Raw genomic sequence first — 56,509 nt, 5'->3', positions numbered from 1 at the left:
CCAGCGCCAAGTTCCTCGCCCAGGTGCGCAAGGCGCAGGCGGTGGAGAGCGCCAACGTGGCGGCCATGCGGGCGATCACCGGCGACGACCGCCGGCCCACCGATTTCGTGCCGGTCACCCCCGCCGCGACGGTGGAGACACGGGCCCGCCGCGCCAAGCGGCTGACCGAGGAGCCGCCGCGTCTGCCTATGGCCGAGGCCGGCTGACCAATTCCTTCGACCGGGCTCAGTCCCGGTCGGCGGCGGCGTTCAGCGAGTCGCGCAAGCTCAAGAGCGCGTCGCGCAGGCCGGCGAGGTCGGGGAGCGGGCAGTTGGCCGCCGCGGCGATGCGCTCCGGCAGCCCCGTCGCCCGTTCCCGCAGCGCGGTTCCCTGCGGTGTCAGGTGGATGCGCACCAGCCGTTCGTCCGCCGGGTCGCGCCCGCGGGTGACCAGCCCCTGCCCTTCCAGCCGCTTCAGCAGCGGGGTCAGCGTGCCGCTGTCGAGCAGCAGCCGCTCGCCAAGGGCCTTCATGGTCTGGCCGTCCTGCTCCCAGAGGAGGAGCATGGCCAGATACTGCGGGTAGGTCAGCTCCAGCGCCTCCAGCAGCGGGCGGTAAACCCGCGTCATCGCCAGATTCGCCGAATACAGGGCGAAGCAGGCCTGGTTGGCCAGAAGAAGCGGGTTGTCGTTCTCGGTGCTCATCGTACGGGGGGCTCCCAGCCAGGGACGCGTCGCGGGCCTGTTGCGCGCGACCCCATAGTGCATGGGGATATGGCACGCAACACGCCCGCAAGCATGAAACCCTGTTATGCGCCCAGTGAAGCGCCCTCTTACGCGATGGCCGTGTTCACCGCGATGTTGCCCTTGGTCGCGTGGCTGTAGGGGCAGACCTTGTGCGCGCGGGCCACCAGATCCTCGGCGGCCGCCTTGTCCAGGCCGGGCAGAGACACGGTGAGGTCCACCGCGATGCCAAAGCCCTCGCCGTCGTCGCGCGGGCCGATGCCGACCTGGGCGGTCACCGTCACGTCCGCCGGAACAGTGATCTTGTCGCGGTTGCCCACGAACTTCATGGCGCCGAGGAAGCAGGCCGAATAGCCGGCGGCGAACAGCTGCTCGGGGTTGGTGGCTCCGCCCTTGCCGCCCAGCTCCTTCGGAGCGGCCAGCGCCACCGACAGCAGGCCGTCGTCGGTCTCGGCCTTGCCATCGCGCCCGCCGGTGGCCGTCGCTTTGGTCGTGTAGAGAATCTTCATTGCGTGAACTCCTTCGAACAGATGGATCGTTTCGATCGGGGAAGCGGGTTGCCGCTTGTTGTCGAGGAGGACTATTGCGCAAAATCGAATTGCGCGCAATGCATTTGATCATGCGTCATCGAATTGCGCGTAATGCATCGCCGGAATGGCGCCGAGGCACGCGCTTCGCAAGGCGGCGCGGATCAGGAGGCGCGCCGGTAGGTCCAGATGAAGCTGCCGTTGTGCCCACACCAGTAGCCGCTGGCGGCGCGGTTGGGCTCCAGGTCGGGGATGACGACCCCGCCGCCCTCTTCCGCGACCAGGATCAGGCCGCCGCCTTCCGCGTCGGGGGTGCCGACCGTCAGCCGCCCTTTGTCGTCCAGCCGCCCGATGCCGGAAAAATCGCACACCCAGCGTCCTGCCGAGGGCTCGGCGCCGCTGACGCTGACGGCGACCGTCCCATTGCGAAGGGCGATGGCGGCGATGCCGATGAATCCTTCATGATCGAAGCGGCCGACGTAACGCCCGATGGGCGACGGCGGTGTGGCCGGATCGGTGCGGAAGGACAGGATCGCCGTGCGGCCGTCGTACGCGCGGCGCAGGCAGGCCGCGTCGGCGCCGCAGGAATCGCGCTCGCGCAGCCACGCCCGCTGGTCGGCCTTCACCGCGGCCCCGGCGGCGCCCTCCTCCGGGCTGGCGCCCGACAGGCGCTCCAGGGCGGCGCGGTAGGTCGTGGCCAGCCGCCCATCCAGAGCAGAGAGCGCCGGATCGGCGCAGATCGCCTTTTCCGTCGGGGTGGCGGCCTTGGAGCAGGGAAAGCCCGCCGCAGCGGCGGCGGTTGGCAGTGCCAGGAGGCCAAGGGCGAGCAGCGCTGGGCGAAGCATGCGGATTCCCCTTCGGCGGAGTCCCCTTCGAGGGGCTGGTCTCGACTCTGCCGTGGCGGCGCAGCGTGGTCAACCCGTCCTCCGGGGAGCGGCCGGTCCGGTGTGTTCCCGTTGCGCCGGGAAAGCAGGAAATCCGCGCCTCGCAGCGCTGCGGAAGTTTCCATCGTCACAGCGCTGCGACGAACTCTTTTAACAGCGCTGCGACGACTTGTGTTCTTGTAAGATGATGCGCTCTCTTCTTCCTGCTTGTGCGCTGCATCATAGTAATGGAAGCCATGCGATATCGGCGCGTCGTCTTTCGGGGGGGCGATGCCATTATATCCAGGCAGGCAGCACCGCCCCTCCGCCGACATCGCGCAGGCCCCTTTCACGGCCAGCCGCCGACTCCGGCGCCCGAGCGGCCCGCCAGAAACAATTCGAACACACCGCGGCCTTCGACGCCGCCATGAGGACAGCCATGAACACCGATAGCTTTGCCAACCCCCTGTCGTCCACGGAACTGCGCAACATCCGCCGCCAGGCGGAAGCCCTGCGGGCGGCCTATCTGCGCAGCCTGTTCCGCCGTCTGGTCGCGGCCTTCAGCCGTCCGGGCGCTGCGACCAACGGCGGTCTGACCGCCGCCCGCTGAGGCACACCCGGCCAAGCACTTCCCTGCACGCGGCCGGACCGTCCGGCCGCGACTTTTCCGCCCGTATATATCCAATTTTAGAAAGATTCGTTAAGATTTTGTCGGGTATCATTTTCAAATGATACCCGAAATGGTGGCCTGGGGCGGGCGCAAAAATGCAGGTTGTAATCGTCGATGACGATCCCTCCACACTGTTCATCACCAGCGCGGTCATCCGGCGGATCGACGACGCGGAGCCCATCGGCATGGGCAATCCGCTGGAAGCTCTGGACTGGCTGGCGGTCAACACGCCCGACCTGATCCTGATCGACCATGTCATGCCGGACCTCGACGGCATGGACGTGCTGGAGCGCATCCGCGCCCAGCGGCATCTCGCCGACGTTCCGGTGGTGATGATCACCGCCGACACGTCGGTGAAGCTGCGGGTGGCCGCCCTTGAAAGCGGCTGCACCGATTTCCTGACCAAGCCCATCATCGTGCCGGAGTTGCTCGCCCGGGCGCAAAACCTGCTGCGCCTGCGGCTGGGCCAGCGGATGATGCGCGATCAGGCCGCCGTGCTGCGCAGCCGGGTGGAGGAGGCGACCGCCCAGCTCCGCCAGCAGGCGCAGGAACTGGTGGCCCGTCTCGCCCGCGCTGCCGAGTACCGCGACCCGGAAACCGGCCTGCACATCGAGCGGATGGCCAGCTACTCGCGCGTCATCGCCGAAAGCCTCGGGATGGACCCCGACGACTGCGCCCGGCTGGCCGAGGCCGCGCCGATGCACGACATCGGCAAGATCGGCATTCCCGATGCCATCCTGCTGAAGCCCGGCCGGCTGACCGACAGCGAAATGCAGGTGATGCGCGAGCATCCGGCGATCGGCCACGCCGTGCTGCAGGGAAGCGGGCATCCGCTCATCAGCAAGGCCGCGGAAATTGCCCTGGGGCATCACGAGAAGTACGACGGTACCGGCTATCCCAAGGGCCTGCGGGGGGAGGAGATTCCTCTGGCCTGCCGCATCGTCGCCATCGCCGACGTGTTCGACGCGCTGACCACCGCCCGCCCCTACAAGAGGCCCTGGCCGCTCGACATTGCGAAAGCCTACATCGTCGAGCGCAGCGGCAGCCATTTCGACCCGGTCTGCGTCAACGCCTTCCTGCGCGTCTGGACGACTGTCCTCGCCATTCACGACGCCCATCCCGACCCGGATTTCACCGGGACGGACGGCGCCGCGTTCCGCTAGACGGGAGGACGCGATGCCGGACACTCCCGCTTCCCTGTCCCTGCCCGAACACGGCCACCGGGCCTACGCGCTCCGATCCCGGGCGCTGGTCTCCGGGGTTTGGATGGCGACGCTCCTTCTGACCGCGGCGGCCTGGACCGCGGCGCTCTACCTGACGGATCGCGACCAGCGCGACGCGCTCCAGCGGGCCGAGCGCGACACCGGCAATCTGGCACACATCATCGCGGAACAGACCACACGGGCCATCGCCGGGACCGACCGCATCCTGTCCTTCATCGGCTATGATCTGTACCGGCTGGGCAGCCAGAGCCCGCTGCTGCGCGACGTGATGCGGAACGCGACGCTGGACTCCGATCTGCTGCTTCAACTTGCCTACGCGGACGGCAAGGGTGACCTGATCCAGACCAGCGTGGACAACGCCCCGGCCCGGGTGAATCTGGCCGACCGCGAGCATTTCCGCGTGCACAAGGAAGGCACGGTCCAGGGGCTGTTCATCAGCCGGCCGGTCTTCGGGCGGGCGTCGGGCAAATGGTCGATCCAGCTCAGCCGCAAGGTCACCGCTCCGGACGGTGGGTTCGGCGGGATGATCGTCGCCTCGCTCGACCCCTTCTATTTCGGGCGGACCTTCGACAATCTGGATGTCGGCCATGACGGCATCATCTCCATCATCGGCCGCGACGGCATCCTGCGCGCGCGCAGCGTCATGGACGACCGCATCATCGGATTGGATCTCGGCATGTCGCCGATCCTGCGGGAGGCGCAGGAGAAAACGCAAGGCTTCCTGCGTTCGGTCAGTCCCGTCGACGGGGGGGTCCGCCTGACCAGCTTCCGCAGCCTTCCGAACTACCCGCTGATCGTCAGCGCGGGCTTCGGCGAGGCGGAGTTTATGGCCGAAACCTGGGCGCGCCAGCGTGCCTACACCGTTGGCGCGGGCCTGACCACCGCCCTGCTGTTCGTCCTGGCCGCGTTGGTGACGTGGCAGAGCCGCGCCCAGGAACGCGCCCACGCCACCCTGGACGAGGCGGCACGGCATCTGCGCGCCAGCAAGACGAAGCTGCGCGATATCGCGGAGACGGCGTCCGACTGGTTCTGGGAGATGGACGCCGATCTGTGCTTCGCCGGTGTGTCCGGCGCCTATGCCGGCTCGATCCGCGATCCGGAGCTGTACCGCGGCCGGCGCTGCGAGGACATCGCCCAGCGCGAGGCCGGCGACGGCGCCCATTGGGAGGAACACCGCCGCACCCTGGAGGACCGGCAGCCCTTCCGCGATTTCGAATTCGCGGTCCGCGGACCGGACGGCGACACCCGCATCTGGTCGCTCAGCGGCAAGCCGGTCTTCGACGATCTGGGCGCCTTCGTCGGTTACCGCGGCTCCGGCTCCGACGTGACGGAACGGCGTCGGGCGGAACGGTCGCTGACCGACAGCGAGCGGCGCTACCGCGCCATGTTCGCCGCGGTCGGCCAGCCCATCGTGGTCACCGACCAGAACGCCGTGATCACCGGCTTCAACCCGGCGGCGGAATCCCTCTTCGGTTTCCGCGAGGTGGAGATGATCGGGCGGAACGTCAGCGTCCTGATGCCGGACGGGCATGCCGTCAACCACGACCGTCTGTTCCAGGAGTACCAGTCCAGCGGCCGCGGCAGCCCGAGCGGCGTGGTCCGCGAGGTGCCGGTCCGGCGCGCCGACGGTGCTCTGGTGCCCACCGAGATCGCCCTGTCGAGTTGGCGGGCCGGCGGGCGGGAGCATTTCATCGGCGTCTTCCACGACCTGTCCAAGGCCAAGCAGATCGAGGCCGACCTGCGCCGCGCCCGCGACAGCGCCGAGCACGCCAACCGGATGAAGAGCGAGTTCCTGGCGACCATCAGCCACGAGATCCGCACGCCGATGAACGGCGTGCTCGGCACGCTGACGCTGCTGGACGACGACGGCCTGAAACCGGAGGAGCGGCGTCTGGCCGGCGTCGCCCGCCGCTCGGCGGAAAGCCTGCTGCGGCTGCTCGACGACATCCTGGACTTTTCCAAGCTGGAGGCTGGGCGGATCGCCATCGAGGAGGAGACCTGCGCGCCCGCCGACCTCGTGGAGGCGGTGATGGCGGTGTTCCAGCCCTCGGCCGCGGACAAGGGGCTGACCCTGTCCTGTCGCATGCTGCCCACCGTGCCGGAGGCGGTGGTCACCGATCCGGCCCGCCTGCGGCAGATCCTGTTCAATCTGGTCGGCAACGCGGTGAAGTTCACCGGTACCGGCCATGTGGCCGTGCGCGCCCACCGCGGCGCCGACCTGCCGGACGGGCGCTTCCTCCTGGAGTTCGAGGTGGAGGACAGCGGCATCGGCATCGCCGCGGAGTCCATCCCGTCCCTGTTCGACCGCTTCACCCAGGCCGACAACTCGATCACCCGCCGCTACGGCGGCACCGGTCTGGGGCTGGCGATCTGCAAGGAGCTGTGCGGGCTGCTCGGCGGGACGATTTCCGTCTCCAGTGCGCCGGGCAAAGGAAGTCTGTTCCAATTCTCCGTCGCCTGCGCGCCGGGTGATCCGGCGACGCTGCGCCACGCCGCGGAGGCGCCGTCGGCGGCTCCCCTGCCCCCTTTGCGGATTTTGGCGGTGGACGACAACGCGGTGAACCGGGACATCGTGCGCGGTCTGCTGGTGCGCGGCGGACACAGCGTGGTCACCGCTGCGGACGGGGACGAGGCGGTGCGGACCGTGGAGCGGTCGGAGGAGCCCTTCGACGTGGTCCTGATGGATGTTCAGATGCCGGGCATGGACGGGCTGACCGCCACCCGCCTGATCCGCGCCTTGCCGGCGCCGCGCAACGGTGTGCCGGTCATCGCGCTCACCGCCCACGCCTCGGGCAGTTCGCTTCCGGAATGCGTGGCGGCGGGCATGAACGGGTTCGTGCCGAAGCCGTTGCGTCCGGCGGCGCTCGACGCGGCGATCCGTGCGGTCATCAGCAGCCCCGCTTCCAAGCCGGTCGCCGATGCGGTTCCAGAAACCGCTCCGGTTGCGGAGTTGCTGGACCGTGAACAGGTGGAAAGCGTGGCCGAGGCGCTCGGACCGGAGAGTTGGTGCGAGGCCGTGCGGGGCTTCTCCCGCACCGCGCGGGAGCAGGTGACGCTGATCAGCGCCGCCCTGGCCAACGGCGAGGAGCACCGCCGCGCCGCCCACATGCTCAAGGGGTTGTCCTGGAACGTGGGGGCGAAGCAATTGGGCGACCTCGCTCTGGCGCTGGAAAAGGCGCCGCCCGACGAGGCCCTGGCTTTGGCCCGAAGCCTGGAGGGCGTGCTGAAGGACAGCGTCGAGGCCCTGTCCGAGCCCCTGTCCGAGCCGTTGTGAGGCTCGGACAGGGGCTCGGGCCCGTTAGGAGGCCGGCATCTCGCCGGTCACCCAATAGTCCACGCGCTGCTTGTTGTTGGCGATGTAATTGTCGATCGCCTTGTCATAGGAGCTGTCGTCGGCCTCCAGCATGATCTTCTCCAGATCCTCCAGCGGCAGATACATCCGGGTCAGGAACTCGGCGACCTTGGGGTGCTCCTGGTAGAAGTCCTTGCGGGCCATGACGTGGACGCGCTCAAGGCCGCCCAGCGAACCCTTCGGGTCCTCCAGGTAGCGCAGCTTCCACTTGGCGAACATCCAGTGCGGGCTCCAGGCGGTGACGGCGATCCAGTCCTCGCGCCGCTCGGCGCGGCCGAGCGCGGCGGTCATCGCGGCGCCGCTGGCCGACACCAGCTCGTAGCCGTCGAGGCTGTAATCCTTCAGCGCCTTCTCCGACGCCTGCATCAGGCCCGAACCGGGGTCGATGCCCTGGATCTTGCCCTTCAGCTTCTCGCGGATCTCCGGCTTGGCGAGGTCGGCGATGGTCTTCACCTGATCCTCCGGCACATAGTCCGGCACGGCCCAGCCCAGGCGGGCGCGGGTGTAGAGCATGCCCAGCGGCACGATGTCCTTGCCCACCTTGTCCAGGTAGGAGGCGTGGGTGGTCGGCAGCCAGGACATCATCATGAAGTCGAGGTCGCCCTTGGCGAGCCCCTGATACTGCAGGCCGATGTCGGCCAGCACCAGCTCGACCGGCTGATCCAGCCGTTCCTGGATGAGGCGCTGCGCGAGCTTGGTCACCGCTTCGGCGTCGGACCAAGCGGTCCAGCCGATGCGGACCGGCTTCTTGTCCCCCTCAGCCGTGTTGGCGGCAGCGAAACCGGCGGAGGACAGGGCGGTGCTGCCGATCACGGCGGCGACGCCGAGGGCCATCATCTTCAGAAACGTGCGTCTCATGCGGAAAATCCTTTGTTTTGTATGGTTTTGGGGATGGCGGTTCATCCCGCTTCCGTGACTCCGTGCGTGGGAGACAGGTGGGCGTTGTCCTTCGGCGGATCCGCGCGGCGGCGGGTCAGCAGGGAGCGCAGGGCGGACCGGGGAGAGCGTCCCCCCGCGTCCGGGGTTCCGAAACTCTGGGTGATGCGGTCGAGCAGGATCGCCAGGATCACCACGGCCAGCCCGCCCTCGACGCCGAGGCCGATGTCAAGCCGCTGGATGCCGCGCAGCACCTCGTTGCCGACGCCGCCCGCCCCGATCATCGAGGCGATGACGACCATCGAGAGCGACAGCATGATGGTCTGGTTGATGCCGGCCATGATCGACGGCAGCGCGGTCGGCATCTGCACCTTGAAGAGGAGCTGGCGCGGCGTGCAGCCGAAGGCGAGGCCGGCCTCGACCAGCTCGTGCGGGACCTGCCGGATGCCCAGGCTGGTCAGGCGGACGACCGGCGGCATGGCGAAGATGATCGTCGCGATGATCCCCGGCACGCGGCCCAGCCCGAACAGCATGGCCGCCGGGATCAGGTAGACGAAGGCCGGCATGGTCTGCATCAGGTCGAGCGCCGGGCGCACCACGGTTTCCACCCGGTCGTTGCGCGCGGCGACGATGCCCAGCGGAACGCCGATGGTCAGGGCGATGGCGGTCGCCGTCAGCACCAGGGCCAGCGTGTCCACCGTCTGGTGCCACATGCCCAGACCGGCGACGACGAACAGCGCGGCCGCGGCGAACAGCGCGAAGCGCCAGCCGTTCCGCCACAGCCCGATCAGCACCACGATGGCGGCTAGCGCCACGCCGGGCAGCGAGGTCAGGGCGGACTGGACGCCGTCGGCGACCGCGCCGACCACGAGGTCGATGCCGTCGAACAGCCATTGCGCGTGGTCCAGCAGGAACATCACGGCGGCGTCGGCCCAATCGCCGATGGGAAGCTTGAAGTCCATGGTCAGCGCGTCCGTCCAAGGGTTTCCAGATAGGCGGTCTTGGAGATCGCCCCGACATAGGCGCCCTGCCCGTCCACCACCGGCAGCGGGCACGGGGCCGACGCGATGCGCGGCAGCACCTCGTCCATCGGCAGGTCGACGGGAAGCGGTTCGATGCCCGGAAGCAGCGCCTCGTCCAGCGTGGCGGAGCCGTTGTGCCGCTCGATGGCGCTGACCAGCGTCTCGACCGACACCACGCCGTGGAAGCGGCGGCGGCCGTCCTGGACGTAACCGAACTCGCGGTCCCGCTCGCGCAGCTGACGGACGGCGGCGCGCGGGCCTTCACCGGTGTGACGGATCAGCGTCACCTGATCGCGCCGGGCGATGTCGCCCGCCGTCAGGATCTTGGTGACGTCGATGTTGCGGAAGAAGGAGCGGACGTAATCGTTGGCCGGCTGCTTCAGGATCTCGTCAGGGCGCCCGACCTGGATGATCTGGCCGCCCTCCATGATCGCCAGCCGGTCGCCGATGCGGATCGCCTCGTCCAGATCGTGGCTGATGAAGACGATGGTGCGCTGCCGTTCGGCCTGAAGGCGCAGCAGCTCGTCCTGCATCTCCGTCCGGATCAACGGATCGAGGGCCGAGAAGGCCTCGTCCATCAGCAGGACGGACGGCTCGTTGGCGAGCGCGCGGGCCAGGCCGACGCGCTGCTGCATGCCGCCCGACAACTCCCGCGGGTAGCTTTCCGCGTAGGCGCCGAGGCCGACCGCGTCCAGCGCCTGCTGCGCCTTGTCGCGCCGCGCCTTCAGGCTTTCCCCGGCGATCTCCAGCCCGAAGGCGGCGTTCTCCCACACCCGCAGGTGCGGCAGCAGGGCGAAGGACTGGAACACCATGCCCAGGTCGCGCCGCCGTAGCTCGGTCAGCTCGGCGCGCGACAGCTTGGTGATGTCCCGCCCGTCGATCCGGATCTCGCCCGCGGTCGGGTCGATCAGCCGGTTGAGCATGCGCACCAGCGTCGATTTGCCGGAGCCCGACAGGCCCATGATGACGAAGATTTCACCGGCCTCGACCTCGAAACTGGCGTCGAGGACACCAACGGTCTGGCCGGTGCGTTTGAAGATCTCTTCCTTGGAAAGACCCGCCTTCAGCAGGTCGAGCGCCTGACGTGGGTGGCGCCCGAAAATCCGGGTGACGCCTTTTACGGCAATTTTCGCGGTCATCCGCTGATGCCTCCGCTCTTGGCAAAATGCGTGTGGTTCCGGAGCCCGAACGGGACCGGTCCGTCTTGCAGCCTTCATTGGAAGCAGGGGGAAGCAGGGGCGTGCCGGGGGTGGAGAGGCACGCAAGGCAAGGACTTTCGTCCGCACGCCAGCAATTTTGACAGCCGCGTCGCGACCGCCTCCCGCCAACCACAGGGAAAGTAAAGATACATGAGAAAACGCAAAAACAGCGAAGACTCATGAAATTGAAGGCTATATGAACAAGAAAACAGATTTATCTATGCATGCATACCGATGTCACCTCTGAAACAGACTGGGGTTGTAGGGAAATGCGCACGGGAATTGGCGCTCCTGAAGTGCGTTCAAGAGGACAATTCCTGGCCGCCACTGACAATAGGCTAACAAACTTTAGGAGAGATTTGAAGCCTTTTTGTGTCTTGGTTGGATATGGCACCGGATCAATGTCGTTCAAGCGTGAATCTAAGGGTTTATTATCCTATTTTTGGGCCGTGCCCCATCCGTTTTCGCCGCTTTGGGATGCGTCCTGCGGCGACCGGCGTGTTGTGGCGGCGGACCGGTTGCGGCACCATGTCCTTGCACGTCTTCCGTTTCCGGTCAGCAAGGGGCCTTGATGAGCAACCCGTTCTTCGAAACCTGGACCACGCCCTTCGGCCTGCCGCCTTTCGACCGCATCCAGGCCGAGCATTTTCCGCCTGCCTTCGACCATGGCATGGCGGAGAACATCGCGGAGATCGCGGCGATCACCGGAAACCCCGACGCCCCGACCTTCGCCAACACCATCGAGGCGATGGAGCGCAGCGGGCGCTTCCTGAACCGGGTCGGCGGCGTGTTCTGGAACCTGAACTCCAGCAACACCACCGACGCGCTGGAGACCATCGCCCGCGACTACGCGCCGAAATTCGCCCAGCATTCCATGCGCATCGCGCTGGACCCGGCGCTGTTCGCCCGCGTCGCCGACCTGTATGAGCGGCGCGACACGCTGGGCCTCGCCCCTGACCAGTTGCGCCTTTTGGAGCGCCAGCATCTGGGATTCGTGCGCAGCGGCGCGCTGCTGCCGCCGGACGCCAAGGCGCGGATGACCGCGATCACCGAGCGGCTGGCGACCCTGCACACGCTGTTCGGCCAGAACGTGCTGCACGACGAGAAGGACTGGCAGCTCGTCCTGGAGGAGAGCGACCTCGCCGGCCTGCCCGACTTCGCGCGCAACGCCGCCGCCCAGGCCGCCAAGGAGCGCGGGCAGGAGGGCAAGTACGTCATCACGCTGGCCCGTTCCTCGGTCGAGCCGTTCCTGACCTTCTCGGCCCGCCGCGACCTGCGGCAGGTGGCCTACGAGGCCTGGATCCGCCGCGGTGAGCATGAGGGCGAGCACGACAACCGCCCGCTGATCCGGGAGATCGTCGCGCTGCGCACCGAGCAGGCGAAGCTGATGGGCTACGCCAGCTACGCCGACTTCAAGCTGGACGACAGCATGGCGAAGGACACCTCCGCCGTCGAACGGCTGCTGCTGCAGGTCTGGGGTCCGGCCAAGGAGAAGGCCGCCGCCGAGCGCGCGGAGCTTCAGGACTGCGCCCGGGCGGAGGGCATGAACGAGCCGATCGCCCCCTGGGACTGGCGCTACTACGCGGAGAAGGTGCGGCAGGCCAAGTACGACATCGACGAGGCGGAGGTGAAGCCCTACTTCGTGCTGGAGAACATGGTGCGCGCGGCCTTCGACACCGCCGGGCGCCTGTTCGGGCTGACCTTCACCGAGCGGCCCGACCTGCCGGTCTACCACCCGGACGTCCGCGTCTACGAGGTGACCGAAAAGGATGGGCGCCACGTCGGCATATTCCTGCACGACAATTTTGCCCGGTCGTCGAAGCGCTCCGGCGCGTGGATGAGCAGCTACCGCGACCAGGAGACTTTCGACGGGGCGGTGTCGCCGATCATCGTCAACAACAACAACTTCTCGAAGGGCGAACCGACGCTCCTCAGCTTCGACGACGCCGAGACGCTGTTCCACGAGTTCGGCCATTTCCTGCACGGCTGCCTCAGCAACGTGCGCTACCCGAGCCAGTCCGGCACCTCGGTCCGCCGCGACTTCGTGGAACTGCCGTCGCAGATCTACGAGCACTGGCTGGCCGTTCCGGAAACGCTGTCCACCTACGCCCGCCATCACCAGACCGGGGAGCCGATCCCGCAGGACCTGCTGCGCCGCCTGCTCGCCGCCCGCAACTTCAACCAGGGCTTCGGCACGGTGGAATACACCGCGGCGGCTCTGCTCGATCTGGAGTTCCACACCCGGAGCGACGCCGCCGACACGGATGTCGCCGCCTTCGAGCGGTCGGTGCTGGACAAGATCGGCATGCCGGCGGAGATCGCCGTGCGCCACCGCCCGACCCATTTCCAGCATCTGTTCGCTGGCAGCGGCTACGCCGCGGGCTATTACGCCTATCTGTGGGCCGAGGTGCTGGACGCCGACGGGTTCGAGGCGTTCCTGGAAACCGGCAACCCCTTCGACCCGGACCTTGCGGCGAAGCTGAAGACGATCTATTCGTCGGGCGACACCCGCGACCCGATGGAGCTGTACACCGCCTTCCGCGGACGCGAGCCGCGCATCGAGGCGCTTCTCAAGCACCGGGGCCTGACCCAGTCGCTCGGGGACGCCTGACGCGCCGCCCATCGGCGCCGCAGACACGCACACGAGGACAAGGGACGGGGGGACCGGGCCGGACGCCCTCCCCCGTCCCGTGAGGATTCTGATGGCTGTTTCTCTTCTCGACCCCGCCCGCTACCGCCGCATGCCCTGGAAGAACGGCGGCGGCACGACCACCGAAATCGCCCTCCAGGAACTGCCCGGCGCCGCCGGCCGCTTCCTGTGGCGGGTCAGCATCGCCGACGTGGCGGAGGCCGGCCCCTTCTCCGCCTTCACCGGCTACGAGCGGCTGATCGCCGTGGTCGAGGGGGCCGGCATGCGGCTGACCGTGGACGGCGTCCCGGCGACCGTGACCAACCGCGCCGCCCCCTTCCGCTTCTCCGGCGACGCCGTGGTGGATTGCGCCCTGCTGGACGGGCCGATCCGCGACTTCAACCTGATCTTCGACCGCGAGCGGGCCGACGCCCGGCTCGACGTCCTGCCGGCCGACAAGGTTGCGGACATCCCGGCCGGCGGCATGGCACTGGTCCACGCGCTGGACGGCGAGGTGATCCTGCGCACCGGCGACAGCGTGGCGCGGGTGTCGCCGGGCTGGACCGCCCGTCTGGACGACACCGCCGCGACGCTGGAGACCGGGCCGGGGGCCTGCGCCGTCCTCGCCCGCGTCGCGGCGCGCGGGTAAGGGACCCCGGACGCGAGGTTACGGCGCCTTCCGGCAGGTCATCTCCGGAGCGCCGTAGCCCCAGGTCACCCGCGCTTCGCCCTGATGCTCCCAAAAGCTCTCGTTGCGGCCCTGGTAGCGGGCGCCGGACGCCGCCGGCTGTCCGACCATCAACGACACCGCGTCGCCGCGCTCGGCGATCATCGTCGGCGGGTCGGTCTCGAAGAAGGTGGTGGTCAGTTCGTTGGCCGCTTGGCCGTCGCAGGCGAAGCGGACCGGGCCGATGGAGGGCACCAGCCGGTATTTGGCCTGAAGCTCGGCGATGCGCAGGCGGTATTGCTCCTCCACGCAGGCGCGGCGGTCGTCGGCCTTCCAGCAGTCGTTCCGGCCCTTGATCCAGCCGCGCTGCTCCGCCTTCAGTGTCGGGGGATGCTCGTTCGCCGCCTTGCCCGCGGCCTCGCCATAGACACCGGCCAGCTTGCGGTCGAGCGCCGACAGGTCGGCGTCGCTGCAGACCATCCGCTCGATGCTGCCGGTCTCCACTCCGGCGCAGGAGAAGGAGGGGCCCACGGATTCTGCGGCGAGGGCGGGGCCTCCCCATGCGACCGTTGCCACAAGGGTGATGCGCAGGGCGTTGCGGTGCGCAGCCATGGAGTTTCTCCCGTCCGTTTCTCGGGGCTCGGTCAGAATGCCGCGTTCCACACCGCGGGGAAAGACGTCCCCTCTCCCCTCTGGGGAGAGGGTTAGGGTGAGGGGGTTGCGCGTGGCGGAACGTCCGGCAAAAGCGCATCCCCCTCACCCTCCCCACCGCTGCGCGGTGGGTCCCCTCCCTCTCCCCGGAGGGGAGAGGGTCATTTGGGCGACCGCTTCGCCGCCCCTCCCCTTTTCAGCCGCGGGGCAGGTAGCCGAGCTGGTGCGAGATCGCGTCCGCCGTCTCCACCACCTTGGTCCGCAGATGGTCGAGCGTGGCGGGCTGGTCCATCACGGCGCTGGGGCCGGACAGGTTGATGGCGGCGATGACCTCGCCCCGGTGGTCGCGGATGGCCGCCGCGATGGCGACGATCCCCGACACGAAGGAGGAGCGGTTCATCGTCCAGCCGCGCTTGCGGTCCTCCGCCACCTCCTGGATCAGCGAGGTGAGCGTGACCGCCGTGGTGTCGCTGTAACGGTCCAGCCGCACGCCGGTGTAGAGCTGCGCGATGGCCTCGTCGGTGAGGCCGCTCAGCAGCATCCGGCCCATCGCGGTGGCGTGGGCCGGCAGGCGGTAGCCGACGGCGATGTTGCTGGACAGCGTCATGTGCGAGTGCGCGCGGTAGACGTAGACGATCTCCGTCCCGTCGCGCACCGCCATGTGGGCGGAGATCTGCGTGCTGTCCCGCAGCCCGTCGATGTAGGGGATCGCCACCTCGATCCCGTCCAGCCCCGACAGGTAATGGTAGCCAAGCTGCATCGACCGCGGCGCGAGGCGGTAGGACTTGCCGTCCCCCACCCGCCCGATGTAGCCGAGATGCTCCAGCGTGAAGACCAGCCGGTAGGCCGAGGCCCGCCCGATCCCCAGCGCCTTGGCGATGTCGGTCAGGGTCAGCGTCCGGCGCTGCGGCGTGAACAGCTCCAGGATGGCCAGCCCGCGCTGCAGCGCCGGGGCGATGTAGGTGTTCGGATCGGTCTCGCTCATGTGTCCCGGCGCAACCCCTCGATGGCGCGCCGGTAGGCGGCCCGGATGGCGTCCTCCCGGACGTGGCGGCCGTCGCGCACCACGGTCCGCCCCGCCGCGACCACGTCGCGCACGGCGTGCCCGTCGCTGGCGAAGACATAGGCGTCCAGAAGGCTGTCGTCGGTCCGAGAAAGCAGTTTCGGGTTGTCGGCGTCAAGCACGACGAGGTCGGCGGGCTGGCCCACCCGAATCCCGCCGCCGGTCACCGGCTGGCCCAGCGCCTGCGCGCCGCCGGCCACCGCCGCCCGGTAGAGGCCGCCGCCGATGGACGGGCAATCCCCGATGCGCAGCACGTTGCGCCGCCGCTGCACCAAGCGCTGGCCGTATTCCAGGAGGCGAAGCTCCTCCGCCGCCGACACGCTGATGTGGCTGTCCGAGCCGATGCCGAACCGCCCACCCTGCGCCAGGAAGGGGATGGCGGGGAACAGCCCGTCGCCCAGATTGGCCTCGGTCGTCAGGCAGAGACCGGCCACCGCCCCGCTCGCCGCCATGCCGTCCACCTCGGCCGGGGTGACGTGCGTGGCGTGGACGAGGCACCAGCGCGGCCCGACCGCAGCGTTCTCCAGAAGCCATTCCACCGGGCGCTTGCCGCTCCAGGCGACGCAGTCGTCCACCTCCGCCGTCTGCTCGGCGATGTGGATGTGGATGGGCGCGCCGGGGTCGAGCGCGTCGAGGCCGGCCAGCGCGTCGCGCATCTCCTCCGGCGTCACCGCGCGCAGCGAATGCAGGGCGAGCCCGGCGCGGCGGCCCGCCCGCTCCGTTCCCATGGCCTTCTGCATGGCGGCGACGATGGACAGCAGCCCGTCCACGTCGTTGATGAAGCGCTTCTGCCCGTCGGACGGCGGCTTGCCGCCGAAGCCGCTGTGGGCGTAGAGCACCGGCAGGTGGGTCAGCCCGATCCCCGCCGTGTCGGCGGCGGCCAGGATGCGGCGCGACATCTCCGCCCGGTCGGCGTAGGGGCTGCCGTCGGCGTCGTGGTGGAGGTAATGGAATTCCGCCACCGCCGTGTAGCCCTGCTTCGCCATCTCCATGTAGAGCAGCGCCGCGACGGCCTCCGCCGCCTCCGGCGTCATGCGGCGGACGAAGCCGTACATGGCGTCGCGCCACGTCCAGAAGCTGTCCTCCGACGCGCCGGCGTATTCGGTCAGCCCGGCCATGGCCCGCTGGAAGGCGTGGCTGTGCAGGTTGGGCATGCCGGGGATCACCGGCCCGGCGGCCTGCGGGAGACCCTGCGCGGAGGCGTCCCGCTCCACCGCCGTCAGCGTGCCCCGCGCGTCGAAGCGCAGCGCCACGTTCGAGGCCCAGCCGTCGGGCAGCAGCGCCCGCCCGCAGAACAGTCCGTTCACGCTGTCCCCCGTCACGCTGTCCATCGCCGCCTCCATCACGCCCGCTCCTCCGCCCAATCGGCCATCGCTCCAATGAAGCGCCGGAGATGCGGACGAATCCGCTCGGCGCGCGCCTCGTCGAAGGCGAAGGGCGCATCCTCCTCCATGTAGGTCACCTGCGCCATCTCAAGCTGCACGGCGTGCCAGCCCTCGGACGGACGCCCGAAATGGCGGGTGATGTGGCCGCCCTTGAAGCGCCCGTTGAGGACATGGGTGAAGCCGTCGGCCCCGGCATCCGCGCCGACCGCGACCAGCCGGTCGCTCAGCACAGAATCGGCGCTGCGCCCGTCGTTGGTCCCAATGTTCAGGTCGGGCAGCCGCCCCTCGAACAGCCGCGGCACGACAGAGCGGATGGAATGGGCGTCGAACAGGACCGCCCGCCCGAACTGGTCGCGCAGTCGGGTCATCTCGGCGGTGATGGCGTCGTGGTAGGGCGCCCAGTAGCGGCTGACCCGCTCGGCCACCTCCGCCGCGTCCGGTTCGGCGCCCGGCTGGTACAGCGGCGCCCCGTCGAACAGGGTGGTCGGGCACAGGCCCGTGGTGGCGCCACTGTAGAGCGGCGTGTCGTTGCTGGGGCGATTCAGATCGATGACGTAGCGCGAGAAGCGCGCCTGGATCACTCCGACTCCGAGGTCCTCCAGGAAGTCGTAGAGCCGCGGCAGGTGCCAGTCCGTGTCGGGCAGGCCCTGCGCCTCCGGCACCAGCCGGCCGATGAATCCGTCCGGCAGCGCCGTGCCGACATGGGGCAGGCTGACCAGCACCGGACGGCGCGCGGCGCGAAACCCGAAAACGTCCATATCCTCTCTCCCGTGCGACAAGTGTTTTGTCAGCAAAACTTTTAGCGTCCCTGTTCGATCGCCCCCGGCGTCCGCGGCGTGCGCGGTGCTTGGCCTTAACACCAGCGTTGCCATAAGGCGTCCGTCATGCTCCAGTATGACAAACGGCGTTGACGCGGCTGTTTTCCCTGGGCAACATATGTTTTATAGGCAAAACACGGCGCTGCCAAGCCGCTCGCTGCTCAGGGGGGCAACTCCGGCTTTCGAGCCTGGCAACGCAGGCGCAACGAACAGGGAAATTCTGACCCATGAAGTCCTTCGGTAAGTTTCTCGCCGCCGCGTCCTTCGCCGCCGCCGCGGTCGTCACGATGGTCGGCGCCGGGCCCATTCCGGCCCGCGCCGAGGACGCGGTGATCGCCTCGATCAAGCAGAACGGCACCTTCCGCGTCGGCGTGGACGCCACCTTCGCGCCCTTCGAATTCTCGCAGGACGGCAAGAAGACCGGCTTCGACATCGAGCTGGTCGAGGCCATCGCCAAGGAGCTGGGCGCCACCAAGGGCGTCGAGTGGGTGGACATCGACTTCAAGGGCCTGATCCCCGGCCTGATGGCCAACCGCTTCGACATGATCGCCTCGGCCATGTACATCACCGAGGAGCGCCGCAAGGTCGTCGCCTTCTCCGACACCTACTATCCGGGCGGCCTCGTCATCATGGTCAAGGCCAACAACACCGCCGTGAAGGGCCCGGCTGACCTCGAAGGCAAGACGGCCGCCGTGCAGATCGGCACCAAGTCGGTCGTCCATCTGAAGGAGCATTTCCCGAAGACGAAGATCGTCGAGGTCGAGACCAACGCCGAGATGTTCGGGCAGGTCGAGACCGGCCGCACCGACGTCGCGGTGACCGGCAAGCCCGCCGCCAAGCTCTACGCCCAGACGCATCCGACCGTGAAGGTGCTGGACGACCAGCTCACCACCGAGGATTACGGCTTTGCCATGCGTAAGGACAACACAGAGCTGGTGACCAAGGTGAACGCCGCCATCACCAAGCTGAAGGCCGACGGCACCTACCAGAAGCTCATCGACAAGTGGTTCGAAGCCAAGAAGTGATTGATCTTTTCGTGAACGGAGGACCCCTCCCGTGACGCTCGACTTCGCCCCCGTCTGGGGAGGGTTGCCGGAGCTGCTGAAGGGCACCGTGGTCACCATCGAGGTGACCGCGGCGGCCTTCCTGCTCAGCGCCGTGCTTGGCCTGCTCGTCGGCATCATCCGCCTCAACCCGGCGCGGCGCGTGCTGTACGGCATCGCGTCGGCCTATGTCGCCTTCATCCGCGGCACGCCGCTGCTGGTGCAGCTGTTCCTGCTGTTCTTCGGCCTGCCGCAGTTCGGAATCCTGCTGCCGGCGTGGCTGTGCGGCGTGATCGGGCTTGGCATCTACAGCGGCTCCTACGTGTCGGAGGTGGTGCGCGGCGCCATCCAGTCGATCGACCGCGGCCAGATGGAGGCCGCCCGCTCGCTCGGCATGTCCTACCGCGAGGCGATGTGGGAGGTGGTGCTGCCGCAGGCGTTCCGCCGCATGCTGCCGCCGCTGGGCAACGAGACCATCGCGTTGATCAAGAACTCGGCGCTGGTGTCGCTGCTGACCATCGACGACGTGATGCGCGAGGGGCAGCGGATCATCTCCACCAGCTTCCGCGCGCTGGAGGTCTACATCGCGGTGGCGCTGATCTATTTCGTGCTGACCAACGCGGCCACCTGGATCCTGCGCCAGATCGAAAAGCGCATGACCGTGGAAAGAGGGTAAGCCGGTGATCGAGATCCGCAACGTCTACAAGAGCTTCGGCAGCACCGAGGTGCTGAAGGACGTCAGCCTGACCGTGCCGCCGTCGCGCACCACCGTGGTCATCGGCCCGTCGGGTTCGGGCAAGAGCACGCTGCTGCGCTGCTGCAACTGCCTGGAGACCGCCGACCGCGGCGAGATCCGCATCAACCACCGGACCATCATCGCCGACGGCAAGCCGCTGCCCGACAAGGAGCTGAACGCGCTCCGCGCCGAGACCGGCATGGTCTTCCAGTCCTTCAACCTGTTCCCGCACATGACCACGGTGGAGAACGTCATGCGCGCCCCCGTCGTGGTGCGCGGCATGGCCAAGGCCGAGGCGCGGGAGCTGGCGATGGGGCTGCTGCGCAAGGTGGGGCTGGACGACAAGGCCGATGTCTATCCGTCCACCCTGTCGGGCGGTCAGAAGCAGCGCGCCGCCATCGCCCGCGCGCTCGCCATGAAGCCGAAGGTGATGCTGTTCGACGAGCCGACCTCCGCCCTCGACCCCGAACTGGTCGGCGAGGTGCTCCAGGTCATGAAGACGCTGGCCGAGGAAGGCATGACCATGATGGTGGTGACCCACGAGATGGGCTTCGCCCGCGAGGTCGCCGACACCGTCGTCGTCATGGCCGACGGGCGCATCGTCGAGTCCGGTTCGCCGGAGCAGATCTTCACCAACCCGACCCAGGAGCGCACCCGCGGCTTCCTGCGCGCGCTGGTGGACGGCCATCTGGCCGGCGCCCGCCCGCAGCCGGCGGCGGACGATCCGCTGGACGCCCTTCCCGGCAACCACTGACCTTCCCGCGATCTTGCCCCACACCACCCATCGGCCTCCGGCCTCGCCTCTGACGGTGCTGGCCGCGCTGATCCTCGGCGTCTGCGTCATCCAGGTCGCCAATGGCATCCTGCAGATCCTGCTGCCGCTCCGCCTCGCCGAGGCGGCGGCCCCGCCGCTGGTCGTCGGGGCGGTGGCGTCGGCCTATTCGGTCGGTTTCGTGCTGGGCTGCTGGGCCGCCCCCTGGATGATTCGCCGGGTGGGCGGGGTGTGGTCCTTCGCCGCCTTCGGGCTGCTCGCCGCCGCCGCCACGCTGCTGCTGAACCTGCTGCCGGACGCCCAGGCCTGGGTCGGGCTGCGGCTGCTGATGGGGGTGTCCTATGTCGGGATGCTCACCGTCGCGGAAAGCGGTCTGGCCACCCTGTCCCCGCCGGGATCGCGGGGCAGCGTCTTCTCCCTCTACATGATCGCCTGCAAGGTGGCGGTGATCGGCGGCCAGATGCTGCTCGCCAGCCCGAACCTGTCGGCCCTGTGGCTCACCGTCCTGGCGGCGGGCTGCTATGGCCTGTCGCTGGTTCCGGTTGCGGTGATCCGCCCGCCGGCCAGCGCCGCGCCGAAGGGGCCGGCGCCCTCGCCCTGGCAGTATGTGCGGCGGGCGCCGGTGGCCTTCGCCGGCTGCCTGACGGTGGGCTTGTGCAACACCGCGGTCACCGGCATCGGCCCGGCCTGGCTCGCCGGGCTGGCCCTGCCCGCCGCCGGGGTCGCGCTGATCATGTCGGGCATCCAAGTCGGCAGCGTGGTGCTGCAATGGCCGATCGGCCGCGTCTCCGACCGACACGACCGGCGGCTGGTGATCTTCGCGGTGTCCGCCGTGGCGACGCTCGCCGCCTTCCTGATCGCCGCCTTCGCCAACCCGCCCGGCGGGGCGGCGCCGCAGACCGTCCTGCTCGGCCTGTTCACCTTGTGGGGCAGCGCCGCCCTGTCGCTCTACGCGATCTGCGTGGCCCACGCCAACGACCATGTGACGGTGGAGGAGACGGTGCCGCTGGCCAGCGCGCTGCTGCTCGCCTGGGCGCTGGGGGCCGCACTCGGGCCGCTGCTGGCGACGGCGGCCATGGAATGGTTCGGGCATGATGCGCTGTTCGTCTATGTCGGGGTGGTGTCGGGCGGGCTGACCCTGTTCGCCGGCCTGCGCCGCCTCATCAGCGGACCGTTTCGGGCGGAGCCGTAAGGCTTGGCCGCGGGCGGCCCGGCGGGCTATTGTGGCCCGCCCGGCAGCCCCCCTCCCCGCGCTCCATGCCCAGCACCACCGACACCCCGACCGACGAGCAGTTCCGGGCGATCCAGGCCATCGACGCCTGGTACGCCGACCCCGCGGCCCCCCAGATGTTCTGGCTGGCCGGCGAGGCCGGGACCGGCAAGACCAAGACCACCGTCTTCGCGCTGGATCATCTCCAGGACCGCCGCAACCTGGAGAATTTCGTGGTCGGGGCGCCCACCGGCAAGGCGGCGCAGGTGCTGCGCCGCAAGGGCATCGACCGGGCGGCGACGCTGCATTCGCTGATCTACGCGCCGCGGCAGGACGACGACACCGGCGAACTGTTCTTCGCCCGCAAGTCGGAGGGCAAGTTCGCCGAGGCCGACCTGATCGTCTGCGACGAGGGCTCGATGGTCGGGGACGACGTGGCGGGCGACCTGCTGCGCTCCGGCAAGAAGATCCTGATGATCGCCGACGACTACCAGCTCCCCCCGGTGACCGGCCAGGGCACGCTGACCAAGGGCGAGCCGGATTTCCGGCTGGTCGAGCCGCACCGCACGGCGCGGGAGAGCCCGGTGATCCGGCTCGCCCATCTGCTGCGCCGGCAGGAGCTGCCGCGCCGCTTCGGCACCGCCGGGAACGCCCACGTCCTGCCGCTGAACCGGGTGACCGAGCCGCTGGCCCTGCGGGTGGACACCCAGACCATCTGCGGCACCCACCGCGTGCGCACCGACTTCACCCGGCGCATCCGCAGCCGCCACGGCTTCGATACGGTGATGCCCCAGGCCGGCGAGCGGGTGATCTGCCGCCGCAACGACCGCGAGGAAGGGTTGTTCAACGGCATGATCGGCACGCTGACCCGCCCGGCGGCCGAGGGGCGCGGCCGCCAGGACGGGCTGTGGTCGCTCGGCGTCCATATGGAGGACGAGGTGAAGCCCCGCAGCAAGCTGATGGTCCATCCCTGGATGTTCCAGGCCCACTACAGCGGCGAGACCAAGGCGCCGCGGGTGGAGCGCGACGTGCAGCAGTTCGATTGGGCCTGGATGATCACCTGCCATTCCGCCCAGGGGTCGGAGTTTCCTTCGGTCACCGTGCTCGACGATTCCGCCGCCTTCCGCGAGCACAAATGGCGCTGGCTCTACACCGCCGTCACCCGCTCGCAGGACGAGCTGTTCCTTCTGCTGCGCAACGCCGATCTGGGCGGGAACTGGCGGATGCCGGAACTCGACATGTGATGGTATGACGTAACCCTCTCCCCTCTGGGGAGAGGGTGGCCAGCAGGGCCGGTGAGGGGGATGCGCTTTTGCCGAACACACCAACACGCGCAACCCCCTCACCCTGACCCTCTCCCCGGAGGGGAGAGGGGATTTTGGAGGCGGTGGTGCTGGCCGCCTCACGCCGCCGCGGCCACCCGCTCCAGCTTGGCGGGAAGGCCCTGGCGCACCGCCGTTCCGGCGATGGGATCGACCCAGACCGAGGCGCCCGGACGGGTCGGGTCGTGCAGGCCGAGGTCGTTGATGTTCACCCCCGCCCCGATCTCCGGCACCACCGGCTGGCTGTGGCCGCCGATGACGTGCGGCCGCGCGCCGAACTCCTTGTGGCCGAAGCCGTGCTCGACGGCGAGCACGCCGGGCATCACGCCGTGCCGGACGATGGCGGTCGCCAGCTCCGACCCGCCCGGCGTGGCGATGCGGATGCGGTCGCCGGTGGCGATGCCCAGCCGCCGCGCGTCCTCCGCGTTGATGCCCACCGGGTTCTCCGGGTGCAGGTGGCGCAGGCGGCTGGCCGCGATGGTGTAGGCGCTGACCAGAACCGATTTCGAGCTGATGAGCTGGAAGGGCCAGTCCTCCGCCGTGTGCACCTGCCGCATCGGCGTGCCGTCGGCGAAGGCCGGGGGCGTCCAGGCGGCGGTGCCGGTCCAGCGCTTGCCGGTGACGCTGCTCTTGGCCGCGCCGACCGCCTCGTTGTAGACCAGCAATCCGTTCTTGAAGCGGTGTGTGGCCTTGTCGCCCTCGAACCCCTCCGCCTGGTTCTGGTAGCGCCCGCCGCGCGCCAGGATGAAGGCGACCTTGCGCCACTCCTCCTCCTTCAGAACCGCCTGGAGCGCCGGCAGAACGCGGGCGACGCCGGACAGGGCGATGTCCTCGTCCGTGGCGTCGGGCACCGGCTGCTTGCCCAGCCACGCGATGTTGGCGCCGCCGCGCAGATACCAGTCCTCCGGCCGCTCCAGCGGGTGGGTGTTCCCGTCCATGTCGGCGATGGCGTCCGGGCCGAAGCCGGGCAGCCCCAGCCGCTTCGCGAGCGCGATCAGGAAGGTCTCCATCTGGACGTGCCGGCCGTCCGGCAGCGGTTCGGTGCGCGGCGTCACCACCGGCCAGCGCGCCGTCGAGGTCTTGGTCGGCACGCCCGCCCAGGGGGATGCCCAGCCCCAGGTCTCGTACAGCACGGTGTCGGGGATGATGTAGTCGGCGAAGGCCGTGGATTCGTTGATGAAGGGGTCGATGGCGACGATCAGCGGCAGCGCCTTCGGGTCGCGCAGCGTCGCCTCCACCTGGGCGCGGACGCCGGGGATGCCGTAGACCGGGTTGCTGTTCCACAGGAACAGGGCATTCAGCGGGTACGGGTAGCCGTCCACCACGCCGCTGGTCAGATACTCGGTGGTGAGCTGCGGGGCGTTCGGGTACCAGGGCGCCTTGGCTGGATAGGGCTTGCCCGCCTCCTTCTTCGCCTTGAATTCGCTGGATTTCTCGTAGGGGACGGGGCGGCTGATGGCGGTGCCGGAGGGCTTCACCTGCCCGGGGAAGCTCGCCAGCTTGTAGCGCGGGCCGTCCTGCTCGTCCGGGAAGCGCCCGCCGCCGACGATGGTGCCGCCCTTCCAGTTGAGGTTGCCGATCAGCGTGTTCAGCGTCACCACCCCGAAGGCGTTGTAGAAGCCGTTGCCGGCCATCATGCCGCCGTGGGTGTTGGCGGCGGCCTTCTTGCCGTGGCTGGTGAACTCCCGCGCCAGACCGGCGATGACGTCGGCGGGGATGCCGCAGGCGTCGGCGTAGCCGGCGAGGTCGAGCCGCATCGCCTGCTCGCGCAGCAGGGTCAGGCTGGTCTTCACCGCGACGTCGCCCGCCGGGGTCTCCACCGTCCCGCCGTGGAACAGCGTGGCCGGCCCCGTCAGCGCGTCGTGGGCCACCGGCGTGCCGGCGGGGTCGAGCACGACGAAGGCGTCCTTGGCGCCGTAGCGCTCCTTCTCGTCCAGCGTCACCCAGCCGAGGTCGGAGGCGCGCAGCATCCGCCCGTCGCGCGGATGGCCCGCCTGCTGGATCACCAGATGGGTGGCGTTGCACCAGCCGGCCTCGCCCGCCGCCTCCGCCGCCGTGCCGTTGGGCTGGGCGAGATAGTTGGTGTCGATGCGCCCATTCTCGAACATCCAGCGCATCATGCCCATGACCAAAGCGCCGTCGGTGCCGGGCCGGATGGGAATCCAGTTGGACCGCTCCGCCGCCGCGCGGTTGTCGGCGTTGGTCAGCACCGGATCGACGACGACGTAGTTCAGAACGCCGTCCGTCCGCCCCTTGGCGAGCAGCATGGCCTGCCGCTTGAACGGGTTGCCGGCGTTCGACGGGGCGGTGCCGATGAACAGCACGAACTCGGCGTTTTGCAGGTCGGGCTTGGCGTGCGGCATCTTCTTGGCGTCGCCGAACACCGCCCCGGAGCCGGACCGGTAGGCGCCGCCGCAATAGGAGCCGTGTCCGACATAGTTGATCGTCCCCAGCGCCTGGTTGAAGAAGCGACGCACGAAGGGGTCGCGCCCATCGTTGACGGAGGACAGCAGGGCCACTTGGTTGACCTTCGGCCCCAACTCGGGTGCGGCCGGGTCGATGGGCGTCTTCAGGTCGCGCAGCGCCCGCAGGCCGGGCACCGGGCCTTCGCCGAACAGGTCGCCGCCCTCGGCGATCTCCTCGACCAGCCGGTCGAAGGCGATGGGTTCCCAGCGGCCGGAGCCGCGCGGTCCGACCCGCTTCATCGGCGTGGCGACGCGGAAGGGCGAGGTCAGCATCTCCAGCGCCGCGTTGCCCCGGCCGCAGGCGGTCGAGCGGCCCTTCAACCCCTTCTCGTCCAGCCGCGACAGCGACTTGAAGCTCTCCTTGATCGGCGTGCCGTAGGGCAGGAAGGGATCGGTGGACAGCGGGCTGTAGGGGTTGCCGGCGACGCGCAGCACCTTGTTTTTCTCGACATCCACCCGGACGCGGACGCCGCACAGGGTGGTGCAGCCGAGGCAGGCGACGTTGGCGACGATCTGGCCCGGCGTCGGGGTGAGGTCGCCGGTCGCCGGATCGACGCGGAATTCGGGGGCCGGGGCGTTGCCGGAAATGGCGTGGTCGGGCTTGTCCCCGGCCCAGGCGCCCTTCACGAGCTTGCGCCCGGTGTCGGAGAAGCCACCCGCGAAGGCGGCGAGGGCGCCGCCCGCGGAGCTGGTCTTCAGAAGGAGGCGACGGGAAATCGACATGATGGGTGCTCCGTTCACTCGGCGGCGGCTACGGTTCCGGCGGGCGCCTGGGGGGCGCGGGCCGGAGCGGGCGCCGGGCGGCGCGGGGAAGGCAGGATGGCGGTGAGGGCGATCAGCAGGAACAGCCAGAGTCCGGCCGTTCCGACGATCCCCAGCAGCCCCTCCGGACCGGCGGGCAGCGCGTAGTCGTAGAAGCCGGCGCCGGTCTTCGGCACGGTCTGGCCGCCGATGAACACAGTCCAGCGGAACATCCAGGCGCCGTGCAGGGCGATCAGCCCGGTCAGCAGCCCCGTCCCGGCGGGCTTGGCGACGGCGATGGCGAAGGGCAGCGCGGTGGCGGCGACGGCCCAGACGGCGGTGACGCGCCACGCCTCCGACCCGGCGACGCTGCCCAGCGCCTCCGCGTGGGTGGCGTCCAGCCCGAACAAGCCCAGCGCCAGCCACAGCGCGCCGACCAGCATGACCCCGCCCAGGACGCCGGCGAGCAGCCGGTTGGCCCGCACCTCCACCGCGCGGTCGTTGCCGGCGGCGAAGCGGTTCAGCACCAGCACCAGACCGGCGGCGCCGGCCAGCGCGGTCAACAGGAACTGCACGGGCAGGAAGGGCGTGTGCCACAGCGGACGCGCCTTGACCACCGCGACCTCCGCCCCGGTGTAGAGGGCCACCAGCAGCGCGCCGGCCAGGGCGAACAAGCCGGCGGCGCGGATCAGCGCGTCGTTGCGCCCGCCGCCCAGCGACGCCAGCCGGTAGAGCGCGGCAAGTCGGCTGTCCACCCGACCATGCGCCTGCAACTCCTCGCGGAAGCACGCCCAGCCGTAGACCAGCAGGCCGGTGACGTAGAGGGGGATGAAGACCGAGCCCCACCACATCCAGGAGGTCGGCCGCAGCACGACGTAGAAGTGCCAGAAACGGCCGGGCTGGTGCAGGTCCGACAGCAGCGCCACCGGGGCGGCCAGCCCGCAGGTCAGCGCCACCAGCAAAGCGGTGCGCCCCAGCGCGCGCCAGTCCTCGCGGGCGAAGGCGTAGCCGGGCAGGCTGAGCAGCAGGCCGCCGACCGACAGGCCGATCAGGAAGAAATACTGCACGGCCCAGGGAAGCCACGCGACCTCGCGGGTCACGTTGATGACCTCGACGATGTGGTTGTCCATCACGCGTGCTCCTTTTGGGCGTGCGGCTGCGCGGAGGGCCGCCAGAGAGTCGGCGTGCCGTCGACCTTCCCTTGGAAGCGGGGATCGAGGCCGAGGTAGAAGACGCGCGGCTGGGTCCCCTGCTCCGGCTTCAGAACCTTGGGGTTCTCCTCGCGGACCAGGGTGGCGACGGCGCTGTCCGGGTCGTTCAGGTCACCGAAGACGCGGGCGCCGCCGACGCAGGTCTCGACGCAGGCGGGCAGCAGCCCGGCCTCCACGCGGTGGACGCAGAAGGTGCATTTGTCGGCGGTCTGGGTCTCGTGGTTGATGAAGCGCGCGTCGTAGGGGCAGGCTTGGACGCAATAGGCGCAGCCGACGCAGACGGTGTTGTCCACCACGACGATGCCGTCCCGGCGCTGGAAGGTCGCGCCGGTCGGGCAGACGGGGATGCAGGGCGGGTCCTCGCAATGGTTGCACAGGCGCGGCAGCATGTAGCTGCCGGCCTTGCCCTGCTCGGTCACCTCATAGGTGGAGACGATGGTGCGGAAGCTGTTTTCCGGGACGTCGTTCTCCATGATGCAGGCGACCGTGCAGGCCTGGCAGCCCACGCATTTGCCCACGTCCACCACCATCGCCCAGCGGTGCGCCGGATCGCCGTCCCGGCGGAGCGACGCAGCGCCGGGGGCTGCTGCGGCGGCGGGCATCGCAGCCACCGTCGCGGCCCCGATGGTCGCGGCACCGGCGCCGAGGCAGAAGTTGCGCCTTGATCGGTCCATGGCAGGCCTCTTCGCACCTGATTCCTTCGGCCGCGACGAACCGCGGCCCTATGGTGCGAAGGGTACCGGCGCCCTGCCCCCACGCCCATTGGGGGCATCCCTACACTTCTTAGGGTAAACCCCAGTGACGACATGCCGCAGGGGCTGGTTAGTCAAGGCAATCGCCTTTGACCTTCACAGCCCTCTCCCCAGAGGGGAGAGGGGATTTCAAATGCGATCAGCCCTTGAGGGCGTCGGCGACCGCGCGGGCCACGCCGGCGTGGATGGCGTCCCGTTCCTTGAAGCTGTCGGGAGTCTCGGTCAGGTAGCTGGCGATCAGCAGCGGCGCCCTGCCCTCCGGCCAGACGATGCCGATGTCGTTGGCCGTCCCGCGCACGCCGGTTCCGGTCTTGTCGCCGACGCGCCAGCCCTTCGGCAACCCGGCGCGCAGGCGCTTGTCGCCGGTCCGGTTGGCGACCATCCAGGCGATGAGCTGGTCGCGCGATGCCGGAGTCAGCGCGTCGCCCAGCATCAGCCGCTCCATGCTGTGGACCATCGCCGCGGGCGTAGTGGTGTCACGCGGGTCGCCGGGGATGGCGCTGTTCAGCGACGGCTCGTTGCGGTCCAGCCGGGTCTTCCGGTCGCCCAGGGTGCGCAGGAAGGCTGTCAGCCCGGCGGGGTCGCCCACCGCCGGCAGCAGCAGGTTCGCCGCCACATTGTCGCTGAGCGTCATCGTCGCCTCACACAGTTCGGCCACCGTCGGGGGTGGGCCGTCGAGACGGGTTTCGACGAAGGGCGCGTAGGGGACCATGTCCGCCTTGCTCACCGGGATGCGCCGGTCCAGCCGCTCCCGCCCCTCGTCCACCTGTTTCAGGATGGCGCCAGCCAAAAGAAATTTGAAGGTGCTGCACATCGCGAAGCGCTCGTCCGCGCGATGGCCGAAGCTCTGCCCGGTGCCGGTGTCGAGCACCGCCACGCCCAGCCGCCCGCCGCTGCGCTTTTCCAGCGCGGCGATCGCGCCGGCCAGCCTCTTGTCCCCGAATGTCCTGGGTTTCTCCGCCTTCACGCCGGTTGCCGCCAGCAGCGTCACGCCGCCCGCCGCGGCCAGGAAAGCCCGCCGTCCGATCATCGTGTCCTCGTGTCATGCCGTGTCGATGGGCGGACGATAAAAAGCTCCCGGCGCTTGAACAAACGATGATAGTTTTCACAAGCCACAAGAAAAACTAATGGCTGTCGATGGCCCGCCCCCAGCTTCCGCTCAACGCGCTGCGCGCCTTCGAGGCGTCGGCCCGCCATCTCAGCTTCACCCGCGCCGGGCTGGAGCTGTGCGTCAGCCAGGCGGCGGTCAGCCAGCAGATCCGCACGCTGGAGGCGCGGCTCGGCGTCACCCTGTTCCGCCGTCTGCCGCGCGGCCTCGCTTTGACCGACGAGGGGGCGGCGCTGGTGCCGGTGCTGATGGACGCCTTCGAGCGGATCGGCGCGACGCTCGACCGCTTTGCCGACGGGCGCTACCACGAGGTGCTGACGGTCGGGGTGGTGGGGACCTTCGCCACGGGCTGGCTGCTGCCGCGCCTGCCGGCCTTCACCGCGGCGAACCCGGCGGTCGACCTGCGCATCCTGACCAACAACAACCGGGTCGATCTGGCCGGCGAGGGGCTGGACTTTGCCATCCGCTTCGGCGACGGCTCCTGGCACGGGGTGGATGCGGTGCCGCTGCTCGACGCCCCACTGACCCCGCTCTGCACCCCCGCGTTGGCGCAGCGGCTGTCCGCCCCGGCCGACCTCGCGCGCGAAGTGCTGCTGCGCTCCTACCGGGTCGAGGAATGGCAGCGCTGGTTCGCGCTGGCCGGGGTGCCCTGCCCGGCCATCCGCGGTCCGGTCTTCGACTCCTCCCCCACCATCGCCGCCGCCGCGGCGATGGGCGCCGGGGTGGCGCTGCTGCCGGCGCGGCTGTTCGGGCACGATCTCGTCACCGACCGGCTGGTCCGCCCCTTCGCCATCGAGGTGCCGGCGGGCCGCTACTGGCTGACCCGCCTGCATTCCCGTCCCGAGACGGCGGCGATGCAGAGCTTCCGCCACTGGATCGCCGCCGCCGTCCACGCGGACGATTAGGCAGGTGTTGGCGCCTGCTCCGGCAGGACGCCGGCCTGTTTCAACTCCCGCCAGAAGTCCGCCGGGATCGGCTGCTTCATCAGCGCCACATTCTCATGCACGCGCGCCGGGTTCTTGGTGCCCGGAATGACCGAGGCGACGACCGGGTGCGCCGCGCAGAATTGCAGCGCCGCCGCCCGCAGGTCCACGCCGTGCCGTTTGGCGATCTCGGCCAGCCGGTCGCGCGCCGCCACCTTGTCCGGCGGAGCCTCCTGGTACTCGAAATTCTTGCCCCCGGCGATCAGGCCGGAGTTGTAGGGGCCGCCGACCACCACATGGACGCCGCGCTCCTGGCAGCGCGGGAACAGCGTGTCCAGCGCCGGTTGGTTCAGCAAGCTGTAGCGCCCGGCCAGCAGGAAGACGTCCGGGTCGGCCCGTTCCAGCGCCATCACGCAGGGCTCCACCCGGTTGACGCCCAGGCCCCAGCCGCGGATGACGCCTTCCTCGCGGAGCTTGGTCAGCGCCACGGCGGCGCCCGTCATGGCGGTGTCGAACACCTCCAGCCAGCGGTCGCCGTGGGCGTCCTCCGCGCAGTCGTGGATGTAAGCGATGTCAATGCGTGCCATGCCCAGCCGTTGCAGGCTGTCCTCGATGGAGCGGCGCACCCCGTCGGCGGTGTAGTCGTAGTCCACGCGGAAGGGCAGCCCCTTCACGAAGGGGCCGTGCTGGCCGCCTTTGCTGGCATCGGCGCGCAGCAGGCGCCCGACCTTGGTGGACAGGACGAACTCGTCGCGCGGCCGGTTGCGCAGGACATGGCCGAACCGGTGCTCCGATATGCCGGGGCCGTATTCCGGCGCCGTGTCGAAATAGCGGATGCCGGCGTCCCAGGCGGCGGCCAGCGTGGCCTCCGCCACGTCGTCCGGCACCTCCTCGAACATGTTGCCGAGCGGAGCGCCACCAAACCCGATGGGTCCGGGCGGAGCGAAATGCTTGCTGTCCGGCATGACCGACCTCTCGTTGTTCCGTGCGTGTGCGGGATTCCAGTCTGCGCTCTGGCGGCGCTTCCCTCAACATGGGGTCTCAACATCGGCCCTCAACATTGGGGCGGTTCCGGCGTTCCCATTCGTAACCTGCCGGCGCGGGCGTGGCGATTTGCGACGCGGATGGGAGCGCGTTGGCAAATTGCAACGGTTGGGAAGGAACAACCGCGCAGTCCACTCGGGAATTTTGCTGGGTGGAACAGCAATTACGCGGGGATTGGGAGTTGGTACAGAATTTGAGAATGATTTGATCCGGTGCGGGCGACCGACGCCGAACAAAAAATACCCCAGGCAGGACATCCCATCATGACCACCTCCCTTCGTGCTTTCGCCAACTTGCGCACCGCAACCAAGGTCTACACCGGCTTCGGGGTCACGCTGGCCCTGCTGGTCACGTTGGGGGCGGTTTCCTGGAGCGGCCTTCGGTCGAACGATACAGCACTGCGCAGCTACGCGGCGCAGTCGGACGTCACGGTGACGCTGGGGGAGGCCGATACCGCGCTGTCCGACGCGCTGGGGGCGGCGGCGGAGTTTCTCGTTTCCGGGACGGACGGTGCTGCCAACCGCTTCCGCGCGACAACCGGGGACTTCCGCCGGCATCTGGACAAGGCGGCCCCCGGCATCGGCGATTCGGCCGATCGTCAGGCGGTGGACGAGATCCGCGGGCTGGAGCGGGACTTCCTGACCGGCTTCGACCGGCTGGTCGCCCTGCGCACCGAACGGGACGGCATCGTCGCGGAGATCGTGAACAAGCTGGGGGCCGACATCCGTCGGACCTTGAGCGATCTGGTGACGGCCGAACGGCAGACCGGCAATCTGGACCGCACCGTTCAGGCCGCGGGCGTCAGCGAGCAGTATCTGCTGGTGCGCGTGCTGGTCGCCCGCTTCGTGACTGAGACGAAGCCCGAGGATCTGGTCCGCATCCGCCAGGATCTGGCGTCGGTGGCCGCCGATGTCGAGGGTGAAGCCAAGGGCTGGGCCGATTCCCCGGGCGCCGCCAAGCGCACCGAGGTGCTCGCCAAGCTGCCGCGCTACACCGCGGGCATCGAGCGCATCGCCGCCATCGCCGAGGAAATGGCGCGAGTCAACTCCGACACGCTGACCCGAGCCGGCGCGCAGATCAATGGGAGGATCGGGTCGATCCGCCAGCATTCCACCGAGGTCCTGAAAGGGCTGGAGCGCAGCGCCGCCACCGCGGTGACCGCCGCCGAGCGGCAGGGAACCGCGGTGACCGCCGCCGCCGTGGCGCTGGGTTTGCTGCTGGCCTGGATGATCTCGCGGGCCATCACCCGCCCGCTCGGCGCCATCACCGGGGCGATGGGCCGGCTGGCCGAAGGCGACCGCACGGTTCAGGTGGATGAGGGCTGGCGGAAGGATGAGATCGGGGCGCTGGCCCGCGCCCTCCAGGTCTTCAAGTCGAACGCCGAGGAGATGGAGCGCATGCGGAAGGCCCAGGAGGAGGCCGAGCGCCAAGCCGCCGAGCAGCGCCGCGCCACCATGATGCGCATGGCCGACACCTTCGAGACGACGGTCCAGGGCATCGTCGAGGCGGTGGCGAGCGCCGCCGGCGGCATGCACAACGCCGCCAGCACCCTGTCCGGCACAGCGGCGGACGCCAGCGAGCGCTCGCTCCTGGTCGCTTCCGCCTCCGAGGAAGCGTCGGCCAATGTCCAGACCGTCGCCAGCGCGACGGAGGAGCTGTCGGCCTCCATCGCCGAGATCGGCCAGCAGGTGGAGATCTCTACCCGCATCGCCGGTCAGGCGGTGGCCGACGCCGAGGGCGCCGACCGCACCATGCGCGCCCTCGTCACCGCCGCGGAGCAGATCGGGCAGGTGGTGGAGATCATCAGCGGCATCGCCGCCCAGACCAACCTGCTGGCGCTGAACGCGACCATCGAGGCGGCGCGCGCCGGCGAGGCCGGCAAGGGCTTCGCGGTGGTGGCGGGCGAGGTGAAGGCGCTGGCCAACCAGACCGCCAAGGCGACCGACGAAATTCAGTCGAAGGTGCAGGAGATCCAGCAGACCACCGGCGGTGCGCAGAAGGCCATCGGCAGCATCGGCCAGACCATCGGCCGGATGAGCGAGATCGCCACCACCATCGCCGCTGCCATCGAGGAGCAGGCCGCCGCGACCCGCGAGATCGCCAGCAGCGTGTCCCAGGCCGCCCAAGGAACGGAAGAGGTGTCGCGCAACATCGCCGGCGTCAGCACGGCGGTGTCGGAGACCGGCGAGGCGGCCAGCAATGTCCACGGCACATCGGAGGAACTGGCCGTCGAGGCGGAGCGGCTGCGCAGCGAGGTGCGCAGCTTCATCACCACCGTCCGGGCCGCCTGACCCGACAGGATGAGGGATCGCCGCTTGTTCCGATCCCCGTCCGCCGGATGGGTGTTAAGCTGAACCGAGGTGCCTGAGCGATCGGGGTCTCGGTTGGGCGTTTCGGTTGGGCGGCCGGGATGGTCGGTCATGGTGAAAGGGATTTCGCTGAGGGCCGCCTCCGGCTTCGTCCGGCGCTTCGCCGGGCTGGCCGGGGGATACTGGGCGGGTTGGGACCGCTGGCCGGTATGGCTGCCGGCCACGGTCTTGCTGGTCCTGACGGCGGCACAGGTGTCGGTCCCGGTCATGATGAACCTGTGGAGCCAGCGCCTGTTCGACGCGCTGGAGCAGCGGGCGATGGACCGCTTGCCCGTCATGGCCGCGGCGGCCGGCGGCATCCTGCTGTACAACATCGCCGTCACCGTGGCGCATTTGTGGGTGAAGCGGCGCCTCCAGTTCGGCTGGCGGGCTTGGCTGACCCGGCGGCTGGTCGGCGACTGGCTATCGGACGGGCGGGAACTGGCCCTCCCCTCCCGTCCCGGCGATCACGACAATCCGGATGGGCGCATCGCCGAGGACGTCCGCATCGTCACCGAACTCGCCATCGATCTCGGCCATTCGCTGACCTATTGCCTGCTGCTTCTGGTCAGTTTCGCCAGCATTCTGTGGCAGCTTTCCGGTGTCGTGCCTGTCACGCTCGGTGGCGTGAGCCTTGCGGTGCCCGGCCATCTGCTCCTTCTCGCCCTGGCCTTTTCCGCCGCCGGGACCGCCGCCGCCATCGCCGTCGCCCGGCCGCTGGTCCACGCCGCGGAGCGGCGGCAGGGGCTGGAGGCCGATTTCCGCTTCGGGCTGGCGCGGGTTCGGGAGAACGCGTCGATCATCGCCCGGCAGCATGGCGAGGCCGTGGAGCGCGGCCGCACGTCCCTGCTGTTCGACGGGGTGCGCCGCGGCTGGGAAGGGCAGACCGGCGCGCTGGTCCGCGTGATGGCTTTCGGCGCGTCTTATTCGGTGTTGTCCGCGGTTTTTCCCATTCTGGTGGTGGCACCCCGCTACGTCGCCGGGGCTATAACGCTGGGGGTGATGATGCAGACCGCGCAGGCTTTCCAGCAAGCCGTCGCGGCGCTGTCCTGGCCCATCGACAATCTGGCGACCGTCGCCCAGTGGACGGCCTCGGTGGAGCGCGTGCTGGGGCTGAAGGAGGCGCTGGACGGGATCTCCCCCTTGCCCCCGGTCAAGGCGCCCGCTCCCGGCTTCCTGTCCGATGGCGGCAACACCGCGCGGAAACGGTAAGGCGGTCCGGCACTTTCCGTTTGACCTCAACTTAGCTTGAGGTTCTATCCTGCCGCCGCACGCCGAAACCTTGGGAGGGACCGGGCCGAATGCATCGCGAGATACGGCTCCTGCTGCGCCGCTGGAAAATCATTCTGCTGAAGAAGCGTGAAAACCGTCGCCGCCTTGCCTTGTTCAGGCCCATCCTGCCCGGTGCGAACCTGAAGGACCGGCTGATCGCCTGCTGCGGGGCCATGCTCGGCCTCGCCGCGACGGGCCTGCTCTGTCACAACCTGCTGACCCACATCACCAGCGCGCCGGCCCTGGTGGCGCCGATGGGAGCGTCGGCGGTCCTGCTGTTCGCGGTGCCGGCCAGCCCGCTGGCCCAGCCTTGGTCGATCATTGGCGGCAACACCCTGTCGGCGCTGGTCGGTGTGATGGTGGCGGCGCTGATCCCCGACCCGATGCTGGCCGGCGGCGTTGCGGTGGCGCTGGCCATCGCGACCATGTCCATGACGCGCTGCCTGCACCCGCCGGGCGGCGCCGCCGCGCTGACCGCGGTGATCGGCGGCCCGGCGATCGCGGCGTCGGGGATGCAATTCGTGTTCTACCCGGTGGCCGTCAATTCCATCCTTCTGGTGCTGGCGGGTTGGACGTTTCACCGCTTCTCCGGCCATTCCTACCCGCATCGGGCGTCGCCCAAGCCGGCCAACAGCCACGGAACCGCCGATCCACCCGCCCGAATGCGCGCCGGTCTGACCGCCGACGACATGGACGAGGCCATCCGCGAGCTGGGGGAGGCGCTGGACGTCAACCGCGACGATCTGAGCGCCCTCTTGGAGAAGGCGGAGCTTCACGCCATGGAGCGGATGCACGGTGGGATCACCTGTGGCGATATCATGTCCCGCGACGTGGTGACGGTCAGCGCGGAGGCCCATCCCGAGATGGCCCGCGCCCTCCTGATCGAGCACAGCTTCCGCACTCTGCCGGTGGTCGATCGGCGCAACGTGGTGGTTGGTCTGGTCGGGCACCAGCATCTGGTCGGGAGCGCCGCGACGGTGGCCTCGGTGATGGCCCCGCCGGTGACCGCTGGCCCGGAAACCCCGGCCTTCCGCCTGCTCGGCCCACTGTCGGACGAGAGCACGCACGAGGTCGCCATCGTGGATGGGAGCGGCGGACTGCTGGGGGTGGTGACCCAGACGGACCTGCTGCTGGTGATGGCCCGCACGAACCTGCTGCAATCGTTGGACAGCGCCCGGAGCCCAGCCGGGCCGGTGGTTTTGGCAAGCCGCTGAACCGCACCGGAAGCCAGGGCTCCGCGAGAAAATTTTCTCGCGGAGCCGGTTCCTCTCACTCCCCTCCCCTGCCCTTCCCGGCATTCGGACCAGCGTTCAGGATCGCGTCGATGTCGTCGCGGATCGCGCGGAGCGTCTCCCGGTCGATGTCCGCCAGGGCCAAGCCCTGTTCACGGACGCTGGCGACGGTCTGACGAGCCCCGAACACCGCCTTGGCCAGCGGCTTCGGCAGGGCGCTGCCGGTGGGCACGGCGTTGGAACGGGGCTTTGCCGCTGCTGGCGCCGGAGCGTCCTCGTCGGCGGACCGCCGGCTCATCTCCATGACCAGCGCGTCCCAGCCGCGCAGCTGTTCGCCCTCCCCTTTCAGCCGGGCGATCTCCACCAGCCGGTAGCGCGCCGGGCGGTGCGACGGATACTCGTCGCGGATGCGCTGCGGCAGGCGGCTGATGAGCAGCGCGCGCGAAATGTCCACCCGGTCCTTGCCGACGATCCGCCCGACATCCTCCTGCCGGTAGCCGTGGCGTTCCATCAGCCGGGCGTAGGCGTCACCCTCTTCGAAAGGCGACAGGTCGGCGCGGACGACGTTCTCGATCAGCGCCAGCTCGTCCGATGCGCCGGTGACGGTGATGGCATAGATGGTCGGGTGGCCGAGCGCCCGCACGGCGCGGAATCGCCGTTCCCCGAAGACGAGCTGGAAGCGGCCGTCGCCCAACTGCTGCACGCCGACCGGCTGCGCCAGCCCATGCTGCGCGATGGAGGATTTCAACGCCTCCATGTCCGCCTCGTCGAAATGGCGGCGGGGCTGGTCGGGGTTGGTGACGATGCGGCCGACGTCGATCTCCACGACGACCGGGCCACGGCGGTTGAAGCCCTGCCCGTCCTCGCGGGCCTGCCGCTCGGCCGCCGCGGTGGTCAGCACGCCGGTGTTCGTCCGGGCCAGTTTACGCGACATGGGCCATCACCTCCGGCATGCGGGCACGTTCCTGGATCAGCGCGTCGGCGACGGCCTGATAGACCTCGTAGCCCGGCGCGTCCGGCACCGCCTCCAGAGCGGCGCGCCCGGCGGCCACCGCCTGGGCGTAGACGGTCGCCCGCGGGATCGGGCCGAAGACGCGCAGCTTCGGGCCGAACAGGTTGCGGATGTCGTCCAGCGACGCCTGGTCCTGGGTCAGACGCGCGTTGAACATCGTCGGCAGGATGCCGAGAACGCTGACCCCCGGGTTGGCCCGGCGGCGGATCATGTCCAGGTTCTCCAGCAGGAACTCCACGCCGGCGACGCTCAGCATCTCCGTCTGGCAGGGAATGGCGACGGTGTTGGCGGCGGTCAGCGCGTTGCGCGCCAGCATGCCGAAATGCGGCGGGGTGTCGACGAAGATGAAATCGTAGCTCTGCCGTGCTCCGCCGTCGAGGCATTCCCGAAGCGCGCAATCCCCCGAGGACTGGCTTTGCAGCTCCGCCTCCGCGTCGCCCAGCCGCATGCCGCTGGCGATGACGTCGAGCCCGCTCTCCGTGGTCACGATGTAGTCGCTGAGGTCGAAGCTTTTCCCCTGCACCTTCAGCGCCTCCACGGACGCCTTCAGCGCGTAGTAGAGGGTTTTCTCCTCACGCTCGCGCTCGATGGAGTTGATTCCAAGATGGATGGTGGCGTTGGCCTGGGGGTCCGCGTCGATCAGCAGAACCTTGAAGTGCCGGGCGAGCAGGGTGGCGGTGTTGACGGTGAAGGCCGTCTTGCCCACGCCGCCCTTGCGGTTGGCCGCGGCGCAGATCAGCGCCGGGCCATGCTGCGTCACCGTGCCGATCTTCTCCTGCAGCAGCAGGGAGATGACCGGGGCCGGGATCTTCTCGCTGCCGTTCTCCCAGCGCGAGATCTTGGCCTTGTCGTATTTCCGGCCGAGTTTTTCGTTCAGCCAAGCCGCGAAATCCGGCTGGTTCAGCGTCCGGCCTTCCCGGAACGCCTTGATGTCCTCGCCGCGCATGGTTCATTCCCCTGCCTTGCCCCGCGGCCACTTTTGCGCGGCGCCGAAGTCCGGTCAAGCCGGAATGTTGACTCCAGGGTAGGGCAGAGGAGTCAACATTCCGCGAGAAAATTTTCTCGCGGGAAAAGACACGGCGGAGGCACGATGCGCGCCCCCGCCGCTCCGGTCAGCTCGGCTTGTAGGCCGCCTTCGCCTCGGGCATCAGCTTTTGCAGCGCGGCGATGCGGTCCGCCGTGCCGGGGTGGGTGGACATGAAGGTGGGCTGCTCGGCCCCCGCCTGCTTCATGTTCTGCCACAGCTCGATGGCCGCCTGCGGGTCGTAGCCGGCGCGGGCCATCATCAGCAGGCCGGCGCGGTCGGCCGCCAGCTCCTGGTTGCGGGAATAGGGCAGCAGCAGTCCGTACTGCGCGCCGGTGCCCAGGGCCGCGGCGATCATCTCGCTGCCGCCGACCCCGCTCGCCCCGGCCACGGCCCCCAGGATGCTGGTGCCGGCGTCGGTGGCCATCTGGGTGCTCACCCGCTCGGCGGCGTGGCCCTCCAGATTGTGGGCGATCTCGTGGCCGATGACGGCGGCGAGCTGCGCGTCGGTCTTGGCGTACTGGAACAGCCCCTCATAGACGCCGATCTTCTGGCCGGGCAGGGCGAAGGCGTTGGCTTCCTTGCCCTGGAACACGCGCACCTCCCAACCGGCGGGGTCGAGCGAGGCGGCGCGCAGCAGGCGGGCCGAGATTTGCTCGGCGCGGCGCTGATAGCTGGCGTTGGTGGTGGCCGGGGTCGACTGGATCAGGCGTTGCCAGTCCTGCTGGCCGAGTTCGACGAGCTGCTCCTGCGAGACGAGGTTCAGCCCGAGCCCCGTCGAATTTCCGGCGCATCCGGCCAGCGCCAGGGACCCGGCCAGCGCCGTGGCAAGGCACAGGGGTCGGACGGTCATGATCGGCATTTCTGTTCCTCCTTTGTGGTTCTGTCCGCCGCATCCTATCCGATGGCGGATGGGCTGTGCCGGGGCAATTCGGTGGCTGTGTTGCGAGAGCCGCAACGTTTCACAGGGCGGGATGTTGCCTCCGATCACCACCGATGCGGATTGGAATGGACCGGGAACACAGCATGCCGATCAAAGCCTTTGCGCTGAACTGCACCTTGAAGCCGTCGGGAAAGCCGTCTTCGACCGACGCGATGATCGGCCTGCTCCAGAAGGATCTGGCGGCCCTGGGAGTGGAGGTGGGGGAGCCGATCCGCGTCGCCGACCATGACGTGAAACCCGGTGTCACTTCGGACGAGGGGGCGGGCGATGCTTGGCCGGACCTGCGCCGCCAAGTGCTGGAGGCGGACATCCTCATCCTCGGCACGCCGATCTGGATGGGCCAGCCGTCCAGCGTGTGCAAACGGGTTCTGGAGCGCATGGATGCCTTTCTGGGCGAGACGGACGGCCAGGGCCGCATGGTGTCCTACGGCAAGGTCGCGCTGGTCGCTGTCGTCGGCAACGAGGACGGCGCCCACCATGTCTCGGCGGAGCTGTTCCAGGCATTGAACGACGTCGGCTTCACGCTCGCCGCCAATGCCGTCTGCTACTGGGTGGGGGAAGCGATGCAGAAGACCGACTTCCAGGACCTGGGCAAGGTGCCCGACAAGGTGGTCTCCACCTCCGCCATGGCCGCGCGCAACGCCGCCCACCTTGCGCGTCTCCTGAAGGAGAAGCAGTACCCCGGCGAATGATGCCCCTCGGCGATTAGACGTCTAATAGCGTCGCATCGCCGCCTCCAACCCGGCCGTGCCATTGTGTGGATATCGGGGAAAGAGGCTTCTCAACCGCCCGCGCGATTCCATGTATAGTCAGTCTTATGGGCCGGCGATGCGATGGCGTCGCCGCGGGTGGATGGTGGCAGGAGGAACGGGTGGCGACGCTCAAGGAATTCGAAGAAGCCTTGAAGACGGCGGGCAACACGGAGGCCCTGGAGATCCTGGGCAAGCTGCGCGAGCGTGACAAGGCCCAGCGGTCGATTCGCCCGGCGCGGCGCGTCGTCGGCAAGAAGATGACCCCGGAACTTGCCGCGCAGATTCTGGAGCTTCACCGCACCACCGACATGACGCAGCAGGAGATCGCGTTCCAGCTCAGCGTCAACCAGGGCCGCGTGAACGAGGTCATCAAGCGCGGCAAGTGGCTGAACGACGATCCCAACGCTCCGGAGGCGGTCGCCCGCGACAAGGCCAAGGCCCGCGTCAAGGACGGGGTGGGCATCGAACCGCGCCCGGCCCGTCCGAAGAAGAAGAAGGCGGCCAAGCCGGACCGGGACGCGGACGTGGAATCGGTCCAGGAGGCTGCGGCGGAGGACGCGCCGCCCGTTGAAGCTCTGGCTGCGGAAGAACCGGCGCACACCCCTGAGCCGGTCGCGGCGACCCCGCAAGCGCCCGCGCCCGAACCGGCTCCTCTAGAACGGGTTGAGATGGCTCTGAATCCGGACGCCCAGGATGCGGCGGCCGAGCAGAAGGCGGCGCAGGACAAGCCGGCCGCGCAACAGGCGTCCAAGGACGCGGAACCGGCCCCCAAGGAGAAGAAGAAAAAGCGCAAGGCCGAACCGCCGGCGCAGCTTCTCTTCGACGGGCTGTAAGGCGCCCGCTCAGCCGCGGCGGGGCTGCCACCAGCGGGCCAGGAAGCCCAGCCCGGCGAAGCGCACCACGTGGTGCGTGCCGACGAAGGCGGTGTCGAGGCCGAGCACGAAGGCCACGATGGTCATCGCCTCCACCCCGCCCGGCGCGTAGGCGAGCCAGAGCTGACCGAAGGGGAGGCCGAGCATCCACGCCCCCGCCCAGGCGAAGGCCGAGGACAGGGCGAGCGCCAGCGCCACGCTTTCCAGCGACGGGCGCAGCGCCGCCCGCAGGGACGCCAGCGTGACCCCGGCGAAGCGCGACCCGATCATCGCCCCCGTCACCACGAAGCCTGCGTTAAGCAGCCAGCCCGGCAAGCGGTGGTCCACGAGGCCGCTGCCATGCAGCACTGCACTTCCCAGCATGGCGCCGAGCAGCACGCCGCCGGGCACGCGCAGCCGTTGGAACAGCAGGCCCGCCAGGGCGCTGACCCCGACCAGCACCGCCAGCTCGGGCAGCGCGCCCGCCGGGTCGGAGAGGGCAGGGCGGGGCGGCAGACCCGGCGTGGACGACACCAGGTCCAACAGCCAGGGCATGGCGGCAACCAAGACGAACAGCCGCAGGCTTTGTGCCAGCGCCACCCGCGGCAGATCGGCCCGGCTCTCCGCCGCCAGCACCAGCACCGCGCCCAGCGCGCCGGGAACGGCGGCGTAGCGCGCGGTCGCCGGGTCCCAGCGGTGCACCCGCTCCAGCCACGCCGAGCAGGCGTACAGGCAAGCCATCACCGACCCAGCGAGGAGCGCCATGCTGAGCGGCCAGGAGGCCATCTGGTGCAGCGTGTCGGGCGTCACCCCGGCGCCCATGGAGATGCCCAGCAGGATGAAGGCGGCGGTGCCGAGCGGGGAGGGCAGGCGCAGTTTCAACCCGCCGAGCGCCCCGCCGGCCACCGCGGTCATTGCCCCCATCAGCCACGCCGCGGGCAGCCCCGCCAAGGCGAACAGCCCGCCACCCAGGGCGGCCAGAAGAAAGGTCAGGGCGGTGGCGGCAAGTCGCTTCATCATCCGTCGGGTCCGGCTGCAGCAAGGGCCGTGCACTGTGCGTGTCCCCCGCAATATCGTGCAACCGGTATGGGCGGTCACCTGACAAGCGTGTGCGGCATAGGCCGGCGATTGTCCGGACCGTTCGCCTGCTGCATTGTCGGAGCAACCGGCCGCCACGGCGGCCCAGACGATGCGGGAGGGGATTATGCCGATAAGAACAAGGGGACGGACACCATGAGGTTCGCCGCCAACCTGTCCATGATGTTCACTGAGCGGTCCTTCCTGGAGCGATTCGGCGCCGCGGCGGAGGCCGGCTTCGACGCGGTGGAGTTCCTCTTCCCCTACGATACCCCGGCGGAGCGGATCAAGGCGGCGCTGGACGCCCATGGGCTGACCCAGGCACTGTTCAACCTGCCGCCTGGCAACTGGGCGGCGGGGGAGCGCGGCATCGCCAGCCTGCCGGGCCGCGAGGCGGAATTCCGCGAGGGCGTTGCGACGGCCATCGCCTACGCCAAGGTGCTGGGCAACCGTCTGCTGCACTGCATGGCCGGCATCCCGCCGGAGGGGTTGGAACGGGATGCGGCGTTGGCGATCTACACCGAAAATCTGCGCCACGCCGCGGCGGCCTGCGCGGAGGCCGGGTTGACGCTACTGATCGAGCCGATCAACAACCGCGACATGCCCGGCTATCTGATGAACGGCACCGCGCTGGCCCGCCGGGTGATCGAGGAAGTGGGGGCGCCGAACCTGAAGCTCCAGCTCGATCTCTACCATTGCCAGATCAGCGAGGGCGACCTCGCCACCCGCATCCGGGGCAACGCCGACCTCACCGCCCATGTGCAGATCGCCGGCGTGCCCGACCGCCAGGAGCCTGACCGCGGCGAGGTGCACTATCCCTATCTGTTCGAGGTTCTGGCCGGCACCGGCTTCCGCGGCTTCATTGGCTGCGAATACCGGCCCCGCGGCCGGACGGAGGACGGGCTGGGCTGGTTCCACACGGCAAGCCAGCAGGCCGCGCGCTGACCATGGACCTGCTCGCCCCCCTGTCCAGCATCGCCGCCGTCGTCGTGCCGGTGTTCCTGATCGCCGCCCTTGGCTTCGGCTGGAGCCGCGCCAAGCTGCCGTACGACAGCGCCTTCATCACCACCTTTGCGATCAACGTCTCCACCCCCTGCCTGGTCTTCTCCTCGCTGGCCCGCCTGACGCTGGGCGGGGACGACCTGCTGACCATGGCGGCGGCTTCGGTCGGCTGCATGGCGTTGGCCGGGCTGATGGCGACGCCGATCCTGCTCGCCAGCCGCCTGCCGCTGCGCGTCTATCTGCCGGCGCTCAGCTTTCCCAACGGCGGCAACATGGGCATTCCCGTCTGCCTGTTCGCCTTCGGGGAGACCGGGATGGGGCTGGCCGTGCTGTTCTTCGCGACGCTCGCCGTCCTCCAGTTCACCATTGGCCCGGCCCTGGCGGCGGGGCGCACGGACGCCAAGCAGGTGTTGCGCACGCCGGTGATCTACGCGGTCGCGCTGGCCGTGCTGGTGCTGATGACCGGCTTCCAGCCGCCGCAATGGGTGACCAATACGACGACGCTGCTCGGCAACTGCGCGGTGCCGCTGATGCTGTTCTCGCTGGGGGTGGCCCTGGCGGGGCTGCGGATGCAGGGGATGATGCGGTCGCTGGCCATGTCGGCGCTGCGCCTGCTGCTCGGCTTCGCCGCCGGGCTGGCGGTGGTGGAACTGCTGGGCCTGGAGGGCACGATGCGCGGCGTCGTGCTGCTGGAAAGCACCATGCCGGTGGCGGTGTTCAACTACCTCTGGGCGCTGCGCTACAACAACGCGCCGCAGGAGGTCGCCGGGATGGTTCTGGGCTCCACGGCGCTGTCGTTCCTGACGCTGCCGTTGCTGCTGGCCATGGTGATGTGAAGAGGGGAGGGGGGTGTCATTGCCCCCTCCCTAACCCTCCCCCGCTAACGCAGGGGAGGGGACTATTCTCCCTCCCCTGCGAAGCGGGGGAGGGCAGGGGAGGGGGCAAAACTTCGCCCGCCCTGGGCCCTCACGCCGTCGCGGCGTCCGAATGAGTCGCCGCGCGCACCCGGCGGTGGAAGGACGGCGGCACCACGCAGGTTCCGAAGAACATCAGGTAATGCCGCATCTTCGGATCGCCCGCCCGCGTCGCCTCGGCCAGCAGGCGGCGCACGGCGTTCCAGTCGCCCTCGCGGCGGGCCATGCCGACGACCTTGGTCATCAGGAAGGCGGCATAGGCGTTGCCGGTCATCAGCGGACGGTGCGTGCGCGCCCACTCGAAGGCTTGCCGCCAGTCGTCCACCGAATGCAGCGAGGCGCGCCCCTCGTCGATCTCCACGAAGCACAGCGGCTCGTCGACGAACACCAACTCCGCCCCCGGCTGGTCGAGCGCGCGGAACAGCCAGCCCCAATCCTCGAAATGCCGGTAGTCCGGCATCGGCACGGCGAGCGCCAGCGAGCGCGGCACCATGATCGTCGGGGTGGCGAGATAGCCGGGGCGGGACAGCGGGCTGCGGCGGTCGATCAGATAGTCGCTGATCGGCTCGCCCGGCTCCGGCCGGCGCTGCGGCCAGACGTAGCGGCGCTCGCCGATGCTGACGCTGGTGCTGCACGACACCACCGGCAGCGTGGCGCCCGACGCCTTGGCGGCGGCGAGCTGCCGTTCCAGCTTCTCCGGCGCCCAGGAATCGTCGTCGTCGAGGAAGGCGATCCACTCGCCGAGCGCCGCCTGCACACCAGCGTTGCGCGCCCCCGCGGGGCCGAGCGAGGCCGGGTTCTGCACGATGCGCAGGCGGCGGTCCTCCACCGCTTCCAGGGCGGCGACGGTGGCGGGGTCCGGCCCGTCGACGACGACGACGATCTCCAGGTCCTTGATCGTCTGGGCGCGCACGCTCTCCACGGCGTTCAGCACGAGATGCGGGCGGTTGCGCGTCGGGATGACCGCGCTGACGGTGACGGGCGGGGCTTCCGCCGCCCCGCCCTTCATGTCCGCGTCCTTCATCGCTTGTACTCCAGATATTGGAAGCCCATCAGGCCGTAGAGATAGCCGCTGCCGACGCAGATCTTCTGGAGACGGCGGATCGGCCAGCTCGTGTCGAAGGCCATCACCATCGGCACCAGCGGCAGGGCAGCAAGGTTCAGCGCGATGTGCGCGAGGCCGAGCGTGGAGCGCTTCACCAGCGTGCGGCGCTGGCCGTTCAGCTTGGCCTCGGTCAGCGACACGCAGGTGCCGAGCCGGAAGGCGCGGCGCAGGATCCAGCGCGCGGTCATGCGGCTGGCCGGCACATGCTCCTCGATGGTCGCCTCGTCGCACCAGACGATGCGGTGGCCCTGGCGGCGGATCTGCTCGAAGAACAGCACGTCGCTGCCGCCGGACAGGCTCAGCTCCGGGTCGAAGCGGACGCCGCCCTTCAGGATGGAGCGGCGGAACAGCACGTTGCCGGTGGCGCAATAGGCGGGCTCGCTGCCCGTGGGCATGCGCTGCAGGTCGTGGAAGCGGCCCTTGGTCAGCCAGTCGGGGGGGCGCTTCTCGTAGATCGGCAGGACGGGGCCGGCGACCACGGCGGCGCCGGTGCGCTCCATGGCGGTCACCAGCCAGTCCAGCCAGCCGGGGCTCGCCACCTCGTCATCGTCGATGAAGGCGATCAGGTCGGCGTCCGTGGTCTCGTCCAGGCAGCGGTTGCGGGCGGCCGGAATGCCCGGCACCGGCTCCGCCGCGTAGCGGATGGGGAAGCGCCAGTCCTGCGCCATCTCGCGGCACAGCGGTTCGGCGGAGCGCGCCGGGTCGTTGTCCACCACCAGCACTTCGACGTCCAGCGGGGCGTCGGGGTTGAAGGTCAGCCCCTCCAGCGACAGCAACGTGCGGTGAAGATCCTTCGGCCTGCGGTAGGTGCACACGCAAACCACCAGCTTTTTCGACATGGTGCCTGTTCCTTCCTCACGCCTGTTCATGGTGTTCATGCCGGGGATCGGGTGCGTTTCAGCCGGGCCAGCGCGATCCGCACCTGACCCATCAGGTTGGCGGGGTTGAGCACGGCCAAGGCCAGCAGATAGAGGCTGCCCGCCGGGGTGAGCTGGACGAGCAGCAGGTCGCTTTCCATCGCCGCGATCTTCAGCCCGGCGGCGAAGAGCAGGGCGGCGGTGGTCACCTTCAGAAGATCCTTCACCGGCACCGCCAGCACGCCGGCGCGCGGCATCAGGATGGCCGCGGCCACCACCCAGCCGAGCTGGGCCGCCAGCGAGCCGTAGGCCGCCCCGATCACCCCGAAGCGCGGGATCAGGAACAGGTTGGCGCCGACGTTCAGCACCGCCGTCAGCATGGTCAGCTTCAGGATGTAGCCGGTCTTCTTGGTCAGGTGCAGCGACAGGTCGAAGTGATAGATGCGCAGGATGCTGATGAAGACCGACAGGGCGACGAGCGGCATGATCGCCGCACCGGTCTCGCGGTACGCCTCGCCGAGCAGCAGCCCGACGATGCCCTGGGCGGAGATCACCTCCATGAGCACCAGCGGCAGGCAGACCAGCAGCAGGATCGTCAGGTTCTGCGCCATGATCGGCCGCGCGGCGCGCGGGCCGGCGCTGTCGAAGGCGCGCGACGCCATCGGCAGCGTGACCAGCGAGGCCGCCGAGGCCACCAGCATGATCGGCTGCTTGGCGAGGTCGAAGGCCATGGCGTAGGCGCCGGCCGCCGCCTCGCCGATGAACCAGTAGATCAGGAAGCGGTCGGCGAAATCGAGCGCCCAGCCCACCATCAGGCTCAGCATCAACGGGCCGCCGAAGGTCAGCAGCAGGCCGACCCTCTCCCGCGCCGGCCAGCGCAGCGAGATGCCCTTGAGGTCGGAACGCAGCCAGATCGCGGTGACCAGCAGGAAGCCGATGCTGGTGCCGAGCAGCAGCCCCTCCTCCTTCCAGCCGATCAGCACGAAGGCGGAGCCGAGCGCCAGCCCGAACAGCGCCTTGGCGAAGGACTTGGCCGCGAAGACCGAGCCCTTCAGCCGCGCCCGCGACATCTGGATCGACAGGTCGAACCAGGAGATCAGGATCGCGATGACCGGCAGATACAGCACATAGTCGATGCCGTTCATGCCCGGATAGAAGGCGACCACCGCGCCCAGGATGGCGAGCACCCCGCAGGCCACCACCAGGAAGGCGGTGACCACGGTGGAGAGCCAGGCGTCCCGCTCCGCCGCGTCGCCGCCGCATTTGCGCAGGACGAACAGGCCCATCCAGGAGAAGCCGCAGGCGTTGATCGCCGCCGCCGCCGCCATGACCAGGGCGTAATGGCCGTAGGCCTCCGGCGTGACGATGCGCGAGAAGACCGCGACCGCGGCAAAGCCCAGGATGCCGACGGCGATCCGGGTCGCGAAGAAGGCGAAGCCGCTCGACATCATGACCGCGACTCCGCAACCGGGATGCCGTTCTGCAGCTTGGGCCGCCGTCCCGCCGCCGGACGCGGGGTCAGGGCGTGGGCGTGGACCGTCTTGGCCAGCCGCGTCTGGAAGGCGGTGAAGAGGAACCACAGCAGGCCGTTCTGGATCAGCAGGCTGCTTTCCGCGACGTTGCCCAGCAGAAGCATCATGGCGAAGACGATGTGCCAACGCGCCGCCCCGCTGCGGTCGACCGGGACGATCCGGGCGATGCGCGACAGGTAGATCGCATAGGCCACCAGGAAGAGGCCGAGGCCGAGCAGGCCAACATCGAGCGTCGTCTGGATGAAGCCGTTGTGGGCGTGGATGTCGAAGCGGCCCGAGGTGCGCCAGAACAGCGCCCCCGGCGCGTCCAGACCCGACCAGAAGGCGCTGAAGCCGTAGCCCAGCACCGGCTGCTGCTCGATCATCCGGATCGCAAAGTCCCAGATCAGCGTGCGCCCGGTCAGCGTGATGTCGCGGCCGAGCAGGGCGGTGATGCTTTCCAGGTTCAGCAGCGCGAAGATGGCGGCCAGCATGATGACCATGGTGCCGCCGTACAGCTCCAGCGCCAGCGACCCGGCGTCCTGCCGGTGGGTGACCAGCATCACCAGGGTCATGCCGGCCGTGGCGACGATCAGCGCCGTGGCGGAGCCCGACATGGCGAGACAGCCGGCCATGATGGCGAAGGTGCCCAGCCGCCAGACCAGCGCCATGGTGTCGGTCACCGGACGGGAGCGCAGGACGAACAGCCCGGCGGTCAGGCCGAAGGCCATGGCGTCGCCCAGGCCGTTCTTGTGGGAGAAGACGCCGCGCCATTGCGACCCCTGCTCCGCCGGCATCAGACCGTAGCTCGGCAGGCCGACCGCCAGAAGTGCGCTCAGCACCGCCAGCACGAAGACCGCGCGGTGGATCAGCCGGGCGAGCGCGACCTCGCCGTAGGACAGGCCGACATAGAGGCCGAAGATGGTCGTGCCGACCAGGGCCACGCTGCGGCGGATGGTCAGCGACGGGTCATGCGACCATTGGCTGGACGCGATGGCCAGCACCACCATGAGCGCCATGGGAATGCTGAGATAGCGGAAGGCCCGCACGCCGTGGAGCATCACGATCCGCAGCAGGGCCGTGGCGTAGAGGCCGGCGAAGATGAGCTGCTTGATGGTGTCGCCGGAGGATTCCGGCGCGCCGCCCGCGCGCAGGATGAAGCGCTGCGAGGGCGCGGACATCATCACCGACAGCAGCGCGTCCCACAGCAGGATCAGGCCGATCGCGCACACCACCTGATCGAACAGGCTGGGCGTGAGATCGGCCGCGCTGCGCAGGAGCGGCGTCCGTGGCCGGGCGGGCGGCGCGTCCACAGCGGGCGCCGCCACCAGAGCGGCTCGGTTTCGCGGAAATGGCGTTGCACTCATCCTGTTCCCCCGATGAACCCCCCAGGACCAACGCGTCCCTTGGGGTACGGAAACGCCCGGCCGCCGGGGCGCCGGGCGTTTCCGCCGTCACGTCATGGTCAGCGCGTGTAGTAGCGGCGCGCCTCGTTCATGCCGTAGGCCTCTTCCGACGCGTCGGTGCGGGCCAGCTTCTTCAGGTCCACCCGGCTCAGCACGACGCTGGTCACGTCGCGGCCCAGCTCGGTCAGCCGCTCGATGGCCCGCTGGACGACGGCGCGCGGTGTCTGTTCCCAGCGCACCACGAACAGGCATTCCGTTGCCGACCGGGTCAGCACGCCCGCGTCCGCCACGACCGCCATCGGCGGGGTGTCGAGGATGACGCAGTCGTATTCGAGCGAGGCGAACTTGATGATGCTCGCCAGCTTCTCCGACCCCAGAAGCTCCTGCGGGTGGTCGCAATGCGGGCGGCCGACGACGTAGTGCAGTCCGCTGCGGCCATCCACCTGGACCACGTCCTGCCATTCCGCCTTGCCGACGATCAGGTCGCTCAGGTCGCCCGGGGCGTTGTCGCCCAGCACGTTCCCGATGCGCGGGCAGCGCAGGTCGCATTCCAGAAGCAGCACCCTACGGCCGGACGCCGCCAGCATGCGCGCCAGGGTCAGGCAGACGGTGGTCTTCCCCTCGCCGGGAACGGCGGAGGTGACCATCACCACGGAGCCGGTGTTCAGGGCGCCGCGGGCGTAGAGCGACACGCCGATGGCGCGCACCGCCTCGCTGTACTCCGACCGCGGACGGTCGAGGACATAGTCTTCCGGCTTGGCGTTCTTGTGATGCGGCAGGGACGGCACCAGCCCGATGGCCGGCACGCCGATCGTCTCCTCCACATGCTGGGTGTTGCGGAACGTCTTGTTCAGATGGTCGCGCAGGAAGGCCAGGAACATGCCGATCAGCAGGCCCACGGCCAGACCGCCGCCGACGAACAGCTTCTTGCCCGGCGTCGACGGCTCCAGCGGCGGTTCCGCCAAGGACACGACGCGGGCGTCGCGCTGCTGAAGGTCGTCCTGCTCGCGCGTTTCGACGAGACGCTGGAGCAGCCCTTCATAGACGCGGCGGTTGGCGTCGGCTTCGCGCTGCAGCTGGGCGAGACGGACGTTGGCGCCCAGCTCGCCTGCGGTTTCGGCGGTCAGCTTCTTCAGCGCGGCCTCAAGCTCGCGCTCGCGGGCGCGGGCGATCTCGACCTCGTTGTTGATGACCGCCATGATCTTGGTGGCTTCCTCGCGCATCTTCTGGCGCAGGTTCGTCAACTGGTTGACGTAGGCCTGAACCGCCGGATGCTGGTCGCCATAGCGGGTGCGGTATTCGGCGAGCCGGCGCGCGATGCCCGACTCCTCCTCGCCCAGCCGCTGGATCAGCGGCGAGCCGAGGATTTCCGCCGCGTTGCCCTGGGTCGGGCTGCGCGCGACGATCCGGGCGTTCTGCGCCCGCGCCTCCGCCCGGCCGCGCTCCGTCTGGGCGACGACCAGGGCGCGGTTCAGCTCGGCCAACTGCTGCGACAGGAAGGTCTCGCCGCCGGCGCTGCCGAGCACGAGGCCCTGCTGCGCGCGGTAGTCCTGCACCGCCTTGTCCGACACCTCGACCTGGGCGCGCAGCTCGTTGATGCGGTCCTCCAGCCACTTGTTGGCTTGCTGGTTGACGTCCTTCTTGGTCTGGAGCTGATCGCGCAGATACTCGTCCACGAAGGCGTTGGCGATGCGGGCCGCCTTCTCCGCCTCCTTCGCCTTGAAAGAGACGAGGATGGTGTAGGACTGGGCGTCGCTGGTCGCCGACAGGCCGCGGCGAACGTCCGCGATGACGGCGGCGCGCTCCTTCTCCGCAGTCGTCGGCTCCTTGACGCCGATTCCGGCGGAGTTCAGATAGCCGGTGATCTGCTGTTGCAGCGGCGACAGATCGTAGCCGATGGTGTCGTTGATCCCAGCGATGGCCCGGTCGATGGCCGAAGGCCGCTCGATGGCGCCGTTGAACTCCGGGTCATGGACCAGCCCCAGCCGGTCCACCACCTTGGCGGCGGTGGCGGTGGAGGTGATCATGTCGATTTCGGTCCGGATCGCCGCCGCCTCGCGCGGCAGGTTGGAGATCACGGCGTTGATGTCCGTGACCTCCGTCGTGCGCGGGTCGATGATGAGCACGGCCTGGCTGGTGAACCGCGGCTCATAGAGCAGGGCACCGGTGGTGGCCAGCGCGGTGCAGCACAGGACGCTGGCGATGATCGTGCTCCGGCGCCGGCGCAGCACCTGGAGGAGGTCGCGGAGCGCGACCTCCCGGGTGCTGGCTTCGGACCCCAGGGCTCCGTCTACATGAGTGTACGCGGCCATCCCATTCTCCTGAGGATCGGTCGGTTAGGGTCCAGGCCGGCGGTCAGCCCTTCACGATCTTCTCGTCGACGATGCCCGCCTTGCCGAAGGCGTTGCGGGTGTCGACGATCAGCGGCAGCCCGTCCAGGAAAGCCTTCAGATCGAAGGAGTCGTGGTCGGTGCACAGGATCGCCGCGTCGAAGGCGCCGTCCCGGATCTCCTCCAGCGCGACCGACGGCGTGCCGGCCATGCGGGCGAGGCGGCGCGTCTCCGGCAGCTCCGGCACATGCGGGTCGTAGTAGAAGACCTCGCAGCCGCGGTCCTGCAGAAGATCGATGATCTTCAGCGCCGGGCTTTCGCGCATGTCCTCGATGTTCTTCTTGTAGGCGACGCCCAGAACGAGGATGCGCGACCCGCGCAGCGCGCGGCCCAGCTTGGAGTCCATGGCCTGGGACAGCCGCTCCACCACATAATGCGGCATGCGGGTGTTGATTTCGCCGGCCAGCTCGATGAAGCGGGTGGCAACGTCGAACTCGCGGGCCTTCCAGGTCAGGTAGAAGGGGTCGATCGGGATGCAGTGGCCGCCCAGGCCGGGGCCGGGGTAGAAGGGCATGTAGCCGAAGGGCTTGGTCTTGGCGCCCTCGATCACTTCCCAGACGTCGATGCCCATCGCGTCGTAAACGACCTTCAGCTCGTTGACGAGGGCGATGTTGACGCAGCGGAAGATGTTCTCGGTCAGCTTCACCGCCTCGGCCGCTTCCAGCGACGAGACCGGGATCACGCGCTCCAGCGCGCGGCCGTACATCGAGCAGGCGATGCGCAGGGCGTTGGGGTCCTCGCCACCGACGATCTTCGGGATGCGGGCGGTGGTGAAGGTCTCATTGCCCGGGTCCTCGCGCTCCGGCGAGAAGGCCAGCAGGAAGTCCGTGCCGCTGACGAGGCCGGTCTTCTCCAGGATCGGGCGCACGACCTCGCGCGTCGTGCCGGGGTAGGTGGTCGATTCCAGGACGATCAGCTGGCCGGGGCGCATCACCTGGGCGATCTGCCGGGTGGTGACCTCGATGCAGCTCATGTCCGGCTCGCGGTTGCGAGTCAGCGGGGTCGGCACGCAGATGACGATGGCGTCCATGTCGGCCAGCGACTGGAAGTTCGCCGTGGCCGTGAAGCGGCCCTCCTCGATCATCCCGCGGACCTCGTCGGTCGACACGGTGCCGATGTAGGAGGTGCCGCCGTTCAGGCTGGCGACCTTTTCCGGATCGATGTCAAAGCCCGTCACCGAGAAGCCGGCCCGCGCGAACAGCCGCGCCAGAGGCAGGCCGACGTAACCCAGGCCGATGACGCCGACGCTGGCGGTGCCCGCCGCGATCTTCGACTCCAGCGTCGCCAGAGCTTCCGGAATGCCGGACGTGCCGACCGAACCCCCGCTCACCAACAGGTCGGCAAACTCATTGCTCGACATAAGACGTCTCCTTTTCCGACTCTCTTGTTCGTAGAGGTTTCACCGTTATTCGCGCCGTATTTCTCAGATCAATTTTACCGACACAAAACCGAAGCCAAGGTCCGGTTCTGACATCGGGCCTTGGCTTTTGCTGTTCATAAGACTGATCGATCGGCGTTTCCTCTCACCGAATACATTAGGCTGCTTTGTCTAAGCACCCAGCAATCGTGATAGAAAAAGTGGCAGCCGTAAACGTCGTAAAAGGCCGAACCACCGTCAGTTGACCGGGTTATCTTTCTTGTGAGACTTTCGGGATGACCATCCCGAAAGGCGCTTTATTAACCCCTTTTGAGTAACCACGGGCAGAATAGACGAAAGGAGCCGGACCGGCGCGTCGGCGGCCGGACGGCTCCTTCGCACCGCGGTCATCCCTGGACGGCGACTCCCTCCGGTTGCAGCCCGGCGGTCTCGGGCAACGTGTTGTGCATCAGGAAGCTGGCGTCGCCGTCGCCCATGGTCAGCAGCCAGTTGCCACGGTCGGCGAACTCGTCCCGATCGATCCCCGCGTCGGGTCCGGGATGCGCCATCACCCGCACCGGGAAGCCCACGCGGTCCGGCACCTTCATCATGCCCATGGCGAGGAAGGTCCGCTCCGCCCGCGTGTTCAGCGTCCGGCAGATCAGCGCGGTCGCCCGCTCCGTGGCGGCGATGCGCAGCGTGTGGCTCAGCAGGACCCACAGCCATTTCGGCTCGCACAGGTAGTCGACGACGGCGAGACAGGGCTCCTTGCGCCAGGTCTCACGGCGCAGGACGACGTAGCCCAGCGGCTCGCCCCCGCGCGTCAGGATGAAGCGGCGGTAGTCCGAGGCGCAGGGGATCGCGTCGTAGCGCCAGCGCAGATGCGTCAGGTCGCGCAACGCGATCAGCGGGTAATGCGGGGAGGCGCGCTGCCAGATGGCGTCGGCCCGCTCGTCGAACCGCCCGATCTCCTCGAACCGCGCGCCGGTCGCCCGGCTCAGCAGGTGGCCGCCGATCCGTGCACCGTGCAGGGCCGGCCCGGCGATCGCCCCGATGGTCCGCATGCGGCCCTGAAGCGAGGACGCCTCCAGGCAGCGCCGCGTGTCCAGTGGGAAGACGTAGGCGGGCAGGGCGCCGATGTCGATCCAGCCGGCCTTGCTGTAGGCCTTGTAGGCGGAATCGGAAATATGGATGGCCATGGCCAGCGGACGGCTGTCGAGCTGCGCTTCCGCCAGGGGCGTGAAGGCGCCGCGCATCCGCCATTCCGGCAGAACCATCAGGCTGTTGGCCCAGGAGGCCGGGATTTCCCGGTCCCGCGCCTTCAGGCGGAAGGGGATCCCGCATTGTTGGCCGACGATCTGTCCCTGCCGCTTGCACACCCAGACTTGCGGCCCGTCCGCGTCCCGGTCGGGCACCTCGTCGAAGAGCCAGCGGTTGTAGGCTTCGTCCACCTGCCAGACCCGTTCACCGAACATCTTGCGCTGGAAGCCGCGCAACTCTCCCTTGTCGGAAGCGTCGAAACGGAAAACGGTTTTCTTCAGCCGGTCGGTGATCGACTGACCGACGGTGCTGCTGCTGGTGCTCACATGCCCCCCCTTGTTCGAACGCGCTGTCCCTTGCCCGGCCCGCGGCTCGCCCGCGGACGTCGGGGCCAAGGTCAACGCACGGATTCCGGCCGCATTCCGGATGCTTCCTGCACAGTTCCTCCCGATGGTTGGTTGGCCGATGGTTGGTTGGCGGTGGTCCCGGCCCGGGTTTCAGTTTCTGCTCTGGCGTCGTTGCTGACCCGGTTGCCGGTGACGGTCTTGCCGATGCTGTCGGCGATGATGATGGCGGCCCGCTTGCCGTTGCGGTGGAAGACGTTGTCGCGCAGCTCCAGCGTGATCGAGCCGTTGCCCTTCTGGTGCTGCAGGACGCCGCCGTTGTTGTCGTAGAACTCGTTGTCGTAGACCCGGTAGGTCACGTCGATCCCGCGGTTCTGGCCGAGCGAGAGGCCCGCGTCGGCGTTGCGGAAGATGACGTTGCGGTAGATCTCGGTGCTGGACTTCGCCAGGATGCCGGCGCCGCGCGGGTTGTCGTGAATCAGGTTGTCGTGGATCTTCAGCGCGCTGCCCGCCTGCCCCTGGTCGTGGTAGAGGCCGTGGGAGCGGCCCTCGCCGCCGTTGACGCCGTTGTTGAAGACCCGGTTGTGGGCGATCTCGCCGGTCAGGATGCGCCCGTTCCAGCCGGAATAGACGCCGCCGTCCTTGCGCCAGCCGTTGTCGGCGATGGTGTTGCGCGTGATGATCTGGTCGGTGTTGTCCGCGGCGTAATGGACGATCCCGTAGGCGCCGTTGCCGGTGATGGCCGACCCGTCGATCCGCAGCCCATCCGACGTGCCCTGTACGACGATGCCGGAACCGCCGTTGCCCGCGACCGTCACGTTCGTCACCGAGACGTTGCGCGCCCGCGGGCCGAGCAGCAGGCCGGTGTCGGCCGCGCCGGTGATGCTCAGCCCGTCGAAGGCGACGTTCGTCCGCCCGTTCAGGCTGACCGCGACCGAGGCGCCTCGCGCGTCGATCACCGGAGCGTCGCCCTTGCCATAGGCGCCGTAGATGATCGGCCGGTCGGTCGTGCCGGAGGAGGAGGCCAGCAGGCTGCCGCGCCAGCTCTCCCCACGCTCGAACAGCACGCGGCTTCCCGGCGGGAAGGCCGTGGCGTTCACCTTCTCCAGCGACTTCCACGCCTCCTTCGGGCCGCGGCCCGACCGGCGGTCGTCGCCGTCCGTCGCATCGACGTAGAAGACCGGCGCGTCCTCAGCGCTCCGGCGCACGCTGACGAGCAGCGACGGCTGGGCGGGACGCTCGATGGCGGGGGGAGGCGGGGGCAGGGAATCCATGGGTCCGGCTCACGCGGCCTTACAGGGCGACGCGGATCAGCGCGTAGGCGAGGCCCCAGGCCGCCAGCGCGCAGCCGGTGCACAGCAGGGCCCAGCCGGCCCGCTGGAGATCGAGCATCGGGGGGGCGACGCGCTCCGTCGCCTTCGCAGCGGCATCCGCCGGAAGGACGTCCGCAACCCCACCCAGCAGGTTCGGGCTGGCCGGCGTGGCTTGCTCGATCATAGCGATCTCCTCGCGGGGGGCCTGATAAGCGGAGGAACCGGCGACTGAAACCGCAGCGTGTCCCTGTTGCGGTATCTTGTGTTACGTCGTGGACAAATAAAGGGAAATGAAAAGGGATCACGCTTAAGCGATAAGGCTACGATAAGGGGGCATTCCAAAGGGAGGAATAGGCCTTCTCTTTGGAATTGCTGAGTCGCCATCGCCCGTAATGCCTATGACGACGGCAAGAACTCCCTCCCCCGCAACGGGAGAGGGAGCGTTTCATAGGCCGGACCGCGTATCCGGTCCAATCGTTTACCCGGCCAGGGTGCGCTTCATGTTGCCGGCACCGCCGCGCAGCAGGCGCTTGACCAGCTGCTGCTTCGCCGGGGCCGGGCCGTTCTCGAAGCAGATCCGCTGAATCCGCCGCTGCGGACCGCCCCGGCGCGGCCAGGACGTGCCGAAGGTGACGTCGACCCCATTGCCGTACAGCTCGCCGAACAGCGCGTCCGGCAGGCCCTCGTCGGAATAGGGGAAGGCGAAGGAGCCGCAGCCGGGGCCGAACAGCTCCCGGATGCCGGCGACGCTGCCCGTCACCTCCTGCTTCCGCTGCTCCGGCGTCAGCAGGCGGTGGTTGGGATGGTCGAATCCATGGGCGCCGATCGACACTCCCTCCGCCATCAGGTCCGCGATCTCGTCGCGGGTCAGATAGGGCTTCTCGTCCGCCAGGAAGGCGGCCGTGTCGAACTCCAGCACGGTGGCGATTTCGTCCAGCACGGCGCGCTGCTGCCAGCTCACCGTCATGACGCCCGCGGCGGGATCGGCGGCGCCGGCGCCGGCCCGCGCCAGGGTGGCGACGCAGACGGCGCGGCGGGGATCGGCCTCCGCCAGCCGGCTCAACCGCTCCGCCAGAAGGCTCGCCTTGTGCCGGTAGAAGAGCGTCCTGTTGTCGAGGAAGTTCAGGTTGAGGTACAGCGCCGGCCGGATGCCCTTGCGGCGCAGGATGGGCATCGCCACCTCCGCGACTTCGCGCATGCCGTCGTCAAAGGTGACCAGCAGCGACGGGCGGCGGATCTCCGGCCCGCCCATGGCCGACCCGGTGACCGTGGGCAGGTCCGTCGGCTCGAAGTGCTTCAGGAGGAAGTCGAGATCCTCCGTGAACTCCTTGGGCGTGCGGGGCCGGTAGATGTGCTTGAGATGGTCCGGCACCGTGTCGCAGACGGCGTGGTAGACGACGGCCAGCACCGGGCTGCCGTAGGCGTGATGGCAGGCGGTCCCCAGCGGGTTGCGCAGCGCGTCCGTCCACCGGAGCCGCCGGCCCAACCCGCCACCGGAAATCACGTCGGCAACGCTCATTCAAATCCTCCCGCGGAAGGGTCAAAGG

General features: G+C 69.1%; 48 protein-coding genes (1 of these 48 running past the window's edge). 19 read left to right on the top strand and 29 right to left on the bottom strand.

Going from position 1 to position 56,509, the window contains the following annotated elements; genetic code table 11:
- Positions 1-206, top strand: the 3' portion of a protein-coding gene (locus tag AMK58_RS24810; RefSeq protein WP_035679948.1) for a hypothetical protein. 1,012 nt of this gene lie to the left of the window's left edge; only the last 206 of its 1,218 coding nucleotides appear in the window; the start codon falls outside the window, past its left edge; it ends in the stop codon at positions 204-206.
- 19 nt (positions 207-225) lie between these two features.
- On the opposite strand, the gene AMK58_RS24805 is transcribed toward AMK58_RS24810, so the two are convergent.
- The 3 genes from AMK58_RS24805 to AMK58_RS24795 form a co-directional block, all read right to left on the bottom strand.
- On the bottom strand, positions 226-681 hold the full coding sequence (locus AMK58_RS24805; RefSeq protein WP_035679951.1) for a MarR family winged helix-turn-helix transcriptional regulator: 456 nt from the start codon (positions 679-681) through the stop codon (positions 226-228).
- Between the two features lie 128 nt (positions 682-809).
- A complete protein-coding gene (locus AMK58_RS24800; RefSeq protein WP_035679953.1) occupies positions 810-1,229 on the bottom strand; it encodes an organic hydroperoxide resistance protein in 420 nt (139 codons plus the stop codon).
- Between the two features lie 182 nt (positions 1,230-1,411).
- Entirely contained in the window at positions 1,412-2,092 is a 681-nt protein-coding gene (locus tag AMK58_RS24795) for a lysozyme inhibitor LprI family protein (RefSeq protein ID WP_059399566.1), read from the bottom strand.
- 457 nt (positions 2,093-2,549) lie between these two features.
- On the opposite strand from AMK58_RS24795, the gene AMK58_RS31000 reads away from it, so the two are divergent.
- From AMK58_RS31000 to AMK58_RS24785, 3 genes are all read left to right on the top strand, one after another.
- On the top strand, positions 2,550-2,720 hold the full coding sequence (locus tag AMK58_RS31000) for an RSP_7527 family protein (protein ID WP_167555936.1): 171 nt from the start codon (positions 2,550-2,552) through the stop codon (positions 2,718-2,720).
- Positions 2,721-2,875: 155 nt separating this feature from the next.
- Positions 2,876-3,943, top strand: a complete 1,068-nt coding sequence (locus AMK58_RS24790; protein WP_035679996.1) for an HD domain-containing phosphohydrolase — start codon at positions 2,876-2,878, stop codon at positions 3,941-3,943.
- A gap of 13 nt (positions 3,944-3,956) precedes the next feature.
- The gene (locus AMK58_RS24785) at positions 3,957-7,277 is read left to right on the top strand and encodes a PAS domain S-box protein (RefSeq protein ID WP_059399565.1); all 3,321 of its coding nucleotides are present in this window, start codon (positions 3,957-3,959) and stop codon (positions 7,275-7,277) included.
- 24 nt (positions 7,278-7,301) lie between these two features.
- Here the strand turns inward: AMK58_RS24785 and AMK58_RS24780 are convergent, their stop codons facing one another.
- The 3 genes from AMK58_RS24780 to proV are packed head-to-tail and all read right to left on the bottom strand — an operon-like array spanning position 7,302 to position 10,392.
- Entirely contained in the window at positions 7,302-8,213 is a 912-nt protein-coding gene (locus AMK58_RS24780) for a glycine betaine ABC transporter substrate-binding protein (RefSeq protein WP_244621386.1), read from the bottom strand.
- 41 nt (positions 8,214-8,254) lie between these two features.
- Positions 8,255-9,193 carry an ABC transporter permease gene (locus AMK58_RS24775; RefSeq protein ID WP_059399564.1) on the bottom strand — a complete coding sequence of 313 codons (939 nt, stop codon included), beginning with the start codon at positions 9,191-9,193 and terminating at the stop codon, positions 8,255-8,257.
- 2 nt (positions 9,194-9,195) lie between these two features.
- A complete protein-coding gene (proV, locus tag AMK58_RS24770) occupies positions 9,196-10,392 on the bottom strand; it encodes a glycine betaine/L-proline ABC transporter ATP-binding protein ProV (RefSeq protein ID WP_059399563.1) in 1,197 nt (398 codons plus the stop codon).
- A gap of 631 nt (positions 10,393-11,023) precedes the next feature.
- On the opposite strand from proV, the gene AMK58_RS24765 reads away from it, so the two are divergent.
- Complete coding sequence (locus tag AMK58_RS24765; protein ID WP_035679421.1) at positions 11,024-13,063, top strand: M3 family metallopeptidase; 2,040 nt, start codon at positions 11,024-11,026, stop codon at positions 13,061-13,063.
- 91 nt (positions 13,064-13,154) lie between these two features.
- Entirely contained in the window at positions 13,155-13,730 is a 576-nt protein-coding gene (locus AMK58_RS24760; RefSeq protein WP_035679423.1) for a HutD/Ves family protein, read from the top strand.
- Between the two features lie 18 nt (positions 13,731-13,748).
- Here AMK58_RS24760 and AMK58_RS24755 read toward each other — a convergent pair whose 3' ends face one another.
- The 4 genes from AMK58_RS24755 to hutG all read right to left on the bottom strand — a co-directional run bounded on the left by AMK58_RS24755 (position 13,749) and on the right by hutG (position 17,605).
- Complete coding sequence (locus tag AMK58_RS24755; protein WP_035679424.1) at positions 13,749-14,360, bottom strand: MliC family protein; 612 nt, start codon at positions 14,358-14,360, stop codon at positions 13,749-13,751.
- A gap of 235 nt (positions 14,361-14,595) precedes the next feature.
- Positions 14,596-15,384: an IclR family transcriptional regulator gene (locus AMK58_RS24750; RefSeq protein WP_035679426.1), complete on the bottom strand. Its 789-nt coding sequence runs from the start codon at positions 15,382-15,384 to the stop codon at positions 14,596-14,598.
- Positions 15,381-16,769, bottom strand: a complete 1,389-nt coding sequence (locus AMK58_RS24745; protein ID WP_236778354.1) for a formimidoylglutamate deiminase — start codon at positions 16,767-16,769, stop codon at positions 15,381-15,383. Before AMK58_RS24745 ends, AMK58_RS24750 begins: the two co-directional genes overlap by 4 nt.
- A gap of 35 nt (positions 16,770-16,804) precedes the next feature.
- Positions 16,805-17,605, bottom strand: coding sequence for an N-formylglutamate deformylase (hutG, locus tag AMK58_RS24740; protein WP_035679432.1), 801 nt, complete (start codon positions 17,603-17,605; stop codon positions 16,805-16,807).
- Positions 17,606-17,892: 287 nt separating this feature from the next.
- On the opposite strand from hutG, the gene AMK58_RS24735 reads away from it, so the two are divergent.
- The 5 genes from AMK58_RS24735 to AMK58_RS24715 all read left to right on the top strand — a co-directional run bounded on the left by AMK58_RS24735 (position 17,893) and on the right by AMK58_RS24715 (position 22,670).
- A complete protein-coding gene (locus AMK58_RS24735; RefSeq protein ID WP_035679434.1) occupies positions 17,893-18,690 on the top strand; it encodes a glutamine ABC transporter substrate-binding protein in 798 nt (265 codons plus the stop codon).
- 31 nt (positions 18,691-18,721) lie between these two features.
- Complete coding sequence (locus tag AMK58_RS24730) at positions 18,722-19,384, top strand: amino acid ABC transporter permease (protein WP_035679436.1); 663 nt, start codon at positions 18,722-18,724, stop codon at positions 19,382-19,384.
- Positions 19,385-19,388: 4 nt separating this feature from the next.
- Entirely contained in the window at positions 19,389-20,198 is an 810-nt protein-coding gene (locus tag AMK58_RS24725) for an amino acid ABC transporter ATP-binding protein (RefSeq protein WP_035679437.1), read from the top strand.
- 13 nt (positions 20,199-20,211) lie between these two features.
- Positions 20,212-21,408, top strand: coding sequence for an MFS transporter (locus AMK58_RS24720; protein WP_079285316.1), 1,197 nt, complete (start codon positions 20,212-20,214; stop codon positions 21,406-21,408).
- Positions 21,409-21,473: 65 nt separating this feature from the next.
- Positions 21,474-22,670 (top strand): ATP-dependent DNA helicase, encoded by a 1,197-nt coding sequence (locus tag AMK58_RS24715; RefSeq protein WP_059399562.1) that lies wholly within the window; start codon positions 21,474-21,476, stop codon positions 22,668-22,670.
- 158 nt (positions 22,671-22,828) lie between these two features.
- On the opposite strand, the gene AMK58_RS24710 is transcribed toward AMK58_RS24715, so the two are convergent.
- The 4 genes from AMK58_RS24710 to bla form a co-directional block, all read right to left on the bottom strand.
- Positions 22,829-25,936 (bottom strand): molybdopterin dinucleotide binding domain-containing protein, encoded by a 3,108-nt coding sequence (locus AMK58_RS24710; protein ID WP_035679442.1) that lies wholly within the window; start codon positions 25,934-25,936, stop codon positions 22,829-22,831.
- Between the two features lie 14 nt (positions 25,937-25,950).
- Positions 25,951-27,084, bottom strand: a complete 1,134-nt coding sequence (gene nrfD / locus AMK58_RS24705; RefSeq protein ID WP_035679443.1) for an NrfD/PsrC family molybdoenzyme membrane anchor subunit — start codon at positions 27,082-27,084, stop codon at positions 25,951-25,953.
- Positions 27,084-27,839 (bottom strand): sulfate reduction electron transfer complex DsrMKJOP subunit DsrO, encoded by a 756-nt coding sequence (dsrO, locus tag AMK58_RS24700; RefSeq protein ID WP_035679444.1) that lies wholly within the window; start codon positions 27,837-27,839, stop codon positions 27,084-27,086. The genes nrfD and dsrO overlap by 1 nt, the downstream gene beginning before the upstream one ends.
- Positions 27,840-28,056: 217 nt before the next feature.
- Positions 28,057-28,947 carry a class A beta-lactamase gene (bla, locus tag AMK58_RS24695; RefSeq protein WP_059399561.1) on the bottom strand — a complete coding sequence of 297 codons (891 nt, stop codon included), beginning with the start codon at positions 28,945-28,947 and terminating at the stop codon, positions 28,057-28,059.
- Positions 28,948-29,054: 107 nt separating this feature from the next.
- Here bla and AMK58_RS24690 point away from each other — a divergent pair, with 107 nt between their 5' ends.
- A complete protein-coding gene (locus AMK58_RS24690) occupies positions 29,055-29,930 on the top strand; it encodes a LysR family transcriptional regulator (protein ID WP_035679448.1) in 876 nt (291 codons plus the stop codon).
- On the opposite strand, the gene AMK58_RS24685 is transcribed toward AMK58_RS24690, so the two are convergent.
- Positions 29,927-30,913: an aldo/keto reductase gene (locus AMK58_RS24685; RefSeq protein ID WP_051140664.1), complete on the bottom strand. Its 987-nt coding sequence runs from the start codon at positions 30,911-30,913 to the stop codon at positions 29,927-29,929. The genes AMK58_RS24690 and AMK58_RS24685 overlap by 4 nt on opposite strands.
- Before the next feature lie 342 nt (positions 30,914-31,255).
- Here AMK58_RS24685 and AMK58_RS24680 point away from each other — a divergent pair, with 342 nt between their 5' ends.
- The 3 genes from AMK58_RS24680 to AMK58_RS24670 all read left to right on the top strand — a co-directional run bounded on the left by AMK58_RS24680 (position 31,256) and on the right by AMK58_RS24670 (position 35,826).
- Positions 31,256-33,283, top strand: coding sequence for a methyl-accepting chemotaxis protein (locus AMK58_RS24680; protein ID WP_059399560.1), 2,028 nt, complete (start codon positions 31,256-31,258; stop codon positions 33,281-33,283).
- 129 nt (positions 33,284-33,412) lie between these two features.
- Positions 33,413-34,552: an SbmA/BacA-like family transporter gene (locus AMK58_RS24675; RefSeq protein ID WP_051140665.1), complete on the top strand. Its 1,140-nt coding sequence runs from the start codon at positions 33,413-33,415 to the stop codon at positions 34,550-34,552.
- Positions 34,553-34,641: 89 nt separating this feature from the next.
- Positions 34,642-35,826: an HPP family protein gene (locus AMK58_RS24670; protein WP_079285317.1), complete on the top strand. Its 1,185-nt coding sequence runs from the start codon at positions 34,642-34,644 to the stop codon at positions 35,824-35,826.
- A gap of 55 nt (positions 35,827-35,881) precedes the next feature.
- Here AMK58_RS24670 and AMK58_RS24665 read toward each other — a convergent pair whose 3' ends face one another.
- From AMK58_RS24665 to AMK58_RS24655, 3 genes are all read right to left on the bottom strand, one after another.
- Positions 35,882-36,778 carry a ParB/RepB/Spo0J family partition protein gene (locus tag AMK58_RS24665; protein ID WP_051140666.1) on the bottom strand — a complete coding sequence of 299 codons (897 nt, stop codon included), beginning with the start codon at positions 36,776-36,778 and terminating at the stop codon, positions 35,882-35,884.
- Positions 36,768-37,802: an AAA family ATPase gene (locus AMK58_RS24660; protein ID WP_035679449.1), complete on the bottom strand. Its 1,035-nt coding sequence runs from the start codon at positions 37,800-37,802 to the stop codon at positions 36,768-36,770. Before AMK58_RS24660 ends, AMK58_RS24665 begins: the two co-directional genes overlap by 11 nt.
- A gap of 166 nt (positions 37,803-37,968) precedes the next feature.
- Positions 37,969-38,733 (bottom strand): M48 family metallopeptidase, encoded by a 765-nt coding sequence (locus AMK58_RS24655; protein ID WP_236778321.1) that lies wholly within the window; start codon positions 38,731-38,733, stop codon positions 37,969-37,971.
- 173 nt (positions 38,734-38,906) lie between these two features.
- Here AMK58_RS24655 and AMK58_RS24650 point away from each other — a divergent pair, with 173 nt between their 5' ends.
- Together AMK58_RS24650 and AMK58_RS24645 are read left to right on the top strand one after the other, a co-directional pair.
- Positions 38,907-39,515 (top strand): flavodoxin family protein, encoded by a 609-nt coding sequence (locus AMK58_RS24650; protein ID WP_035679597.1) that lies wholly within the window; start codon positions 38,907-38,909, stop codon positions 39,513-39,515.
- Between the two features lie 179 nt (positions 39,516-39,694).
- Positions 39,695-40,408, top strand: a complete 714-nt coding sequence (locus AMK58_RS24645; RefSeq protein ID WP_035679452.1) for a hypothetical protein — start codon at positions 39,695-39,697, stop codon at positions 40,406-40,408.
- A gap of 9 nt (positions 40,409-40,417) precedes the next feature.
- Here AMK58_RS24645 and AMK58_RS24640 read toward each other — a convergent pair whose 3' ends face one another.
- Entirely contained in the window at positions 40,418-41,446 is a 1,029-nt protein-coding gene (locus AMK58_RS24640; protein WP_051140667.1) for an AbrB family transcriptional regulator, read from the bottom strand.
- Between the two features lie 213 nt (positions 41,447-41,659).
- On the opposite strand from AMK58_RS24640, the gene otnI reads away from it, so the two are divergent.
- Both otnI and AMK58_RS24630 read left to right on the top strand, forming a co-directional pair.
- Positions 41,660-42,448: a 2-oxo-tetronate isomerase gene (gene otnI, locus AMK58_RS24635; RefSeq protein WP_035679454.1), complete on the top strand. Its 789-nt coding sequence runs from the start codon at positions 41,660-41,662 to the stop codon at positions 42,446-42,448.
- Positions 42,449-42,450: 2 nt separating this feature from the next.
- Positions 42,451-43,341 (top strand): AEC family transporter, encoded by an 891-nt coding sequence (locus AMK58_RS24630; RefSeq protein WP_035679455.1) that lies wholly within the window; start codon positions 42,451-42,453, stop codon positions 43,339-43,341.
- A gap of 130 nt (positions 43,342-43,471) precedes the next feature.
- Here AMK58_RS24630 and AMK58_RS24625 read toward each other — a convergent pair whose 3' ends face one another.
- The 10 genes from AMK58_RS24625 to AMK58_RS24580 all read right to left on the bottom strand — a co-directional run bounded on the left by AMK58_RS24625 (position 43,472) and on the right by AMK58_RS24580 (position 56,481).
- Positions 43,472-44,443 (bottom strand): glycosyltransferase family 2 protein, encoded by a 972-nt coding sequence (locus AMK58_RS24625; RefSeq protein ID WP_051140668.1) that lies wholly within the window; start codon positions 44,441-44,443, stop codon positions 43,472-43,474.
- Positions 44,440-45,363: a glycosyltransferase family 2 protein gene (locus tag AMK58_RS24620; protein WP_051140669.1), complete on the bottom strand. Its 924-nt coding sequence runs from the start codon at positions 45,361-45,363 to the stop codon at positions 44,440-44,442. The genes AMK58_RS24625 and AMK58_RS24620 overlap by 4 nt, the downstream gene beginning before the upstream one ends.
- 35 nt (positions 45,364-45,398) lie before the next feature.
- Positions 45,399-46,832, bottom strand: coding sequence for a lipopolysaccharide biosynthesis protein (locus AMK58_RS24615; protein WP_035679457.1), 1,434 nt, complete (start codon positions 46,830-46,832; stop codon positions 45,399-45,401).
- Positions 46,829-48,220: an O-antigen ligase family protein gene (locus AMK58_RS24610; RefSeq protein WP_035679459.1), complete on the bottom strand. Its 1,392-nt coding sequence runs from the start codon at positions 48,218-48,220 to the stop codon at positions 46,829-46,831. The genes AMK58_RS24615 and AMK58_RS24610 overlap by 4 nt, the downstream gene beginning before the upstream one ends.
- 137 nt (positions 48,221-48,357) lie before the next feature.
- Complete coding sequence (locus AMK58_RS24605; protein ID WP_035679461.1) at positions 48,358-50,610, bottom strand: GumC family protein; 2,253 nt, start codon at positions 50,608-50,610, stop codon at positions 48,358-48,360.
- Between the two features lie 43 nt (positions 50,611-50,653).
- Positions 50,654-52,048 (bottom strand): nucleotide sugar dehydrogenase, encoded by a 1,395-nt coding sequence (locus AMK58_RS24600; RefSeq protein WP_079285319.1) that lies wholly within the window; start codon positions 52,046-52,048, stop codon positions 50,654-50,656.
- A gap of 404 nt (positions 52,049-52,452) precedes the next feature.
- Entirely contained in the window at positions 52,453-53,631 is a 1,179-nt protein-coding gene (locus tag AMK58_RS24595; protein WP_051140670.1) for a GNAT family N-acetyltransferase, read from the bottom strand.
- 71 nt (positions 53,632-53,702) lie between these two features.
- On the bottom strand, positions 53,703-54,923 hold the full coding sequence (locus AMK58_RS24590; protein WP_035679463.1) for a right-handed parallel beta-helix repeat-containing protein: 1,221 nt from the start codon (positions 54,921-54,923) through the stop codon (positions 53,703-53,705).
- 19 nt (positions 54,924-54,942) lie between these two features.
- Entirely contained in the window at positions 54,943-55,146 is a 204-nt protein-coding gene (locus tag AMK58_RS24585) for a hypothetical protein (RefSeq protein ID WP_035679465.1), read from the bottom strand.
- A 294-nt stretch (positions 55,147-55,440) separates the two neighbouring features.
- The gene (locus AMK58_RS24580) at positions 55,441-56,481 is read right to left on the bottom strand and encodes a polysaccharide deacetylase family protein (RefSeq protein ID WP_035679467.1); all 1,041 of its coding nucleotides are present in this window, start codon (positions 56,479-56,481) and stop codon (positions 55,441-55,443) included.
- Between the last annotated feature and the right edge of the window lie 28 nt (positions 56,482-56,509).

The sequence above is a fragment of the Azospirillum brasilense genome (assembly GCF_001315015.1).
Classification (GTDB): domain Bacteria; phylum Pseudomonadota; class Alphaproteobacteria; order Azospirillales; family Azospirillaceae; genus Azospirillum; species Azospirillum brasilense.
This window is presented reverse-complemented; position numbering and strand designations above follow the sequence as displayed.

What these genes read in the sequence shown, in the direction of transcription:
- AMK58_RS24805 (WP_035679951.1), bottom strand. Translation starts at nt 681, where the DNA reads ATGAGCACCGAGAACGACAACCCGCTTCTTCTGGCCAACCAGGCCTGC.
- AMK58_RS24800 (WP_035679953.1), bottom strand. Translation starts at nt 1,229, where the DNA reads ATGAAGATTCTCTACACGACCAAAGCGACGGCCACCGGCGGGCGCGAT.
- AMK58_RS24795 (WP_059399566.1), bottom strand. Translation starts at nt 2,092, where the DNA reads ATGCTTCGCCCAGCGCTGCTCGCCCTTGGCCTCCTGGCACTGCCAACC.
- AMK58_RS31000 (WP_167555936.1), top strand. Translation starts at nt 2,550, where the DNA reads ATGAACACCGATAGCTTTGCCAACCCCCTGTCGTCCACGGAACTGCGC.
- AMK58_RS24790 (WP_035679996.1), top strand. Translation starts at nt 2,876, where the DNA reads ATGCAGGTTGTAATCGTCGATGACGATCCCTCCACACTGTTCATCACC.
- AMK58_RS24785 (WP_059399565.1), top strand. Translation starts at nt 3,957, where the DNA reads ATGCCGGACACTCCCGCTTCCCTGTCCCTGCCCGAACACGGCCACCGG.
- AMK58_RS24780 (WP_244621386.1), bottom strand. Translation starts at nt 8,213, where the DNA reads ATGAGACGCACGTTTCTGAAGATGATGGCCCTCGGCGTCGCCGCCGTG.
- AMK58_RS24775 (WP_059399564.1), bottom strand. Translation starts at nt 9,193, where the DNA reads ATGGACTTCAAGCTTCCCATCGGCGATTGGGCCGACGCCGCCGTGATG.
- proV (WP_059399563.1), bottom strand. Translation starts at nt 10,392, where the DNA reads ATGACCGCGAAAATTGCCGTAAAAGGCGTCACCCGGATTTTCGGGCGC.
- AMK58_RS24765 (WP_035679421.1), top strand. Translation starts at nt 11,024, where the DNA reads ATGAGCAACCCGTTCTTCGAAACCTGGACCACGCCCTTCGGCCTGCCG.
- AMK58_RS24760 (WP_035679423.1), top strand. Translation starts at nt 13,155, where the DNA reads ATGGCTGTTTCTCTTCTCGACCCCGCCCGCTACCGCCGCATGCCCTGG.
- AMK58_RS24755 (WP_035679424.1), bottom strand. Translation starts at nt 14,360, where the DNA reads ATGGCTGCGCACCGCAACGCCCTGCGCATCACCCTTGTGGCAACGGTC.
- AMK58_RS24750 (WP_035679426.1), bottom strand. Translation starts at nt 15,384, where the DNA reads ATGAGCGAGACCGATCCGAACACCTACATCGCCCCGGCGCTGCAGCGC.
- hutG (WP_035679432.1), bottom strand. Translation starts at nt 17,605, where the DNA reads ATGGACGTTTTCGGGTTTCGCGCCGCGCGCCGTCCGGTGCTGGTCAGC.
- AMK58_RS24735 (WP_035679434.1), top strand. Translation starts at nt 17,893, where the DNA reads ATGAAGTCCTTCGGTAAGTTTCTCGCCGCCGCGTCCTTCGCCGCCGCC.
- AMK58_RS24715 (WP_059399562.1), top strand. Translation starts at nt 21,474, where the DNA reads ATGCCCAGCACCACCGACACCCCGACCGACGAGCAGTTCCGGGCGATC.
- AMK58_RS24710 (WP_035679442.1), bottom strand. Translation starts at nt 25,936, where the DNA reads ATGTCGATTTCCCGTCGCCTCCTTCTGAAGACCAGCTCCGCGGGCGGC.
- nrfD (WP_035679443.1), bottom strand. Translation starts at nt 27,084, where the DNA reads ATGGACAACCACATCGTCGAGGTCATCAACGTGACCCGCGAGGTCGCG.
- dsrO (WP_035679444.1), bottom strand. Translation starts at nt 27,839, where the DNA reads ATGGACCGATCAAGGCGCAACTTCTGCCTCGGCGCCGGTGCCGCGACC.
- bla (WP_059399561.1), bottom strand. Translation starts at nt 28,947, where the DNA reads ATGATCGGACGGCGGGCTTTCCTGGCCGCGGCGGGCGGCGTGACGCTG.
- AMK58_RS24690 (WP_035679448.1), top strand. Translation starts at nt 29,055, where the DNA reads ATGGCCCGCCCCCAGCTTCCGCTCAACGCGCTGCGCGCCTTCGAGGCG.
- AMK58_RS24685 (WP_051140664.1), bottom strand. Translation starts at nt 30,913, where the DNA reads ATGCCGGACAGCAAGCATTTCGCTCCGCCCGGACCCATCGGGTTTGGT.
- AMK58_RS24680 (WP_059399560.1), top strand. Translation starts at nt 31,256, where the DNA reads ATGACCACCTCCCTTCGTGCTTTCGCCAACTTGCGCACCGCAACCAAG.
- AMK58_RS24675 (WP_051140665.1), top strand. Translation starts at nt 33,413, where the DNA reads ATGGTGAAAGGGATTTCGCTGAGGGCCGCCTCCGGCTTCGTCCGGCGC.
- AMK58_RS24670 (WP_079285317.1), top strand. Translation starts at nt 34,642, where the DNA reads ATGCATCGCGAGATACGGCTCCTGCTGCGCCGCTGGAAAATCATTCTG.
- AMK58_RS24665 (WP_051140666.1), bottom strand. Translation starts at nt 36,778, where the DNA reads ATGTCGCGTAAACTGGCCCGGACGAACACCGGCGTGCTGACCACCGCG.
- AMK58_RS24660 (WP_035679449.1), bottom strand. Translation starts at nt 37,802, where the DNA reads ATGCGCGGCGAGGACATCAAGGCGTTCCGGGAAGGCCGGACGCTGAAC.
- AMK58_RS24655 (WP_236778321.1), bottom strand. Translation starts at nt 38,733, where the DNA reads ATGACCGTCCGACCCCTGTGCCTTGCCACGGCGCTGGCCGGGTCCCTG.
- AMK58_RS24650 (WP_035679597.1), top strand. Translation starts at nt 38,907, where the DNA reads ATGCCGATCAAAGCCTTTGCGCTGAACTGCACCTTGAAGCCGTCGGGA.
- AMK58_RS24640 (WP_051140667.1), bottom strand. Translation starts at nt 41,446, where the DNA reads ATGATGAAGCGACTTGCCGCCACCGCCCTGACCTTTCTTCTGGCCGCC.
- otnI (WP_035679454.1), top strand. Translation starts at nt 41,660, where the DNA reads ATGAGGTTCGCCGCCAACCTGTCCATGATGTTCACTGAGCGGTCCTTC.
- AMK58_RS24630 (WP_035679455.1), top strand. Translation starts at nt 42,451, where the DNA reads ATGGACCTGCTCGCCCCCCTGTCCAGCATCGCCGCCGTCGTCGTGCCG.
- AMK58_RS24625 (WP_051140668.1), bottom strand. Translation starts at nt 44,443, where the DNA reads ATGAAGGACGCGGACATGAAGGGCGGGGCGGCGGAAGCCCCGCCCGTC.
- AMK58_RS24620 (WP_051140669.1), bottom strand. Translation starts at nt 45,363, where the DNA reads ATGTCGAAAAAGCTGGTGGTTTGCGTGTGCACCTACCGCAGGCCGAAG.
- AMK58_RS24615 (WP_035679457.1), bottom strand. Translation starts at nt 46,832, where the DNA reads ATGATGTCGAGCGGCTTCGCCTTCTTCGCGACCCGGATCGCCGTCGGC.
- AMK58_RS24605 (WP_035679461.1), bottom strand. Translation starts at nt 50,610, where the DNA reads ATGGCCGCGTACACTCATGTAGACGGAGCCCTGGGGTCCGAAGCCAGC.
- AMK58_RS24600 (WP_079285319.1), bottom strand. Translation starts at nt 52,048, where the DNA reads ATGTCGAGCAATGAGTTTGCCGACCTGTTGGTGAGCGGGGGTTCGGTC.
- AMK58_RS24590 (WP_035679463.1), bottom strand. Translation starts at nt 54,923, where the DNA reads ATGGATTCCCTGCCCCCGCCTCCCCCCGCCATCGAGCGTCCCGCCCAG.
- AMK58_RS24585 (WP_035679465.1), bottom strand. Translation starts at nt 55,146, where the DNA reads ATGATCGAGCAAGCCACGCCGGCCAGCCCGAACCTGCTGGGTGGGGTT.
- AMK58_RS24580 (WP_035679467.1), bottom strand. Translation starts at nt 56,481, where the DNA reads ATGAGCGTTGCCGACGTGATTTCCGGTGGCGGGTTGGGCCGGCGGCTC.